Consider the following 55,048-nt stretch of genomic DNA (forward strand, 5'->3'; position numbering starts at 1 on the left):
TTGATGGCCGTGGCGGCCTGGTCGGTCTCGCTTTGCTGGCCGAGCATGCCGTGCTGCACCTCGTTCATGCTGCTGGCCAGCCGCGCGGCGCCTTCGTCCAATTGCCTGGCGGTACGGGCCACGGTGTTGACCACCCGCTGGTAGCCGGCTTGCATGGCGTTGAAGGCGCTGGCCATCTGCCCGACCTCATCCTTGCAGGCCAGCGGCACGCGAGCGGACAAGTCGCCGGTTTTCTCGACATGCAGCATCACGTCCTTGAGGGTGTTGAGCTGGCTGAGCAGAAAGCGGATCAGCAATTGTGAGGCGCCGAGCATCGCAAGCATCAGGATCGCCACTGCCACCGCATAGTTGACGAAGCGCTCGCCGAACACTTGGCGCAGGCTTGGCGCGTAGGCGAGTACGGCGACCTGTTGCCCATCGGCACGGTGGATGACGTCAGCGCCCACCAGCGGATTGATGCCGAACCATGGCAGGTGACTGAGTTCGACCCAGCCGCTGGCGCCTTGCAAGGCTGAAAGATCCTGGCCTGTCCGTTGTGGGATCTGGTCGCGGCTGAAGGTCAGCCAGTTCTCACCAGTGGGCAGTGCCGTGTCAGCCGGCCAGGCGCTGAGCAGCTGTCCCTGGGCTTGCGCTGAAAGCTGCGACGCATGGCTGCGCGCCTGTTGTTCGAGCTGGACGGCATACAGCACCAGCAGCAGGGTGGTGATGAACGCCACCGCGTTGACGGCCCAGAATTTGTACTTCAGCGAGATATTGCTAAGCCAGGCACCCATGGAAGGTTTTCTCTGATAGCGGAAACAGCATTGGCAAGGTGCCATTATTGTGCCGCTATTCAGGAAAGCATTTTTGACATGGGTCAATGCGCCGCATCACTCCACGGCCGGCAAGCCGAAAAAAGCGCGGGCACAGGCGGTGCTGTGCATCGCCAGGTCTTCCATCGTTTCATTGCGATGCAGGGCCACCTCACGCAACACTTCGGTGAGGAAGGCAGGTTCATTGCGGCCGTTTTTCGGCTTGGGGCGCAGCGTGCGAGGCAGCAGGTAGGGCGCGTCACTTTCCAGCATCAAACGGCCTCGGGGAATTTCCCTGACCAACGGGTGCAGATGCGTCCCACGGCGCTCGTCGCAGATCCAGCCCGTGATGCCAATGTGCAGGTCTAGGTCGAGGTAGCTGAAGAGCCCCGCTTGTTCGCCCGTGAAGCAGTGCACCACGGCGGCGGGCAGATGGTCACGGTAGTCCTTGAGGATCTCCAGCAGGCGTTGGTTGGCGTCGCGTTCGTGAAGAAACACGGGAAGTTTCAGTTCGACAGCCAGGGCCAGGTGTTCCTCGAGGACTTTTTCCTGCTGTGGGCGTGGCGAAAAATCACGGTTGAAATCCAGCCCGCACTCGCCGACGGCGCGCACGCGCGGTTCACTGAGCAAGCCGCGCAGACGTTGGGCGCTGGCGCTGTTCCAGTCGCTGGCGGAGTGGGGGTGGATGCCGGCGGTGCTGAACAGACGTTGCGCGCTTTCATCAAGTTTCACGCACAGCTCCAGAGCCTGCTCGCTGCCTTCGACACTGGTACCGGTGAGCACCAGTTGTTGAACCCCGGCGGCGTAGGCGCGCTCGAGGACGGTCGAATGCCTCTCGTCGAAACTGGGGTTGGTCAGGTTGACGCCGATATCAATGAGTTGCATGGTGCTACCTCCGCCTGCGGCCGGAAAGCATATCAGAGCTGTAGATTTATAAGAAAAACGAAGAACTACAATGCGTTATAGCTGTCTTTGAACGTCGCACGCGACATTGTGCCGGGCCTGCTGCCTTTCACCATGTCGCCGTTGCGCGCCTTGCCAGCGCATAAAGCGCTCTGTTTCTGACGTCCAACACCTCGTTTTTCACGAAGGTGATGGCCAGTATCCTTTCCGGAGAGCGGATGATCCGACCCTCGGCGTTGCTTATAGTGTGCGTGACCTTGCTGCTGCCCATGGCGGCGGTCGCACGTCTTGACGGTCCGCTGGAAGTGACGAAGCCCGGCAAGGTGCGTGACCTGGCAGACATCCGTTCCAGCCGCACCCTGCGTGTACTGGTCAACCAGAGCCGCAACAGCTCCGGTGAAGTGCAGGGCCAGGCCATCGGCGTTGAATACCATCGCCTGCGGGCATTCGAGCAATACCTCAATGGCCGTGCCCGTGATGGCCAGGAGATCAATCTCAAGATCATTCCCAAGGCCAAGGAGCAGTTGCTCGGCGCGCTGGCCCGTGGCGAAGGCGACCTGGTTGCCCCTGGCGAATTGCTGGATGTAAAAGCCGCGCACAAGATCAGCACCAGTGACCCTATCGCCAGCGGCGTGCCGTTATGGCTGGTCGGCGTCAAGGGTGAACGACGGTTTACCAAGCTGGAGCAGTTGTCGGGCCGCACCCTGACGCTGACTACCGGCAGTGCGGCGGCAGATGCAATCAGCCAGGTCAATCAGAAGCTGGCCCTGCACAAGCAGCCGCCGATCAAGGTGGAATGGGTTGACCCGAGCCTGGCGGTGGAAGACGTGCTTGAAATGGTGCAGGCCGGGATCTACCACCTGACCATCGTTGAAAAACCGATTGCCGAGCGCTGGTCGAAAATCCTGCCCAGGTTGCGCTTTGACAAACAGGTGGCCATCAGCGAGCCAGGCGACGAGTATTGGTTCGTGCGCCAGGATGCGTCGATGTTGCGGGCGAGCATCGATCGCTTCCTCAAGACCTACCGAACCCCTTCCGATCAGGATGTGGCGTTCCAGCGTATCTATCGACGTCTCTATCAAGTGCGCAACCCGCTGGCCCGGGCGGATCGTCAACGCCTGGAGAAGCTGCGCCCGGTCCTGCAAAAGCATGCGCGCGAGCAGGGCATGGACTGGCTGAACCTGGCTGCACTGGCATTCAAGGAATCTGCGCTGGACCCTGGCGCGCGCAACAGTGGCGGTCCTACCGGTTTGATGCAGATCACGCCTTCGGCGGCGCAGCGGGTGGGCGTGAATAATATCGAGAGTCTGGACAGTAATGTGCAGGCGGGGGCGCGCTATCTGGCGATGATCCGTCGTAAATTCTTCGCCAGTCCCAAGCTCAATGAACGCGAACGCATGGCCTTTGTACTGGCGGCGTACAACATGGGACCAGAGCGGGTGCAGGGCATGCGCACCGAAGCCAGGCGTCGCGGGCTCAATCCCAATCAGTGGTTCTTTCAGGTTGAGCGCATTGCCATGGAGCAGGTAGGAATGGGTGGCGTCAGCTATGTTAATAGTGTCAACAAGTACTACCTGGCGTTCGATCGGGAACGTGAGTCCCTGGAGCCGTCAATGGGGAAAATCGTGTCACGTAAGTAATCGATTTTATCGATGTTTATAGTGCAATTTTTCGGCTTTTATCATTGTTTAAACTGATTAATATAGCGGCCAACCAACCCCCTACCTGAAAAAGGATTTACCCCATGAGCCCACTGATCACCCGTGTCCTGTCCACTCGCGCCGGTTATGGCCTGACTGTTCTGCGTATTTTTGTCGGCATTATTTTCGCTGCCCACGGCTCGCAGAAACTCTTCGGCTGGTTTGGCGGCGGTGGTCTGGCGGGCACCGCACAGTGGATGGAAAGCATCGGTCTGGCACCGGGCATGTTGATGGCCGTGTTGTCAGGCGGCACCGAGTTCTTTGCCGGGCTGGCGCTGATCATCGGCCTGCTCGCACGCCCTGCTGCATTGGGCCTGACCTTCCTGTCGCTGGTGGCGATTTTTTCGGTGCACATTCATAACGGGCTGTTCATGGCCAACAATGGTTATGAGTTCGCACTTGCCCTGCTTGGCGGCTCGCTGGCGGTGCTGTTCGAAGGCGCCGGCAAACTGTCGGCCGACCGCGCCATCGCCAACTGACCGTTTCGCAACTCTTGGGAGGCCCGCCGTGTGCGGGCCTTTTCGTTGCTCGGGATTCTTGACACTGCCCCGCCAGCTTCTCTAGGATGCTGCTCATGCGCCGATTTAAACAGCTAATTGCGGGGCGCCACTGGACTCGATGCAGTCCGACAGAACCATGCCCTCATCAGTAGGCACGGTTCGAAATACCGCTAAAGCGCTGGTTCGGTGTTGCCTCTCACCTGCCCGCAGACTTTTGAGGTAGAGACACGACACGATGAATGCACCACGCCCCCTGATACGCCTGGCCCCGATCACTGCGGACCTGACTCAACGCAACCCGAAAATCCTCTTGGGCGGCAAGCACCAGCCGACGCTGCTGCGTTACCTGGATGGCTGGCCCCGTCGCACCGGACGGCCTTCGGCGTTCTTGATCCAGTTCGTGGAAGACGGTGACTCCCTGGCGCGTTTCGCCAATAACAGCTTTGACCTCGCCGTGATCCAGGCACCCAATGCAGACAATGCCGAAGAGGTGATCCGCCAACTGACGCGTATCGCCCGGCAAGGCCTGATTGCCCGTCGTTGATTCCCCGCGCGACGTGTTCAGCTAAACGCCGCAGGCGGCCATCGGCGTCGACACAGGCAGCGGTAACGTACCCAGGCTATCAGACACAATATCAGTGGTACCGTCGCTATCAGCAGCAGCTTGATGTTGCGTTCGAAGCGCTGCAGCGGCGCATAGGCCTGAGTCTTGAGGGCGTGAAGTTCCATGGGCAGGCGCAGGCGTTCTTTGTTGAGCGCTTGCAATTGGGTATTGGTGTCTACGGCCTGGGTACCCAGGCGAGAAGGCTGCGGGTTCATTCGCTGCCAGGCTTGCTCGGTCTGCTCAAGCCGACGCTCCAGTTCTGCAGCCCGTTCCTGGTAGGCCTGTGCAGCGGCTTCACGCATGGGCTCGAGCGCGCTGAGTGGGCGCGACGTGATGCGCGGGCGAATATTCGCAAGTTCTGCGGGAGCCGCCAGGTTATCCAGCGTGTTCAACACGAACCGCAGGTTGCCATTGGCGGTTGTCCGGCTGACAGCGTCCGCAAGTAGGTCGGTATCGGCCACCACCACCACTTCGATCCGCGCGGCTTTTTGTAAGCCTGGCGGCTGTCCTGCGACACCGTCAGGAAATGCCGAAAAGGCCGGTCCCTCGATACGGGCGGCAATCACATGACGCTGACCTGCAGTGGAGGCTTCTTCGATGAGCGATTCGAACTGCGTTGCCCAAGCGAAACGCGCCGCGTCCAGCAGTGCAGACTGTCGAGAGCTTTGCAGCAGAGGTGTAAATGTCGTCCGGCTTTTTCGCGTGCGCAACAGCGCACCACTGCTTGATACGCTCAGGCTGTCCAGTTTCCAGCTGCTGATGTCGTGCGCCGTCATTGCCTGTCGTGGCAGTTTTAACCTGGCGGGGTGCACGACCGCGGGCGTGCCTGGGCCGAGCGACGCCGAGGAGGCGTAAAGGCTGTCAACCACTAGCGTGTCCGCGGGCATGCGTATGCCCCATGTGGCCAATAGAGCGTTGAACTGGGAGTCTACCGAGATGGGTTCAGCCCCCATCTCGCTCACCGGATCAATGAAAAGCATCAGCTTGCCGCCGCTCAAGACAAACTGCTCGATGGCGTAAAGCGTTTGTTCGGGGAGCGCGCTTGGCTGTACGACCATCAAGCTGTCTATCGATGGAGGCACTTGGGCAATGTCCGATGCCAGCTCCACCAGGTTGAAATGTCCGCGCATCTGCTCCATCAACTGCCCGGCGGACTCATTCAATGGCAACGCGGACAGCAGACCAATGCTGGGCCGTTGCGGGCGCATCAATTTGTCGATCAAGTGGCTGATTTGATACTCGAGCAACGGTTCGTCGTCGGGGTTGAACGCGTCAATGCGTTGCGTGCCCTGGCCGGCACGTGTGCCGATAAGGCCAAGGTACCCGTAGGTGTCATCCAGGCCGAATAAGCTGGCTTTGTAGGCATCTTCTGAAAAAGGAATGGGATCAATAACATGCAAATTGATCATGCCGTCGGCTGCTGTTTCGAATTCCTGGAGCAGGTCTTCTATGCGTTGACCGAAGCGTTTCATGATCCGGCTTTTGTCCGGCGCAGTGAGGGAGTTGAAATAATACAAGTCCAGTGGTCTTTCAAGTGTCGCGAGCAGCTGCAGCGTCGGTGGCGATAAGGTGTGAACTTTTTGTTGTGAAAAGTCCCAGCGGATGTCAGGTAATTTGCTTATCCAGACCAGATTGAATGCCAGGAACAGTAGCGACATGACGATCAATGTCATGCCCAAACGAAGAGCGGATCGCATCAGCGACTTTCCTTCTCAGCTGTTTTTATAGTTGAGTGTGGCAATGGTTGCAGAGAGAAAAGCAACGATCATGCTGATAAAATACAAGCCGTCATGAAGTGTGATTTTTCCGTTGTCCATAGAGCTGAAGCGGGCAATCGGGTCAAGTTTCATCATGCTGTCAACTATCCAGATCGGTGCCTGATGTTCAAGTGCATCCATGACGGAAAACAGTCCGCTGATGGTCAGAAGCAAGCCCATCGTCATCACGAAGATAACCACGCGCTGGTGGGTGAGTGCGCAAATAAAACAGCCGACAGACAGGTAACTTCCCGCCAGTAGCCAACTTGCCAGAAATTGTGAGGCGATCACACCGTCATCCGGCGTTCCAAGATAATGGGCAGCAATCACCAGGGGGAAATTCAGCAACAGAGCAATGCTGCATACCGCCCAGGCTGCCAGGAATTTTCCGATCACTCGTTCTGCTGAGGTGATGGGCAGGGTTTGCAGCATGTTGGAGAAGCTCTGGTTGTGCTCGTCATGCCACAAGTGCACTGACAGGCTGGGTATCAGCAGCAGATAGAGCCAGGGGTGCAGCTCGAAAAAAGCCCGCAGGTCACTGCTGTCTCGCTCCATCCAGTGGTTGCTGTGCAACCCAAGCGCCGTGCATAGCACAAGGAAAACCGCCACGCTCAGGTAGGTGCTGGGGGTGCAGGCATAGCTGGCGAGTTGGCGTTTGAAAAGCAGTGGCAGCAGTCTCAATGGGATACCTCGTGGCTCAGGTGATGAACGACATCGTTCAGGCGACCTGGCTCTAGATGCAGTGACGTTATGTTCCAGCCGCGATGGGCGATGAGTGCATTGATGGCGGGAAAGATCGTATGCCCGGGCTTGGCCAGAACGGTCACTTTGCCTGGGCTTTGCCAGTCTTCTTCGATGCCGGCGACTCCAGGCAACACCGCCAGTGCGAGTAGATCCAGAGGTGGATCCGCTGCGAGCGTCACTGCCTGGAAATGCCGAGAGCTGCGCTGCAAGTCCGTCAGCGAAGCGTCGGCAATCAGTCGCCCGTTTGCGATGACCAGGGCGCGGGTGCAGATGTCGGACAGCGAGTCGTAGTGGCGAGACGCGATGATGATGCTCATTTCCTCGCTCAAGGACTGAACAATCGCCCTGAACTTGAGCCGCTGCTCGGCATTCAACCCTTCGGTTGGTTCGTCCAGCAGGAGCACGCTGGGAGCGTGCAGAATGGCTTGCGCAATCGCGACTCTGCGCTTCAAACCAAGGCTGAGCACGTCGACGGGGCAATTGAGCACCGGGAGTAGCTCCAATCGCGTGGCGACACGGTCCACATGCCTGCGTTTTTCGGCGCCACTGAACCCGCGAGCGGCGGCGACAAAGTTCAGGATGCCCGTGACCGACAGCGCATGATGGCTGATGCCCTCCTGAAGCTGGTAGCCCACGGCTTGCCTGGCGCGAACTGAATGGGTTTGGGTGTTGAAACCTTCAATACTGATGTGCCCGCTCGTGGGCCTGGTTATGCCGCAGATCAAATTCAGCAACGTCGTTTTACCGGCGCCATGCTCTCCAAGCAGTCCCACGCATTCCTGGTGTTGGGCACAGAATGAAAAGTCGCGGATCACACTTTTTTTGCCCAGGTACTTCGTCAGGTTGCTGACCTCAATCATAGAATTACCGAATCAATTGGGCGGAGCTTGAGTGAAGTTTCATCGTATGTAGCGCTGCGTTAAAAAGATTACGTTTAATACCTGGGCTTGGGAACGCAGGGTGCATTTAATAAGTAAAGTCCTACGCTTGAATTGATTACTCCCTGAAACAATTGGTGTGTTCTAAGTGTTTAATAATGGTCGGATATTGGTTTGATATTTATATAAGGTTTTCTTTTTCAATGAGGCCCGATTGCCATGATGCTTCTACGTACCCTTGTTCTTGAGCGCAGCGGCGAGGATGCTCCGGTCAACGGCGCACTGCTGTGTGGATTCGCTGTCGAGCAGACAGCCTCCAACTTCCTGGCGTATAGCCTGGATGAAGAGGCGGAGCCGGGTCACTCCAGGGTGTATATCGCGGCGCTGCGCAAAAAGCTCGAGCGTTACTTTCTAGGTGGGGTCGAATCCAAGGAGGACCTGCAAGTCGCAATGCAGGTCTTCAAGCAAATTCTGATGATGGCGGCCGCGCCAGGCAATAAGGAAAGTGCCACTGCGCAGTCTCAGGCTGCATTTCACTTCATTGATCTGAAAGGCTGCAGGTTGCCGCCAGCCAGGCCCGAAGACCATCATTCAGTGATCGTCAAGAAAGCGCTGGTGATGAAGGTGATTACGTTGGGCATGTCGGCCCCTGCAGCGCCCGCGATTGAAAGCAGTGCCGTCATCGTGCCGTCCATTCGTTTTTCATCGCAAATGGTTGCACCGCCCCGAGGCAAGAGCCGGCCAACGTCCGTCCCGCCGCCCGTAGACGAAGACAGTGTTGAACAACAACCCCATTCGCAGGTGACGGTCCCCGAGGTCGCGCAGGAGCCGGCCGAACCCCGGGCGCCGTCAGCTCAGCCAGAACATGTCGAAACCCAGTCTGTTGCCGTCTCTGCGAAGGAAGATACTTCCATGCTCGAGATAGACAGTACGTTGAGCAACCTCGCCAGGGTTGCTCAGGAACTGACGCAAAAAAAACTTGCAGTCATCGAGCGCGAAGAGATGCTCGAACAGTGGCAGGCTCGACTGCAACAACAGCAGACTCAGCAGGATGAAGAAAACCGAACGTTGGAGCAGCGCCGTTCGCGATTGCAGGAGCAAGCGCTGGAGGTGAGTCGCAAGACTGAAAAGGTGGTGCAGGTGATGTCGCAGCTCTCGTTGATGCGACAGCAGCTGCAAGGCGCGCTTGTTGAACTGGATCAGGTCCTCGAGGGGCAAAGCTGAGGTGATGAGTCAGTCGGCCTGGATACTTTGTCCCGTTGATTTATCATCGATCCCCACCAGCCGGTGCCAGGGTATGATGCGCCGGTCTGTAGACACTATTGGACATTGCCTGGGGATATGCGCGTTTGAGTACCAAGCTGATTACCAAAGAAGGCCACGAAGCGCTGAAAAAGGAGCTGGACTACCTTTGGCGTGAGAAGCGCCCGGACACCACGCGCAAGGTTACGTGGGCAGCTTCCCTGGGAGATCGCAGCGAAAACGCGGATTACCAGTACAACAAGAAGCTGTTGCGTGAGATCGATCGGCGGGTGCGCTACCTGCGCAAGCGCCTCGAAGATATGCGCGTGGTGGAGTACATGCCCGAGCAGGAGGGCAAGGTATTCTTTGGGGCATGGGTCGAGGTGGAAAACGAGCAGGGCGAGACCAAGCGTTTTCGCATTGTGGGTTATGACGAGATCTACGACCGGATGGACTACATCTCGATCGACTCCCCCATGGCACGGGCGCTACTGCGCAAGGAGGTGGACGATGAAGCGATCGTGCAGACTCCGGGCGGCGAGGTGTGCTGGTGGATTACCCGGATTGAATATGTGAAGTAGCAACGGATGGCCCTTGCTCTGAATGGAGCAAGGGCCATCAGCGTTTTCAGCCCTCGCGCAGCACCGTCAGTGGGCTGGCGTTCAGCGCGCGGCGTGTACCGAACACGCCGGCGGCGCCTATCAGCAGCGCACCGATCACCGGCAGCAGCAATAGCCAGGGGTGAGGGTGCCAGGCCAGATCAAAGGCATAGCGGTACAGCACCCAGGTCACTAGCTCAGTACCCAGTGCCGCCAGCAATCCACTGACCGCCCCCAGCAGGCCGAACTCGATGCGCCGAGCCTTGACCAGCAACCTGCGCTCGGCACCCAGCGCACGCAACAGCGCACCTTGGCGAATCCGTTCATCCAGGGTGGCCTGCAAGCCGGAAAACAGCACGGCCATGCCTGCTGCAAGCACGAACAGCAGCACGTATTCCACCGCCAACGTCACCTGGGCGAGGATGCTGCGCAGTTGTTCCAGCAGGGCCTCGACCTGCAGGATGGTAACCGCCGGGAAGGCTCGGGACAGGTCGACGATCTGCTGGTCATGCCCAGGGGCGAGGTAGAAGCTGGTCAGGTAAGTCGTTGGTAAGTCCTTCAAGGTGCCCGGTTGGAAGATCATGAAGAAATTGGGCTGGAAGTTGTCCCAGTTGATGGTCCGCAGGCTGGTGACCCGTGCCTCGCGATTCTCGCCGCCGATGGTGAATACCAGATGGTCGTTGAGCTTGAGCTTCAGGCTTTCGGCCACCTTGGCTTCCACCGATACCCCGGGAATCTCATCGCCCGGTTGCGCCGTCCACCAGGTGCCTGCCGTCAGTGCGTTGCCTGGGGGCAGGTCAGCGGCCCAGGTCAGGCTCAAGTCCCGTTGCACGGCGCGGTCACCGCTGGAGTCCTTGCTGACAATCTCTTGTACGGGTTCGCCATTGATGCTGATCAGTCGACCGGGCACGACGGGATAGAGTGGCGCCGATTGCGCTTGAACCTCCAGAAGGCGGGCGCCAAAAGCGTCCTTGTCGGCCGGCAGGATATTGAGCGCAAAGTAGTTGGGCGCATCCTTGGGCAGCTGGTTCTGCCAGGTGTCGAGCAGCTCGCCGCGCAGCAGGGCGATCAAGCCCATGGATAACAGGATCAAGCCAAACGCCAGGGACTGTCCGGCTGCCGCCAATGGATGCCGCAGCAATTGACCCAGGCCCAGTCTCCAGGGCAAGGAGGCGCGCGCCAGTAACCGACGCAGGCTTTGCAGTAACAACAGCAGCAACCCGCCGAGGATCAGTGCTGCCACCACGCCACCGCCCAGTAACGCGAAGGTCAGCACCAGGTCGAGGCTCAGGCGCCACATGATCAGGCCCAGGGCAAAGAGGGCCGCGCCATACACCATCCAGGTGCTCGAGGGGATCGGCAGCAGGTCACGACGCAATACCCGCAGCGGCGGCACCCGTCCCAGTGCGGCCAGGGGGGAAGGGCAAAGCCTGCGAGGGCGACGAGCCCGGTGCCGATACCGGCAATCGCCGGCAGCAACCCGCCGGGTGGTACGTCTGCAGGCAACAGGTCGTGCAGGAAGTAGAACAGGCCAAATTGCGCGAGCCAGCCGAGGACGGCGCCGGCCAGGCTCGCCAACAGGCCCAATACGCTCAGTTGCAGGCTGAACAGTAGCATGGTTTCGCGTCGCGACAGCCCGAGGCAGCGCAGCAGGGCGCTGGCATCGAAGCGGCGGCTGGCAAAGCGGTTGGCCGAGAGCGCCACCGCCACACCGGCCAGCAACACCGCCACCAGGCTGGCCATATTCAGGTAACGCTCGGCCTTGCCCAGGGCGCCGCCGATCTGCTGATTACCATCGCGCGAGTCCTGCAGTCGCTGGTTGGCTGCGAGGCCCGGCTTGATCAGATCGCGATAGGTTTGCAGCGCCGTGCTGCCGGGAGGAGCGCGCCACAGTTCGCGGTAGCTCACGCGGCTGCCCGGCTGGACCACGCCAGTGGCGTCCAGGTCGGCCAGGTTGATCATCACCCTGGGCGTGAGGCTGTAGAAGTTGCCGGCGCGGTCGGGCTCGTAGGTGAGCACGCGTGACAGGCGCAAGGTCTTCATGCCGACATCGATACTGTCGCCGACCTTCAGGTCCAGCGCTGTCAGCAGCCGTGCTTCCACCCAGGCTTCGCCGGGTTTGGGCCCACCGCCTGGGGTTTCGGCTCCAAAGGGTTCGCCGGTACTTTTGAGCTCGCCACGCAGCGGATACTGTTCGTTGACCGCTTTGATGCTGGAGAGCTGGATGCCGTTGTCCGCGGCGATAACGCTGGAAAACTCCACGATGCGCGCATGATCCAGGCCCAGTTCGGTACCGGATCTGATTTGCTCGGGGCGGGCCGGCGAGCTGCCTTCGAGCACCAGGTCCGCGCCCAGGAACTCGGTGGCGCGCAACAGCATGGCGCCGTTGAGGCGTGCGCCGAAGTAGCCGATAGCGGTACTGGCGGCCACGGCCACCAGCAGGGCGAAGAACAAGACGCGCAGTTCACCGGCGCGGGCATCGCGCAGCAACTGGTGCATGGCAAGGCTGAACAGACGTAACAGCGGCAGGCGTGCCATCAAGGCTCCAGGGGCGCGACCATCAGGCCGGCTTCAAGGCGGATCAGGCGTCGGCAGCGATGGGCCAGGCGCTCGTCGTGAGTAACCAGTACCAGGGTCGTGCCGCTCTCTTTATTGAGTTCGAACAGCAGGTCACTGATGCGCTCGCCGGTATGGCTGTCGAGGTTGCCGGTGGGTTCGTCGGCAAACAAAACATCCGGCTCGGCGGCGAATGCGCGGGCAATGGCGACACGCTGCTGCTCGCCGCCGGAAAGCTGGCGTGGTGAATGGGTCAGGCGCTTGCCCAGGCCGACGCGCTCCAGCAGATGCGTGGCGCGTTCGCGGGCGTCCTTGCGGCCGTCGAGCTCCAGCGGCAGCATGACGTTTTCCAGTGCATTGAGGCTGTCGAGCAGTTGGAAAGACTGGAATACGAAGCCCACGTGTTCGGCGCGGATACGCGCGCGCTGGTCTTCGTCGAGGCTGCTCAGGGCTTGACCGGCCAGGGTGACTTCACCGCTGCTGGGCAGGTCCAGGCCCGCCAGCAGGCCGAGGAGGGTGGATTTGCCGGAACCGGAGCTGCCGACGATAGCCAGGCTATCGCCCTTGTTCAGTTCCAGGCTCAGTTCGTGCAGGATAGTCAGTTCACCTTCCGCGCTGGGAACCACTTTGCTGAGGTTTCGCGCGGTGAGAATGCTTGCGCCCATGGAGAATCCGATGCGAATGTGGTTTTTGAGTGCTGGCCTGGCCTTGATGTGCATGGCCCAGAACGCAGCGGCGGGTACAGTCCTGATCGTTGGCGATAGTATCAGTGCCGGTTTCGGCCTGGATACCCGCAAAGGGTGGGTTGCCCTGCTGGAGCAACGGCTCAAGCAGGAGGGTTTTGACGATAATGTGGTCAATGCGTCGATCAGTGGCGACACCAGTGCCGGAGGCCTCGCGCGTTTGCCTGCGGCACTTGCAGCGCATAAACCGGATGTAGTGGTGATCGAGCTGGGTGGCAACGATGGCCTGCGCGGTCAGCCGCCGACGCAATTGAAACAAAATCTTGCTTCGATGGTCCAGGCGTCCCAGGACAGCGGCGCCAAGGTGCTGCTGCTGGGCATGCAGATCCCGCCCAACTATGGCAAGCGTTACGTCGACGCGTTCGCCAAGGTATTCGGCGAGGTGGCAGAGGAAAAAAAGGTACCGCTGGTGCCGTTTTTCCTGGAGGGCGTAGGTGGTCATCCCGACTTGATGCAAGCGGACGGGTTGCACCCGGCGGTCGCGGCCCAGGGCAAGTTGCTGGAAAATGTCTGGCCGACGCTGAAACCGCTGTTATGACGCTTTTCTACCGGCAGGCTTTCGGCTAAGGTGGCGCCCCCCCGATTTGGAGCCCCCGATGTCGCGTCCTGCCTGGTCCCTGTTTAACTATCAACTGATCGAGCCGGACGAGCAGCTGGATCTGTTCGCCTGCCAGGAAGTCCGGGTGCATCTGGTGGCGCGTCAGCTGGAGCTGGGCGGCTCGATTGACCGCACGCTCTGCGGCACCTTGTTACCGGCACAACCGCTCTGGTCGTCGGTGGACCGTTCGATCTTCCAGGACCAGCGGTTGTGCCCGTTGTGCAGGGCCATTCTCGAGTCGCAAAAGCGCGGTACACCGCCGATCTGGCCAGAGCTGCGCTTCGAACTCTAGCGCGGGCGGCTTGATGCCAGGTCCGCGCTTGACGTATACAATCAGTCTTTTCCTACCGTCGTTCTGCGAAGGATTTTCCGGATGTTGTCGCGCCTCTCCGTCGTTACCTGCTGCCTGTCTCTCGCTGCGCTTTGTGCGGCAGGTTCCGCGCAAGCCCTGCAGTTGCCCTTGCCGCCGCCCGGTGAGGACATCGTCGGTGAGGTCCAGGTGATCAAGGCCAAATACGAAGACACCTTTGCCGACCTGGGTACTACGTATGACCTGGGTTATTCGGAGATGGTCGCCGCCAACCCAGGTGTCGATGCCTGGTTGCCTGGGGCGGGCACGGACATCGTGCTGCCGACACGTTTCATTCTGCCGCCGGGGCCGCGTGAAGGTATCGTGATCAACCTTGCGGAATACCGGCTCTACTATTATCCCAAGGGGCAGAACGTGGTTTACACCTTTCCTTTGGGGATTGGTCGTGAAGGCTGGGGCTCGCCAATTGCCCACACCAGCATCATTGCGAAGACGCCGAACCCTACCTGGACGCCACCTGCCTCGATCAAGGCCGAACATGCGGCCAACGGTGATCCGCTGCCCAACGTGGTGCCTGCTGGCCCGGACAATCCGCTGGGTCCGTTCAAGTTCACCCTCGGTACGCCGGGGTATCTGATTCACGGCTCCAACATGAAATTTGGTATCGGCACGCGTACCAGTCACGGTTGTTTCCGTATGTTCAACAACAATGTGCTGGAAATGGCCGGCATGGTGCCGGTCGGCACGTCGGTGCGTATCATCAACGATGCGTACAAATTCGGCAGCGCCGGCGGCAAGGTCTATCTTGAAGCTCACACACCGTTGAATGACGATGGCACGCCTTCGGTGGTCGACAAGCACACGGCGGTCATCAACGCCTTGCTCAAGCGTGAGGACCTGGCCAATAGCCTGCGGGTAAATTGGGACCAGGTACGTGATGTAGTCGCGGCTGAGGATGGCTTGCCGACAGAAATCGGTGTGCCGGGCGTCGCTCCGGTGGCTTCCAGCGCGCCGGTTGATTTTCAATAGACGCCCAAAGCTCTGATGCCAGTCAGTTGAGGCTTTTTGTAGGAGCGAGCTTGCTCGCGAAGAACTCAGGGCCACCGCGTTCATCCAGAATGAACGCGTTGCCTGCACGTTTTTCGCGAGCAAGCTCGCTCCTACTGTCTGGCGCAGCAGATTCCAGGCAAAAAAAAGCCGACCCATAAATGGATCGGCTTGATAACAACCCCGAAGGATTATTACTTGCGGCTTGCTTTTTCAAGCATGCGCAGAGCGCGCTCGTTAGCTTCGTCAGCAGTCTGTTGTGCTTTTTGAGCAGCAGCCAGAGCTTCATCAGCTTTACGGTAGGCTTCGTCTGCACGAGCCTGGGAGCGAGCTGCTGCATCTTCCGTTGCAGTCAGACGAGCTTCGGTTTCTTTGGAGACGCTGCTGCAACCGGTGGCCAGAACTGCGGCCAGAGCCAGAGCAGAGAATTTCAGAACGTTGTTCATCGTGTTCCCCTTCAAGGACTTTCTATTAGATGGCTACTGTCTCAGAGTGAGCCAATAGCCGGCGTACATACTACCCATTACTTGTAGTAAGTAAACTGACGTTGCGCAAGAAGCAAAAAAATTCTCGCACCGAATCTATTTTGGCTAACCTTTTGAAGGTTTGTATAAAAACTCGCCAGATTTTTTCATTCTGTCGAAGATTGGATCCAGGCTGAAAGCGCCGGCCCACGTGCGTCAAGCTGTGTGAGTAGATGAAATTTTATATATGCGAGCTGGCACTTGCGCTGCGCTTGCTCGTTTCGCTTCAAGCATCTTTTGCTCATCTAGAGGTGACTTTAACAGCGCCAGTTCGTCTCAAGCTTCAACTGCCGGCAATGTTCAGGCTTTCGATCATCCGATGGTCGAGACGCTTTCTAATAATCCACCCGCGGCAGGGGATGACGAGTGTGCCTTGAGCAATTGCTGGATTGGTGCCTACTATTCCCTACGTGCAGGTGTGAGCGCTCAGGGTTTTCTCGCTGTCGAAACCGGCACGGGGTGGCGTAGATGTTCCTTCGCCGGAAAAACATCGGTAAGGTAGGGTCAATATTCAAGACCCGCGAGGAGTAGTGATGAGCGAGGCGTTGTCCATCCACCATGACCAGGCTGGTCATCAGTTCGAGACCAATGTGGACGGTCATCGTGCCTATCTGACCTACATGGACCTCGGAAAACAGACCCTGGATATCTATCGCACGTTCGTGCCCAACGCATTGCGCGGGCGTGGCATTGCCGCTGCGTTGACCGAAGAGGCATTGAAATTCGCCGAAGAGTCAGGCTACACGGTCATCCCGTCCTGCTCTTATGTGGAACGCTACATGGAGCGCCACCAGCGCCATGCCGCAAAGCTGTGAATCAACAGCCATAAAAAAACGCCGGGTTTAGCCCGGCGTTTTTGTGTGCGCCTGATTCACAGGCACGTGTAGCTTCAGGTACGTTTGCGTTTGGGCAATACGTCCTTGAGCTTGGCATGCATGCTGCGCAGGGTGTTCTCGGTAGTGGCCCAGTCGATGCACGCGTCGGTGATGGACACGCCGTATTGCAAGTCGGCCAGGTCTTTTGGAATGGCCTGGCAACCCCAGTTCAGATGGCTCTCGACCATCAAGCCGATGATCGACTGGTTGCCTTCGAGGATCTGGTTGGCAACGTTTTCCATCACCAGTGGCTGCAGGGCCGGGTCCTTGTTGGAGTTGGCGTGGCTGCAATCAACCATGATGTTTGGCTTGATCTTGGCCTTGTTCAGCGCCTGTTCGCACAGGGCGACGCTGACCGAGTCATAGTTGGGCTTGCCATTGCCGCCGCGCAACACCACGTGACCGTAGGCGTTGCCCTTGGTCGTGACGATGGACACGCCGCCTTCCTGGTTGATACCCAGGAAACGGTGAGGGCTGGAAACCGATTGCAGTGCGTTGATTGCCACCGTCAGGCCGCCGTCGGTGCCGTTCTTGAAGCCCACGGCCGAGGACAGGCCGGACGCCATTTCGCGGTGCGTCTGGGACTCGGTGGTGCGGGCACCAATGGCCGACCAGCTGATCAGGTCCTGCAGGTACTGCGGAGAGATCGGGTCCAGCGCTTCGGTAGCGGTGGGCAGGCCCATTTCCGCCAGGTCCAGCAGCAGCTGACGACCGATGTGCAAGCCGTCCTGGATCTTGAACGAGTCGTCCAGGTACGGGTCGTTGATCAAGCCTTTCCAGCCCACCGTCGTGCGCGGCTTCTCGAAATAGACGCGCATTACCAGGTACAAGGTGTCGGACACTTGCGCCGCCAGCACCTTGAGGCGTTCGGCGTATTCGTGGGCGGCCTTGAGGTCGTGAATCGAGCAAGGCCCGATGACGACGAAAAGGCGGTGGTCGGTGCCGTCGAGAATGTCACGGATGACTTCGCGGCCCTTGGTGACGGTCTGCAGGGCAGCGTCGCTCAGGGGGATTTCGCGCTTGAGCTGATCGGGCGTGATCAGGGTCTCGTTGGATTCAACGTTAAGGTCATTGATCGGTAAATCAGCCATCGTGTTACTCGTCAGGGTCACGGGTGCCGGCCGCCAGCTATCCCCGTGCGGCGGAGCACAGCATGATTTGGATGCAGGGGGGAGGAACCTTAGCGCGTAACACCGGCCCGCGACAATGGGCAAAGCCCGCTTTAATCCAGCACAGGCTGCACAACGGCCTCGTGGGAGAACTCACCGGCGTGGCGCGACACCCAATCGCGGGCCAAGGCTTCCAGTTGCTGGGGCGTGGCCTCGGCAGCCTCGTGCAGGCGGCAGTAGCGTTCGATCTGGCACACTTGCTCGCCCATTCGCGCGCCAAACAGGGCATGCTCATCGGTAAAACTGATGCCGATGCGATAGCCAGCCTCCGCTTTGCGACACCATGCGACATAGCCTGGGTAGCGGGCGCTGGTACCGAGCGAGGGGATATGCAGATCGACCGCAGTGCCAGGTTGCCAGGCACGTGGCCAATTGCACGCAACGCCACCGCGACCGATAGTGCGCAGGCGTTGGCGGGGCAGGGCAGGAGAGGGACGTTGGATCAACTCGACAGCGACATCATCAGGGTGAGGTAGAAAACGACCCATGTACACGGACTCCGAGCACCGTCCAGAGGACGGCAGTGGCAGCAGTATAGTGAAGGAAATGGAATTGACCGACCTGGATATCGACCAGCAATTGCTGGGATTGCCAGGGTGTTCGCTGGTAGTGTTCACCAGTGTCGGCTGTTCCAGTTGCCGCTGGGCACGCCAGCAGTTTCCGGGCTGGCGCTTGCCGGTGGACCGGCTGTGCTGGGTAGATGCCGGGCACAACGGCGGCGCGGTCGAACGTTACCAGATCTTTCATTTGCCCGCGTTGTTCCTCGTGTGCGAGGGTCAGTTTTTTGGGCAATTACAGACAAGTCTTACGCAATCAGCCCTTATCGATGCCCTGAACCACGCACGGACACAAACCCCAGAGGAGTTGCCATGACTGCAATTGCACAGCCTTCGCCACGTATCGGCATCATCGGCACCGGCGCCATTGGCGGTTTCTACGGCCTGATGCTGGCGCGTGCCGGGTTCGATGTGCACTTTCTGCTGCGCAGCGAATACGCGGTCGTCAGCCAGCAGGGTCTGCGCGTCAACAGTAGCGTGCATGGCAACCTGCACCTGCACCCGGTGCAGGCGTACGCCAGCGCCGCCGATATGCCGCCGTGCGATTGGCTGCTGGTGGGCACCAAGTCCACCGGCAATGCAGACCTGGCCCCGACCATCGCCCAGGTCGCCGCACCGGATGCCAAGGTAGCGCTGCTGCAAAACGGCCTGGACGTGGAAGACAGCCTGCGCGAGCACCTGCCGCCTGCGCTGCACTTGCTCGGTGGCCTGTGCTACATCGGCGTGCATCGCTCCGGCCCGGGCGTCGTCGAGCATCAAGCGCTGGGGCGGGTCAACCTGGGCTATCACAGCGGCACGGCGGCCGATGATCAAGCGCGCCAGCAGGCGATTGTCGAAGAAGGGGCCGCGCTGTTTCATCAGGCTGGCATTGAGTCTCAGGCCATGGCCAACGTGCATCAGGCCCGCTGGCACAAGCTGGTGTGGAATGTCCCGTTCAACGGCCTCAGCGTGTTGCTCGGCACAGGAACCAGCGCGATGATGGCCGATGAATCCAGCCGCGCACTGATCCAGGCGCTGATGGCCGAAGTGGTGCAGGGCGCAGGCGCCTGCGGCCACGACATTCCGGCGAGCTACGCCGAGCAGATGTTCGCCATGACGCAGACCATGGACGACTACCTGCCCAGCATGTACCACGACCACGTGCACAAGCGCCCCCTGGAACTGGCCGCCATCTACGCACGGCCGTTGGCCGCCGCCAAAGCGGCCGGCTGCGAATTACCGCGCATGCAGGCGCTTTATCAGGCCTTGAGCTTTATTGACCGGCACAATCGCTGATTCGGAGGCACGCAGATGGCGAAGGGGTTGAGCGACAAACTGGTGCTGGCGATTTCATCGCGGGCCTTGTTCGATCTGAGCGAGAGCCACAAGGTGTACCTCGCCGAAGGGGTGGAGCCCTACCGCAAGTACCAGATCGAGCACGAAGAGGAAATCCTTGAGCCCGGCGATGCCTTCCCGCTGGTCAAGAAGCTGCTGAGCCTCAACGCCAGCCTCGGGCGTGCCCGTGTCGAGGTGGTACTGGTGTCGCGCAACAGTGCCGATACCGGCCTGCGGGTGTTCAATTCGATCCAGCATTACGGTCTGGATATTTCCCGCGCCGCTTTCGTCGGAGGGCGTAGTCCCTATCCGTATCTGGCCGCCTTTGGTTGCCATCTGTTTCTGTCGACCCATGCCGAGGATGTGCGCAGTGCCCTCGACGCCGGTTTTGCCGCGGCGACAATTCTGTCGGGGGGCTCACGCCGGGCATCGAGCGAAGAACTGCGGATCGCCTTCGACGGCGATGCGGTGCTGTTCTCCGACGAGTCCGAGCGCGTCTACCAGGCGGGCGGGTTGGCAGCGTTCCAGGCCAACGAGCGAGAGTCGGCGCGCCAGCCGTTGCACGGTGGTCCGTTCAAGGGTTTCCTGGCCGCACTCAACCTGTTGCAGCGTGAATTCGCCGATGAAGCGTGCCCGATTCGCACAGCCCTGGTCACCGCGCGCTCGGCGCCGTCCCACGAGCGGGTTATTCGAACGTTGCGCGAATGGGATATCCGCCTGGATGAATCGCTGTTTTTGGGCGGCCTGGATAAATCCGCGTTCCTCGAAGCGTTCGCCGCCGACGTGTTCTTCGATGATCAGGCCGGCCATTGTGAAAGAGCCAGGGAAGTGGTGGCCACTGGGCACGTGCCCCACGGCATCAGTAATGAGTTGAAAATCCACAGCGACAGCTGAGCCGAACTGCCCAAGGCGCTGCTAAGCTCAGTTGATCTCCGCCATCCTGGCAGCCCAGGAGGTTCTATGATTCGTTCGATGCTGTACGCCACGGATCTTGGCTTGTATGCGCCGTACGTCATGCAACATGCCCTGGCATTGGCGCGAACGTTCAAGGCGGATTTGTATGTGGTTCACGTGGTGGAGCCCATCGGGCTGTTCGCTGAGTCGGTGTTGCAGAGCTACCTTGATGAAAAGGCACTCAGCGAATGGCAGAGCCAGGGGCTGGCCACGGTCATGGCGACCATCGAGCAGCGAGTGCTCGACAGCTTTCGCGAGGAGCTGGGGGACGGGGAGCAGGACCTCAAGTTGATTCGCTCGGTGCGCGTTATCCAGGGGGACCCTTGCGAGGTGATTCTCGACCAACTGCATAAACTTTCAGTTGATCTGTTGATCGTAGGAAGTCACAGCCATGCAAGCGCAGCGGCGACACCGCTGGGGCGTACCGCCGCACGGCTACTGCAGCTGGCGAGCGTGCCGGTTTACCTGGTGCCGTCTCTGCAACGTCGACGCAGTGATGATCGTGATCGGTAAAAAACGATAAAAAGTTCTAGATTTATATATCTTACCTTTAATATAGTTATATACCGTCGCTGATACCCGTGGCGTCTATCTGCTTTGAGGGATTCATATGAAGCTTCAACAACTGCGCTACATCTGGGAAGTGGCGCACCACGACCTCAACGTTTCCGCTACTGCTCAAAGCCTTTACACGTCGCAACCCGGTATCAGCAAGCAGATCCGCCTGCTCGAAGACGAGCTGGGCGTTGAAGTGTTTGCACGCAGCGGCAAGCACCTGACCCGCGTCACTCCGGCGGGCGAGCGCATCATCACCACGGCCGGCGAGATCCTGCGCAAGGTCGAGAGCATCAAGCAGATCGCCCAGGAATTCTCCAACGAGAAGAAGGGTACCCTGTCGATTGCCACCACCCACACCCAGGCGCGCTACGCACTGCCGCCGGTGATCCGCGACTTCATCAAGCAATACCCGGATGTGGCGTTGCACATGCATCAGGGCTCGCCGATGCAGATCGCCGAGATGGCCGCCGATGGTACCGTCGATTTCGCCATCGCCACCGAAGCCCTGGAGCTGTTCGGTGATCTGGTGATGATGCCGTGCTACCGCTGGAACCGTTGCGTGGTTGTGCCTCAGGGGCACCCCTTGGCCAAGTTGCCGAAGCTCACCCTGGAAGCCCTGGCGGAATTCCCGATCGTCACCTACGTATTTGGTTTCACCGGCCGTTCCAAGCTCGATGAAGCCTTCAGCCACCGTGGCCTCACGCCAAAAGTGGTGTTCACCGCAGCCGACGCCGACGTGATCAAGACTTACGTGCGCCTGGGCCTGGGCGTGGGCATCGTCGCCAAGATGGCGGTCGACACCAACCTTGATAAAGACCTGGTGGTACTCGATGCCAGCGAGCTGTTCGAGTCCAGCGTGACCAAGATCGGCTTCCGTCGTGGCACGTTCCTGCGCGGTTTCATGTGCGATTTCATCGAGAAGTTCGCACCGCACCTGACCCGCGAAGTGATGGCCAAGGCGATCCAGTGCCACAACAAGCAGGAACTCGAAGAGCTGTTCGACGGCGTTGAACTGCCGGTTCACTGATACCTTCAGGCGTCACCTCGAACCGGTGCAGTGAGGCAGCCAGCGCCCTCACTGCACCGGTTTATCTGGCCTCGGTCACGGTGAAATATTGCCGAGCACCCGCCACCAGAATCTCTACCTCATCCTCGACACGCTTGCCCAGCAGGCCCTTGCCCAAAGGCGAGCGCGGGGTGATCACGGTCACTGGCTGGCCGACCACATCGACCTTCAACCCCGCGGCATCCGGCGCCAGGAACAGCCATTGCTGGCGACCGTTCTCGTCTTCCAGACCTAACAGCGTACCGACTTCGATCCCGCGCTGATCGTCATACCCGCGCAATTGCAGGTTCTGGCACAGCGCCAGCGACTGCTTGATCTCTTCGACCCGTTTGGCCTGGCCGGCCGCCAGATAGGACGCCTCCAGTCCCAACGTGTCGTACTTGTTTTCGGCGATGTTCTCTTCGTGTGTCGCGGTCTCGTAGGCGGTCTGCGCGGCGCGCTGGGCAATGTCGAGGTCGGCGCTGAGTTTTTCCAGGATCAGCTGGAGGACGGCGTGTTTATTCATGATCACTCATCGCAGAATTGCAGGACATTGGCTTTGGTTTTTTCATTCGGGGCATTCTTGTCCTGTTGCAGCCAGAACTGGCATTTGGGGTTGGACAGGTTGCGCGCATTGTTTCGCGCCTGGTCCAGGGCTTGCTGCTGCGCCTGTTTTTGCAGGTTCTGCTGATACTGCTCGAACATTCGGTTCGGCGGCTCCGGTACGACCACGGTCGGCTTGCCCAGTTGCTGTACCGCCTGGGCCACCGGTGCCAGGCTCTGCGGGAACAGGTAGCGCGATGCCAGCCAAGTGGTCAGCGCGATGGCGATAAACCCCAGCCACACACCTGCGGCGATGGCGAGGCAAAGCTTGGGCAGTGACAGCGAACGGTCAGACATGGTGGCCTCCTGGCGGGCTTTGACGGCATGGGTTGCGATTGTCGCACAGCCATTGTGCAGAATAATCGCGGTCAAGCCTTCTGTATCCGCGCATTTATGCGGACAATCGAGCCTTTGAGTCGTGGAGCCCGGAATGAAAGCCCGCTGGGATATTTTTTGCAGCGTCGTCGATAACTACGGCGACATTGGCGTGACCTGGCGACTGGCCCGGCAATTGGTTGCGGAGCACGCCTGTGATGTGCGCCTGTGGGTCGATGACCTGCGCGCTTTTGAGCGTATGTGCCCGCAGATCGATGTAAGCCTGGAGCAGCAATGGCAAGAGGGTGTCGATGTGCGCGACTGGCCGTGCGAATGGTCGGCAACGCCTGCGGCCGATGTGGTGATTGCGGCGTTCGCTTGCCAGTTGCCACCCGACTATATGGAAGCCATGGCCGCGCGCGAACACACGCCGTTGTGGATGAACCTGGATTACCTCAGCGCCGAGGACTGGGTGGTGGGCTGCCACCGCTTGCCTTCGGTGAAGTTCAAGGGCGTGCAGAAGTACTTCTTTTTCCCGGGCTTTCGGCCCGGCACCGGTGGGCTGTTGCGCGAGGCCGGCTTGCTGCAGCAGCGTCAGGCGTTTGAGCATGATGCCGATGCGCAGCGACAATTCCTACGGAGCCTGGGCGTTTTTCCAGTCGCCGATGCGCGGCTGATCTCGCTGTTCGCCTATGAAAATGCCGGGCTCGGCGGCTGGCTGGATGTGTTGTCGACAGACGGGCGTGCCACTCATCTGTTGGTGCCGGAAGGGCGCATCCTGGGTGATGTGCAGCGCTGGCTGGGCGAGGAGGGGCTTACTGTGGGGGCTGTTCATCAGCGCGGGGCCCTGACCGTGCAAGTGCTGCCGTTCGTGCGCCAGGCGCAGTACGACCAGTTGCTGTGGTGCTGCGAGATGAATGCCGTGCGTGGCGAAGACTCGTTCGTGCGCGCCCAGTGGGCCGGGCGCCCGTTGCTGTGGCACATCTACCGTCAGGACGAAGACATTCACCTCGACAAGCTCGACGCATTCCTGGCGCTCTACACCGCCGCGTTGTCGCCGGCGGCCAGGGCGGCGCTGGTTGCGCTCTGGCAAGCCTGGAACACCGAGGGCGATATGGCCCAACCGTGGAAAATGCTGCTGGAGCACTGGCCGGAACTCAACCAGCACGCGCAGAACTGGTGTCTGGAACAGGCCTTGCAGGCCGATCTTGCGACGGCGCTGGTACAGTTTTATGAAAGTTGGATATGATACGCCACCTTGATTTTTGTAAATCCCATCCAAATTTCGGATATATGCAATGAAAACTGGTAAAGAACTGAAACCCGGTACAGTGATCCGTCTCGAAAACGACCCTTGGCTGGTTCAGAAAGCTGAGTTCACCAAGTCTGGTCGTAACAGCGCCATCATGAAGACCAAGCTGAAGAACCTGCTGACCGGTTACAAGACCGAGATCGTCTACAGCGCCGATGACAAACTGGACGACGTGATCCTCGACCGCAAGGAAGCGACCCTGTCCTTCATCAGCGGCGACACCTACACGTTCATGGACACCACCGACTACACCATGTACGAGCTGAACGCTGAAGATATCGAAGCCGTTCTGCCGTTCGTTGAAGAAGGCATGGAAGACATCTGCGAAGCGATCTTCTTCGAAGACCGTCTGGTTTCCGTAGAGCTGCCGACCACTATCGTGCGTCAGGTTGACTACACCGAAGGTTCCGCTCGCGGTGACACTTCGGGCAAGGTCATGAAGCCTGCCAAGCTGAAAAACGGTACTGAGCTGGCTGTTGCAGACTTCATCGAAATCGGCGACATGATCGAGATCGATACCCGCGAAGGCGGTTCGTACAAAGGTCGCGCCAAGAAGTAATTCTGGCTCTGCCGTACGAATAGAAAAGCCCGACCATGCGTCGGGCTTTTTTGTGCGCGCTGTATTTACTTGAGGTGTTGCTTGAGCTCATCCGACGCCTGCAGCAAGGCGGAGCGTACCGCGGGCACCTGGCTGACCACGTTGAGCAAACCGTAGTCGTGGATCATGCCGTTATAGCGCACTGCGGTGACCGGCACACCGGCCTGATCCAGCTTGCGGGCATAGGCTTCACCCTCATCACGTAACACATCGGCACTGGCGGTCTGCACCATCGCCGGCGGCAACCCCTTGAGTTGGTCGGTGGTGGCTCGCAGCGGCGAAGCGTAGATATCGGCGCGTTGCTTGGCGTCGGTGGTGTAGTTGTCCCAGAACCACTTCATCATGTTTTTGGTGAGGAAATGACCTTCGGCATACTGGTTGTAGGACGCCGTGTCGAAGCTGGCGTCGGTCACCGGCCACAGCAGCAGCTGGAACTTGATCGCCGGCGTGCCTTTGTCCTTCGCCATCAAGCTGACCACCGCGGCCATGTTGCCGCCGACGCTGTTGCCCGCGACTGCCAGGCGCGTGCCATCGACATTGAGCTCTTTGCCGTGTTCGGCCACCCATTTTGTCGCGCCGTACGCCTGGTTGATCGCCACTGGATAGTGCGCTTCGGGGGATGGCGTGTAGTTGACGAACACCGCTACAGCTCCCGAACCCACCACCAGATCCCGCACCAGGCGTTCGTGGGTTGGGTAATCCCCCAGCACCCAGCCGCCGCCGTGGAAGAACATGAACACCGGCAAAGTACCCTTGACCCCGGCCGGACGCACGATGGTCAGGTCCAGCGGCTGGCCGTCGACCTGGATGGTCTTCTGGCTTACGTCCGCCTTGGGCAGTGTCAGCTTCACGCCGGCCTGGGCACCCGCCAGCACCGCGCGGGCTTGCTGAGGCGTCAATTGCTCGATCGGCTTGCCGGTGCCGGCGTTCAGCGCATCCAGGAAACCCTGGGTGTTGTGCTCCACCTCACCGGTAGCGGCGAAGGCGGTGCTGATGGACAAGGCGAGCAGGCCGCCGGTGAGCGCTTTGGCAATGGTGTTCATGTTCTTCTCCGATCAGGGCTGCGAGGGTTAGACGGTTACGTGCAGACGCACATCGACGTTGCCGCGAGTGGCGTTGGAGTACGGGCAAACCTGGTGAGCGGCGTCGACCAGACTCTGCGCATCGTCCTGGGCCAGGCCGGGCAGGCTGATGTGCAGGTCGATGTCCAGACCGAAGCCACCGGGGATCTGGCCGATGCCCACATGGGCAGTGATCGAAGCGTCATCCGGAATTTTGCGTTTGGTCTGGCTGGCGACGAATTTGAGTGCGCCGATAAAGCAGGCCGAGTAACCGGCAGCGAACAGTTGTTCCGGGTTGGTGGCTTGGCCACCGGCACCGCCCAATTCCTTGGGGGTGGACAGTTTGACGTCGAGGATGTTGTCGCTGGAAACAGCGCGACCATCACGGCCGCCGGTGGCGGTAGCTACTGCGGTATAGAGAGTTTGCATGGTGTGGTCCTCTTGGTGTTTTGCGCTAAATGTTTGCGCGCTAAGTAGTTGGTGAGATGAATGTATAGCGCTAATGTTTAGCGCGCAAGATAAATTTATAAATATTTTCTCGGCGGTGGGAAAACACTGTGGGAGGGGGCTTGCCCCCGATGGCGGTGTGTCAGCCACTCAATGCGTATCTGGCCCACCGCAATCGGGGGCAAGCCCCCTCCCATATGTTCAGTATTTTTGCTTCTTTAGATTGCGTTCTGCAGGTTGCTGCGCAGGGCTATCAGATCCGCTTGCAGCTTGCGCAACTGCTCCAGTTCCAGCCCGCTGGCCCCCAGGATGCACTGAGGAATCCCCATGGCCTTGTCCTGCAACGCCCGGCCTGCATCGGTCAATTCCACCACCACCACACGTTCGTCTTCGCGGCTGCGGGTGCGGCTCAGCAGGCCTTCGGCTTCCAGGCGCTTGAGCAGGGGCGTCAGGGAGCCGGGGTCGGTGAGCAGGCGATTGCTGATTTCGCCGACGGTCAAACCGTCTTCTTCCCACAGCACCATCATGGCCAGGTATTGCGGGTAGGTCAGGCCGAGGGCTTGAAGAAGGGGCTTGTACACCTTGGTCATCAGCAGCGAGGTGGAATGCAATGCGAAACACAACTGGTTATCCAGCAGCAAGGATTCGCAGGGTGTGGGGTTCTTGCTCATGGGCGTGCCTCGAAAAAGCTTGTATGAGCTGGAATCTAGCGGGCAAATCTTTAATGCGCCAGATAATTCTGTCCGGGCGGTCAGACCAGACCGCTTTGCAACGCCAGATCCCACGGTGGTATCGGGCTGAACCGGGATTTCAAGTATTCCAGCAGCAATCGGCTGCGTGCATTGGGTTGTTGTTCCAGGCGTAGCGCGTAAATGCCAGTGGTTTCCGGGCTGGGCAAGCCGTTCTCACAAAACAGTGGCAACAGTTCACCCCGCACCAGGTATTCGCTGGCCAGCCAGGTGGGCAGATGCGCAATCCCCAACCCTGCCAGGGCACCGCAGAGCAGGGCTTCAGCGTTGTTGGCGCTCATGCGGATACGGCGAGGGCGGTAGATGGCGCGGCGACCGTCCAGTTCGAAGCGCCAGGCGAACATCGGTGCCAACCCGTCCCAATCCAGGCCATCGTGTTCGCTCAACTCCCACGGGTGCGTCGGCGTACCGCGGCTTTTCAGGTAGCCCGGGCTGGCGCAGGCGATGCGCACGATACTGGCGAGCGGCGTGGCGATCAGCCGGGTGTCGGCGATGTGCCCGGCGCGCAACACCAGGTCGACCTTGCCCAGATGCGCGCCCTGCATGTCGACAAAGCTGTCGATCAGATGCAGGTGCACATCCAGCCCTGGGTACAGGTTCAGGAAATCTGCAATCACTGGCGCCAGGTGCCGCCGCCCGAAAGCGGCCGGTGCATCCATGCGAATCAGGCCTTCCGGCGCATGGCTCAAGGACACCGCTTCGGCGCGGGCCAGTTGCAGTTCACCGACAATCCGTCGCGCCCGCTCGGCAAACGCCAGGCCGGCCGGGGTGGGCAGCACGGCATGGGTGCTGCGCTGGAACAGGCGGCTGCCGACTGAGTTTTCCAGGCTGTCGATACGCCGCGCCACCGCTGAGGGGGTCAATGGATGGCGGCGCGCAGCGGCGGAGAAGCTGCCGGTTTCCAGCACATCCAGAAACAGACTCAGTTGCTCGGTCAACGTATTTGGATTCATGGGTTCGTGCTTATGCGAGATTGGCACAGCCATTGTGCGTTGCTGTGCGTTTCCGTGCCAGGGCCGACTGCGTAGCATGCAAGCCAATGAGACTGTGGAGTGGCGAGCGGTGGTGGATTTAGCGATGTACCTGTTATTGGGCGCGGCCCTCGGCACCGTCGGCGGTTTGTTTGGCATTGGCGGTGGGCTGATCGCCATCCCCGTGCTGGGTGTGCTGTTCGGGTTGGATCAGCAGATCGCCCAAGGCACTGCACTGGTGATGGTGGTACCCAACGTGATGCTCGCCCTGTGGCGGTATCACCAGCGCAACCGCATCGAGCTGCGCCATGCCTTGCCGCTGGGAGTGATGGGGTTCAGCTTTGCCTGGCTGGGTTCGATCTGGGCGGTGGGGCTCGACGCCGGGGCGATGCGAATAGGGTTTATCGTCTTTCTGGTGGTACTGGCGGCCTACAATCTGCTGCGCATGTTTACCCGGAACGCACCGCCGACCGCGCAAATGCGCTATTCCTGGCCCTGGCTGGGCGTACTTGGCGCAGCGTCAGGCTCGATGGGCGGGTTGTTTGGCGTGGGTGGCGCAGTGGTTGCAACGCCGGTTCTCACTAGCGTCTTCGGCACCACACAGGTGGTCGCCCAAGGCTTGTCCCTTGCGTTGGCGCTTCCCAGCACCGGTGTAACACTGGTCACTTACGCCTGGCATCATCAGGTGGACTGGTTGATCGGCGTGCCTTTGGCGGTGGGAGGCCTGCTCAGTATCAGTTGGGGGGTGAAAATCGCGCATGCGCTGCCCGAGCGCGTGTTGCGCGGCCTGTTCTGCGGCTTTCTGGTGGTGTGCGCCGTGATGCTCGCCTTTAAAGTCTGAACCCTTCGAGGATGTAGTCAGCCAGGCATTCGGTGATGGGCGACGTCATCTGGGGGTTGCGCAGCAAGCGCAGCTGCATCGATGGCAAGGGGGGCAAGCCTTCTTCGCTGCCGAGTACGCGCAGGTCTTGGGTCACCAGGCTTTCCATGCTGACCATCGCCGCCAAGCCGGCGCTGACCACCGCCAGGATCGCCGCGCCATTGGAGCTGTGGTAGGCCAGGCGATAATCGCGTCCGGCCGCGTCCAGTGCGGCCCGGGCCCACTGGGTGTAAACGCAGTCACCATCGGACACCGCCAGCGGCAGGGCGTCGTGCTCCTCCACGCAGAAGCACGGTGACGCGGCCCACACCATGCGTTCGGTGCGCAAGAATTCACCCAGATCATTGCCGGGCTCGCGACTGATGACGGTCAATGCCAGGTCCCGTCGCTGCATCAGCACCGCTGACGACTCGCAGTGCAGCTCGATCTGGATCAGCGGGTACGCCTTGGAGAACTGCTTGAAAATGCCCGGCAGGAAGCGCATCACGTAATCGTCTGGGGTGCCGATGCGCACCAACCCCACCATATGCGGCTCGCGCAGGGTGTTGAACACCTCGCTGTGCAATTTCAGGATGCGCCGTGCATAACCCAGCAACACCTGCCCCTCAGGCGTCAGCCGCACCTGACGGCCGTCGCGCTCGAACAGCTTGCGCTGCAGCACGTCCTCTTCCAGGCGCTTCATCTGCATGCTCACCGCTGATTGGGTGCGGTTGACCAGCTCTCCAGCCCGAGTAAAACCGCCCTGATCGGCGATGGCGACGAAGGTGCGCAGCACGTCGGTGTCGATGCTTGGATAACTGGCCAATTGATCAATTCCCGAGATGTGTTGCATAAGAAACATTCGTTGGATTGATCATAAGCCCCAGCACACACTGACGCCATCCCCACTGGAGGGCGAGAAGATGAAAGGTCAAACAGTTAGTGGTGTGCGGGCGAAGTCGTCGCCGTTCGGGCTGTTCCACATGATTTCACGTTGGCAGGCGTTGTACCGCGAACGCCAGATGCTGGCGAGCATGAGCGACGACGCGCTCAGGGATATCGGCTTGAACCGTATCGATGTGGAGCAGGAGATTCATCGGCATTTCTGGGAAGACCCGCTGCGAAAGTGACCTGGAATGCAGTAGGGTAGGGGGCGCGTATTCAAGGAGTGGTCCATGCCTGCCGTCCTCGCCTTTTCCCTCAAGCAAGCACGATGCATGGCGCTGGCGGCCCAGGGTTTTTCCGGGCGCCAGCCGCCAGCGCAGATAAAAGCTGCGCACCTCAACCGTTTGATCGCGCGCCTCGGTGTGCTGCAGATCGATTCGGTCAACGCCGTGGTGCGGTCCCATTACCTGCCGCTGTTCTCTCGGCTGGGCAATTACTCCCCGTTGATGCTCGAACAGGCCGCCTGGAGCCAGGGGCGGCGGCGTTCGCTGTTCGAATATTGGGGGCACGAAGCTTCGTTGCTGCCCATGGCGATGTATCCGCTGATGCGCTGGCGCATGGAGCGGGCCAAACAGGGGCAGGGGATTTACGCGCAAATGGCGCGATTCGGGCGCGAGCAGCAGAGCACCGTGCAGCGTGTGCTGCGGGCCGTCCAGCAGCAAGGCCCTTTGGGCGCGGGCAGCTTGTCGACCCGCGAGGAGCGTGCCGGGCCCTGGTGGGATTGGAGTGACGAGAAACATGCGCTGGAGTGGCTGTTCGCGGCAGGGTTGGTCACCGTGGCGGGGCGACGTGGGTTTGAACGCCTCTATGATCTGCCTGAACGGGTGCTCCCTGGGGAGATCCTCCAAATCAATGTGGGCGAAGCCGACGCCCAGCGAGGCTTGTTGTTGCACAGCGCAACCGCATTGGGTGTGGCCACGGAAAAAGACCTGCGCGATTACTTTCGTCTCGAACCCGCCGACAGTCGCCTGCGCCTGGCCGAGCTGGTCGAAGATGGACAGCTGCTGAGCTGCCAAGTGCAAGGCTGGAACCAAGCAGCGTATTGCCTGCCGGAGCCCAAAGTGCCACGCAGCGTATCAGCCAGCGCTTTGCTGTCGCCATTTGATTCGTTGGTCTGGGAGCGGGCCCGTACCGAGCGCTTGTTCGATTTCCGTTACCGGCTGGAAATCTATACGCCACAGCACAAGCGGGTGTTCGGCTACTACGTGCTGCCGTTTTTGCACAACGAGCGGATCGCTGCGCGCGTTGATTTGCGCGCCGAGCGGGCCAACGGTTGCCTGGCGGTGCATGCGGTGCACGAGGAAGAACCCGGCCTGGACGAGCAGGGGATGGTGGCGTTGGCGCGCAGCCTGCGGCAGATGGCTGACTGGTTGGGGCTGCAGCGGGTGCTGCTCAATTGCCAGCGGCCGAGTGCTGCGCGGTTGAGGGTGGCAATGCTGGGTATGGATGTGGGCCTTTAGGGCGCTATCGGGGGCAAGCCCCCTCCCACAAGGGCACGCATTTCACAGGTGGAGGGGGCTTGCCCCCCATGGCGACGGTCCAGGCAACGAAAGGCCTAGCGTTTGACCTGTTTCAGGGTCTCGGCAATCAGGAAGGCCAATTCCAGCGACTGATCGGCGTTCATCCGCGGGTCGCAGTGGGTGTGGTAGCGGTCCGACAACCCATCCTCGGTAATCGGTCGTGCGCCGCCGATGCATTCGGTGACGTTCTGCCCGGTCATCTCGATATGGATGCCGCCGGCATAGCTGCCTTCGGCCTGATGGACCTGGAAGAACTCCTTCACTTCGCCGAGGATCTGCGCGAAGTCGCGGGTCTTGTAGCCGCTGCTGGCCTTGATGGTGTTGCCATGCATCGGGTCAGAGCTCCACAGCACCTGCTTGCCTTCACGCTGCACGGCGCGAATCAGGGCTGGCAGGTGGTCGCCGACCTTGGTGGCGCCCATGCGGGCGATCAGGTTCAAGCGGCCAGGGTCGTTGTCCGGGTTGAGGATGTCGATCAGGCGGATCAGGTCGTCCGGGTTCATGCTCGGGCCGACCTTGACACCGATCGGGTTGTTCACCCCGCGCAGGAACTCGACGTGGGCGCCATCCAGCTGGCGTGTACGGTCGCCAATCCAGAGCATATGGGCCGAGCAGTCGTAGTAGTCGTTGGTCAGGCTGTCACGACGCACGAAGGCTTCTTCATAGTTGAGCAGCAACGCTTCGTGAGCGGTGAAGAAGCTGGTCTCGCGCAGTTGCGGCGAATCGTCCATGCCGCAGGCGCGCATGAAGGCCAGGGTTTCGTCGATGCGGTCGGCCAGTTGGCTGTACTTCTCGGCCAGCGCGGAGTTGGCAATAAAGTCCAGGTTCCACTTGTGCACCTGGTGCAGGTCAGCGAAGCCGCCCTGGGCAAAGGCACGCAGCAGGTTGAGGGTGGCGGTGGACTGGTGGTAGCTCTGCAGCAGGCGGTCCGGGTCCGGTACGCGGCTTTTTTCGTCGAAGCCGATGCCATTGACGATGTCGCCGCGGTAGGCCGGCAGGGTGATGCCGTCGATGGTTTCATCGTTGGACGAACGCGGCTTGGCGAACTGGCCGGCCATGCGCCCGACTTTCACCACCGGGCAGCCGGCGGCGAACGTCATGACGATCGCCATCTGCAGCAGCACTTTGAAGGTGTCGCGAATTTTCGCGGCGGAAAACTCGGCGAAGCTCTCGGCGCAGTCACCGCCTTGCAGCAGAAAGGCGCGACCCTGGGTCACTTCGGCAAACTGACGACGCAATTCGCGGGCTTCCCCGGCAAACACCAGCGGCGGGTAACTGGCCAGGCTTTGCTCCACTTGCAGCAGGTGCGCGGCATCCGGGTACCGGGGTTGTTGCTGGATCGGCAAGGCGCGCCAGCTGTCGGGGCTCCAGGGTTGGCTCATCGTGCACTCGTTGGGTAGGTTGACGTTCGGGCGTCAATGTTAGCAGCAATTAGTGCGTGACCTGTTGCTGCCGCTTGGCCGACAATCGCGCACTTTGCCCCGCAGCCAACCCGTTAGGAGTAGTGATGAGCGAGGAGCGTGTCGAGCGCCTGCTGGCCGAAGTGCATGATGAGTTCGGCATGATCCGCGTGCTGGAAGTGGCCGATTACCGTTTTCTCGAATTTGGCGATGCCATCGAGCAGAGTTGCGTGTTCACAGCCGACCCGAGCTGGCTGGAGTACGACTACACCCGCGCCATGTTGATCGGGGCCTTGTGCCATGAGCAGCCGGAAAGTGCGCTGTTCCTCGGCCTGGGCGCCGGCACGCTGACCCAGGCGTGCCTCAAGTTCCTGGCGCTGGACGATGTCGAAGCCATCGAGCTGCGCCCCGACGTGCCGCGCCTGGCCATTGAATACCTGGGCCTGGACGATGATCCTCGCCTGTATATCCGTATTGGCGATGCCCTGGAGTTGCTCGACAGCGCCGAATCGGCCGACCTGATCTTCGTCGACCTGTACACCGATGTGGGGCCAGGCGTCGGCCATCTGGCCTGGACATTCCTCGAAAATTGCCAGAAAAAGCTCAATCCCGGCGGCTGGCTGGTGATCAACCAGTGGGCCACCGACGATGGCAAGCCGCTGGGCGCGGCCTTGTTGCGCGGGTTGTATCACCGGCATTACTGGGAACTGCCGGTGAAGGAGGGCAATGTGATCCTGCTGGTGCCCTCGGAGCTGGACCAGGAGTTGGACCTGGAGGCGCTGTCCGCGCGCGCCGAGGCCCTGGCGCCGCGACTGGGTTATTCGTTGCAGGCGTTGATCAAAGCGATTCGGCCGGCGACCTAGGCGTCTGTTCCGGCGCTATCGGGGGCAAGCCCCTCCTACAGTTGAAAAATGCGTTCCAAGTGTGGGAGGGGGCTTGCCCCCGATGAGGCCGGCACTGCCCACTCAAATACCCTTGAACACCCCCGGCCGCCTCTCGACCATCGCCCTCACGCCCTCCTTGGCGTCTTCGCTGTTGAGCAATTTGTCCACCAACGGCGGCAATGCGGCGGCCGCCACAGTCTCGCCTTCCGTGCGGGCCAACCGCGCCGACATCAGCGTTGCCTGCACCCCAAGCGGCGCCTGGCGTGCGATGCGATTGGCCAGCTCGATGGCGCGCGGCAGCAGGTCTTCGCTGGCCATCACTTCCTGCACCAGGCCCAGGCGCAGGGCTTCATGGGCGTCGAACTCATCGCCGGTCAGCAACCAGCGCATCGCATTGCCCCAGCCGGCGATCTGGTGAAAGCGTAATGTCGCGCCGCCAAACGGAAATATCCCACGCTGCACTTCCATCTGCGCAAAGCGGGTGTTGCTGGCACACAAGTTGATATCGGCCGCCAGCATCAGTTCGATGCCGATAGTCAAACAGTAGCCTTGGGCGGCAACGATCACCGGCTTATTCACTCGGGGGCCAGCGAACACACCCCAGGGATCGCAGCCTCCCAGGGGCGGTTGCCAGCCGCCGGCCATTACGCCGCTGACATTGGCCAGGTCGAGCCCGGCAGTAAAGTGGTCGCCATGGGCAAACACCACGGCAACCCGTGCCTCATTGTTTCGATCAAAATCACCATAGGCCATGCTCAACGCGCTGAGCAGGTCCAGGTCGAACGCGTTACGCTTCGCCACTCGGTCCAGCCCCAGTAGCAGGACATGGCCCTGGAGTTCACGCGTTACGCGGCTGGTGCTGGCTTGATTCATCGGCTGTGCCCTCGGGCGCGGAATTGGGTTTCAGACCAAAGGGCCGGTCTGTACAGGTGAACCGTTTAAGCGTGATGCCCAGCAGGGCCGGGCCTTTGAAAAATAGACCCTGGCGCACTTATCTGCAAAGACCGCAACGCAGCGCGGTTTATCAGGGCTTTCTGATAAAAAAAGCTCCCTTTTTCAGCTATTTCCGGTATAGTGCGCGCCGGCCTTTAACCGGGCCGCGTTTAGGTAGCGCAATTCCCCGAAGTCAGCTTCGGCTGCACGTCCGCACAGCGGACTCTCCCTTGACGAATCTTTTTCATTCATTCGTTTTCGCAAATCCCCGCCGACAAAGCAGCCAGGGCGACTCTTGAGTCTCAACACGGCATGCGCAGCTTTGGAGCATGGGTCTTTGCGGATGCACTTAGAGGCAGACCCATGACCCAGGAAACCGGCGGCTTCGCCGCTTTTAATCTTAATCCGAACATTCTCGCCGCCGTCATCGCGACTGGCTACGAAGAACCTTCGGCTATTCAGCAGCAATCGATCCCGATCATCATGGCCGGCCAGGACATGATTGGCCAGGCGCAAACCGGTACCGGTAAAACCGCCGCGTTCGCCCTGCCTATCCTGCACTGCATCGATCCTGCCAAGCGCGAACCGCAAGCCCTGATCCTGGCGCCAACCCGTGAGTTGGCGCTACAAGTAGCAACCGCTTTCGAAACCTACGCCAAGCAAATGCCAGGCGTAACCGTTGTGGCCGTTTACGGCGGCGCGCCTATGGGCCCACAACTGAAAGCCATCCGTAATGGCGCACAGATCGTTGTCGCCACCCCGGGCCGTCTGTGCGACCACCTGCGTCGTGACGAGAAAGTCCTGTCGACCGTGAACCACCTGGTTCTCGACGAAGCCGACGAAATGCTGAAACTGGGCTTCATGGACGACCTGGAAGTCATCTTCAAGGCGCTGCCACCGACCCGTCAGACCGTGCTGTTCTCGGCCACTCTGCCGCAGTCGATCCGTGCCATTGCCGAACGCCATCTGCGCGATCCGCAACACGTGAAGATCCAGACCAAGACCCAGACCGTCACCGCGATCGAACAGGCTCACCTGTTGGTTCACGCCGACCAGAAGACCTCGGCTGTATTGAGCCTGCTGGAAGTCGAAGACTTCGACGCCCTGATCATGTTCGTGCGTACCAAGCAAGCGACCCTGGACCTGGCCAGTGCCCTGGAAGCCAAAGGCTACAAGGCCGCCGCGCTGAACGGTGACATCGCCCAGAACCAGCGTGAGCGCGTAATCGACTCCCTCAAGGATGGCCGCCTGGACATCGTTGTGGCGACCGACGTTGCCGCTCGTGGTCTCGACGTTCCGCGTATCACCCACGTGTTCAACGTTGACATGCCTTACGATCCAGAGTCCTACGTTCACCGTATCGGCCGTACCGGCCGTGCGGGTCGCGAAGGTCGTGCACTGTTGCTGGTGACTCCACGTGAGCGCCGCATGCTGCAGGTGATCGAGCGTGTAACCGGCCAGAAAGTCGCTGAAGTGCGTCTGCCGGATGCCCAGGCCGTTCTCGATGCTCGCATCAAGAAACTGACCAACAGCCTGGCGCCGCTGGTGGCTGACGCTGAATCGACCCACGGCGACCTGCTGGACCGCCTGACTGCCGATATCGGTTGCACCCCGCGTGCCCTGGCTGCAGCTTTGCTGCGCAAAGCCACCAACGGTCAGGCCCTGACCCTGGCTGCGATCGAGAAAGAACGCCCACTGGTTCCGAACAACGCGCCACGCGGTGATCGTCCAGAGCGTACCGGCGACCGTCCAGACCGTGGTGATCGTGAGCGTCGTGCTCCGGTTCCATTGGCTGAAGGTCGTGCGCGTTGCCGCACCGCGCTGGGCGCGCGTGACGGTATCGCTGCCAAGAACCTGCTGGGCGCTATCCTCAACGAGGGTGGCCTGGCGCGTGAAGCCATCGGTCGTATCCAGGTACGTGACAGCTTCTCCCTGGTGGAGCTGCCGGAAGACGGTCTGGAAAAACTGCTGGCCAAGCTCAAAGACACACGCGTTGCCGGCAAGCAGTTGAAGCTGCGTCGCTACCGCGAAGATTGATCCGCCCTTCGGGCTGATTGATCGCACATAAAAAATCCCCGACTGGTTCGGGGATTTTTTTTGCCTGGGATTTCAGGCTGTGCACCTGTGTTAGCCAAAGCGATAGATGTCCATGCCCAAGGCGCCGAGGGTGAAGCCCTGATGCGCCACGCTGAAATCACCGCCGGCACCTCGCGCAAAGTAAAGCGGCAACAAATGCTCGTCGCTGGGGTGGCTGCGCACGGCATGGGGCGCCAGGAGGCGATAGTCATGCAAGGCTGTTTCGTCACCGGCAGCGAGTTTTTCGACCACCCAGTCGCGAAAGGCTTGCGCCCATGGCGTGATGGTTCCCGGCCCGGCGCGCCAGTCCAGCTCACCGAGATTATGGGTGATGCTGCCGGAGCCGATCAGTAGCACACCTTGATCGCGCAGACTGCAGAGGGCATGTCCAACCCGGGTTTGAAAAGCCGGGCCCATGCGGCTTGGCAGGGAGACTTGCACCACCGGAATATCCGCCGCCGGGTACATCAACGATAGGGGCACCCAGGTGCCATGGTCGAAGGGCCGTTGGTTGTGGACCTGTGCAGTCAGGCCGTCGGCCTGCAATAACTCGGCAATTTCATTCGCCAGTCGTGGATCACCCGGCGCAGGGTATTGCACCGCAAACAGTTCGGGAGGGAAGCCGCCGAAGTCGTGCCAGGTTTCGGGCGCGGCGCTGCCACTGACCAGTAGCTCGTGGCTTTCCCAATGCGCCGATACCACCACAATCGCCTTGGGCCGTGGCAACGCGTCTGCCAGGGCCTGCAGCGCCGGGCCGCTGGCGCCGGGTTGCAGAGCCAGCATCGGGGAGCCATGGGAGATAAACAGGCTGGGCAACATGAGAAGAGTCCTGAAGATTAATATCGGGCTATCTTCATTCAGATCATTAATCCAGATCTAATATAATATTTAGTGTCTTTTGATCGATTTTTCAGGGTGATGCATGGACGCAAGAATTTGGCAGGAGCGCTGGGCAACCAATCAGATCGGTTTTCATCAGACCGACGTTAATCCTTACTTGCAGCGGCATTGGTCAACGTTGGCCCTGGTCAATGGTGCCAGGGTTTTCGTGCCTTTGTGCGGCAAGAGCCTGGACATGAAGTGGTTGGCGGATCGTGGGCATCGCGTGATGGGTGTGGAGGTGTCGGATAAAGCCGTTGAGGCATTCTTCAGCGAACAGGGGCTTGCGCCGCAGATCGATCAGAGAGGCGTGTTCAAGGTGTATCAGGCGGGCCTGATCGAAGTGTGGTGCGGTGACTTCTTCGCCCTTGACGCAAGTGCTGTGGCCGGTTGCACGGCGTTGTATGACCGTGCGGCACTGATCGCCTTGCCGCAGCCAATCCGCTCGCGATACACCGAGCATCTCGATACCCTGCTGACCCCTGCCTGTGAGGGGCTGTTGATCACTGTTGACTACGACCAGACGCAGAGGGCTGGCCCGCCCTTCGCTGTCCCGGATGAGGAAGTGCAGTCGCTGCTGGGCCCGCACTGGAATGTGATCACGCTGCAAGAGCGGGACATTTTGAGTGAAAGCAGCAAATTCAGGGCCGATGGCGTTACTCGGCTTGATGAGCGTGTTTATCGGCTGACCAGGCGGTAAATCACGCCCACGAAAAAGGGGCGATTCAATCGCCCCTTTTTTGTATTGCCGGATTATCAGCCGCGACGACGCAATGCGTCAATCCGCTCTTCCAGTGGCGGGTGGCTCATGAACAGGCGAGCCAGGCCCTGCTTGATGCCGCCATTGATACCGAAGGCGGTCAGGCTGTCGGGCATATGCACCGGCAGGCCTTGTTCGGAGCGCAAGCGTTGCAGCGCGCCAATCATTGCGCTGGTGCCCGCCAGGCGTGCGCCGGCTTCGTCTGCGCGGAACTCACGTTTACGCGAAAACCACATCACGATGGCGCTTGCCAGGAAGCCCAGGACCAGCTCGGCGAAGATGGTTGCCACGAAGTAGGCGATGCCGCGGCCTTCTTCGTTCTTGAAGATCACCTTGTCGACGAAGTTGCCGATGATCCGTGCAAAGAACATCACGAAGGTGTTCACCACGCCCTGTACCAGCGCGAGGGTGACCATGTCGCCGTTGGCCACGTGGCCGATCTCGTGCGCCAGTACCGCTTTGACTTCGTCGGGCGAGAACCGCTCCAGAAGCCCTTGGCTGACCGCTACCAGCGCGTCGTTCTTGTTCCAGCCGGTGGCAAAGGCGTTGGCCTCATAAGCAGGGAAGATCCCCACTTCGGGCATTTTGATGCCTGCTTCTTGAGACAACTGTTCCACGGTTTGCATCAGCCATTGCTCATGGCGAGTGCGTGGTTGAGTGATGATCTGGGTGCTGGTGCTCATTTTCGCCATCCACTTGGAGATGAACAGCGAGAACAACGAACCGGCAAAACCAAAGACCGCACAGAAAATCAGCAGCTGATTGAGGTTCAGATCAACCCCGTTGGCCGCCATGAACCCGTCGAAGCCAAAGAGGCTCAGGGTGACGCTGGCAATCAGTACGACCGCCAGGTTAGTGGCCAAGAACAGCAGGATGCGCATCATGGTTGTAGAGTTCTCCTCATGCTTAATATGTCGCTTACTGCGGGGTATATAAGGTGCGGCATGGGGTGATTCAACCGAGCGACTATTTCAAACTGTGTCCTACAGCGAAAACGTAGCGCTTTGAAGGGATTTTCCCACAACAATTGCCTGTGTTACCTGGCCGTCAAGCATGTCGCACCCCCGCTAACATTGGGGTAGAGCGGCTGGCGCGGTGCCATCATCCCGTTCAGGGTGCCAGCGCCAGAGAAGTGTTGCCAGATAATCGCTGTACGACCCAATGAAGGTCGTACGGCAGCATTTCCCTTACTGGCGATAGGACTTCAGGAAGTTGCCGATGCGACCGATCGCCATATCCAGTTCATCCACGCGCGGCAAGGTCACCACGCGGAAGTGATCCGGCCACGGCCAGTTGAACGCAGTGCCTTGCACCACCAGCAGTTTTTCCGACAGCAGCAGGTCGAGCACGAATTTTTCGTCGTTGAGGATCGGGCAGACTTTTGGGTCGATCCGCGGGAACGCGTACAACGCGCCCATGGGCTTTACGCAACTGACGCCCGGAATCGCATTGAGCAGCTCCCAGGTGCGGTTGCGTTGTTCCAGCAAGCGACCCTGTGGCAGCACCAGGTCGTTGATGCTCTGGTAGCCGCCAAGGGCGGTCTGGATCGCGTGCTGGCTCGGCACGTTGGCGCACAGGCGCATGTTGGCCAGCATGTCGATGCCTTCGATATAGCTCTGGGCGTTATGCTTGGGCCCGGAAATGGCGATCCAGCCGGAGCGGAACCCCGCAACGCGGTAGGACTTGGACAGGCCGTTGAAGGTCAGGCACAGCAGGTCTGGGGCCAGGGAGGCGGTGCACACGTGCACGGCGTCATCGTAGAGGATCTTGTCGTAGATCTCGTCGGAGAACACCACCAAGTTGTGTTGGCGCGCCAGTTCCAGCATGCCCAGCAGCACTTCCCGGGAGTACACGGCGCCGGTGGGGTTGTTCGGGTTGATGATCACCAGGGCCTTGGTGTTCGGGGTGATCTTGGCCTTGATATCGGCCAGGTCGGGGAACCAGTCGGCACCTTCGTCGCACAGGTAGTGCACCGGGTGGCCGCCAGCCAGGGTCACGGCGGCGGTCCACAGCGGGTAATCCGGTGCCGGCACCAGCACTTCGTCGCCGTTGTTGAGCAAGGCCTGCAGCGACATCACAATCAGTTCAGACACGCCATTGCCCAGGTAGATGTCTTCAATACCGACACCTTCCACCTGCTTCTGCTGGTAATACTGCATCACCGCCTTGCGTGCGCTGAACAGGCCTTTGGAGTCGCTGTAGCCTTGGGCGGTGGGCAGGTTGCGGATCACGTCCTGGAGGATTTCGTCCGGTGCTTCGAAACCAAAGGGCGCCGGGTTGCCGATGTTCAGCTTGAGGATGCGATGGCCTTCCTCTTCCAGGCGTTTGGCGTGCTTGAGCACCGGGCCGCGAATGTCGTAGCAGACGTTGGCGAGCTTGTTCGATTTGCTGACCTGCATGGTGATGTGATCCCGAAAATGAACGATCCAGACGGTGCAAGCATTACCGTACGGTTGAATCCTGCGCGGCTAGCACCCATAAATACGTTTGAATGGTGATGGCGCGGGTGCCAGACTGGCGTTTTGAAGAGGCGCAATCATACGTGCCGCCTGATCCACGGAAAAGACACAGATCAGGGTTTTTCAGTTGCCGAGGTGTATCGATGGACAAGTTGGAGAAAACGCTCGAAGAATGGCGGGACATGCTCGATCCCGCGCAGTACCAGGTGTGCCGTCTCAAAGGTACCGAGCGGCCGTTCAGCGGCAAGTACAACGAGACCAGGACCGACGGCGTCTACCACTGCATTTGCTGCAATGAGCCGCTGTTCGATTCCGCCGCCAAGTTCGATTCCGGCTGCGGCTGGCCGAGCTTCTACGAGCCGATTGCCGATAGCGCGATGGTGGAGATTCGTGACGTCAGCCACGGCATGATTCGCACCGAAGTTACCTGCGCAAAATGCGACGCCCACCTGGGGCACGTGTTCCCGGACGGCCCGCCACCGACCGGCCTGCGCTACTGCATCAACTCGGTGTGCCTGGACCTGGTGCCACGCTGAGTGCGCACCTTCTCGGTCAAAAATGTGGGAGCGAGCTGGCTCGCGAAAAACACCTGGGCAACGCGTCCGTTCTGAATAAACGCGGTGCCCTAAGTTCTTTCGCGAGCAAGCTCGCTCCTACAAAGAGCTGGCATGGACGCTTACTCTCATCTACATGGGCCCTGGGTTGATCGCATGCCATCACTTTCATCAATTGAGTTGACGCAACTCAATGGCGAACTACCTTTCTGCTTCTTCCCTTAATCAGAGGCACTGACATGAGCGACAACTTGCTGAGCATCCCGTGCACCACCATCAAGGGTGAGCAAAAGACCTTGGCCGATTTCGCCGGCAAGGCCATTCTGGTGGTCAACACCGCCAGCAAGTGTGGTTTCACCCCTCAGTACAAAGGCCTGGAGCAGCTCTGGCAGCAATACAAGGACCAGGGCCTGGTGGTGCTGGGCTTCCCGTGCAACCAGTTCGGCAAGCAGGAGCCGGGCAACGAAGGCGCAATCACCGAGTTTTGCGAGTTGAACTTCGGCGTCAGTTTCCCTTTGTTCAAAAAAATCGACGTCAATGGCAGCGATGCCCACCCGCTGTTCGTGCAACTGAAAAAACAGGCGCCAGGCCTGCTGGGCTCAAAGAACATCAAGTGGAATTTCACCAAGTTCCTCATCGGGCGTGACGGCCGGCAGGTCAAGCGTTTTGCACCCACAACCAAGCCCCAGGACCTGAGCCAGGAGATCGAAGCGCTGCTCAAATGAGGCGTGTCGTCTCAGGCGCCCACAGGTCCAGCAGAGCCTTGAGTTCCTCACGGCGAAACGGCTTGGCCAGGTAATCGTTCATCCCCGCGGCACGGCAGCGCTCACGCTCTTCGGCCAGGGCGTTGGCGGTCAAGGCGACGATTGGCAGGTCCGGCCAACGGCCGCTCTGGCGAATCTGCCGGCTGGCCTCGTAGCCGTCCATCACAGGCATGTTGCAATCCATCAACACCAGATCGAAGCGTTGGTCCTCAAGCAACTTGAGGGCTTCGCCACCGTGGGCGGCCACGATGACCTCGCAGCCGAGCTTGCTGAGCATGCCCTTGGCCACTAGTTGATTGACCGGGTTGTCCTCCACCAGCAGGATGCGCGCACGATGGCTCAGAGGCGAGGCGTCGATTTGCACCGGGTCCAGAATCGGTTGCGTGTCGCTGCGCAGGTTGCGCTGCAGGATCTGGTACAGCGCGTTACGACTCAACGGGCGGGCTTGTTGCTGCAGCGGCGCCAGCGCCGCAACTTCTTCGCTGGGCATGAAATTGCCATAGGCGGTCACGACCAGGATCGGCGCGGTAATGCCCGGCCTCAGGCGAAACAGGCATTCCGGGCAGTCGGTGATCAACAGGTCGGGATGCTGCCCGCTCAGGTCGTCTTCCATCGAGTAGCAACGCGGCGCCAATCCCCAATGAGGGAGCAGGGTGGTGAGCAATTCGCCCAGGCCGCTGCTTTGGTTGGTAATGACGATCACGTCCCCCGTCAATGGTGCTTGGGGGATTGCCGGCAGGTGAACGGGCAACGGCAGGTCGGCGCAGAACTGGCTGCCGAAGCCGACCTCCGAACTGATGCTCAAGCGCCCGTGCATGGCTTCACACAGGTTATAAGTCAAGGCGAGCCCCAGGCCCGTGCCGCCAAATTGGCGCGTGATACCCGCACCGGCCTGGGTAAACGGCTGGAAAATCTTCACCTGGGCATCCTGGGCAATCCCGATACCGGTATCACAGACCTCAATGCGTACTCCGTCGCCGTGGTGGCTCAGGCGCACGTCCACACGGCCGAAGCGGGTGAACTTCAAGGCATTGGACAGCAGGTTGCTGACGATTTGCCGCACCCGCGTCGGGTCGCCAATGACCTGGGCGGGAAACAGCGGATCGATCAGGCAGGTCAGTTCCACACTGGGCGCGGCGTTTTGCGACAACAGGTTGGCGGTGTCTTCCACCAGTGAACCGAGGTCGAACGGGATGCGCTCAAGCTCCAGCTGGCCTGCGTCGAACTTGGACAGGTCGAGGATATCGTTGAGCAATTCCACCAGGACCTTGCCCGAATCATGGGCGATCGACAGTTGCTGGCGCTGCTCGGCGTTGAGCGGGCTGTCCAGCGAAAGGGCAATCATGCCCAGCAGGCCATTGAGTGGGGTGCGGATTTCATGGCTCATATTGGCCAGAAACGCCGCCCGAGCCTGAGCCATGCCCAGGGCGGTCAGTCTCGCGGCTTCCAGTTCATCATTGAACTGGCTCAAGCGCTGGTTGCTGGTCTTGAGTTCGAGGGTGCGCGCTGAAACGATGTCTTCCAGTTGGCCGAGGTATTCGGTGAGGCGATCTTCGGCATGACGACGCTGCTGAATCTCGGTTTCCATGTTTTCGAATTGCTGGTTGGCAACGTCGACCAGTACGCCGATTTCGTCATGCTCATGCCCCGGCGGGCAGTCCAGGCGCGCCTGTTTGCGCGTGCTCAACGCTCGAATAATGCGCACCAGCGGCTGGGTGAGCATGACGTAGAACAAGCCCAGCAGGATCCCGGTCAGCAGCAGGCTGCGTACGAAACCGTTGAGCAGGGTGATCTCGGCGCGGCGCAGGAAGCGGCTGCCAAATGCGTAGGTGTCTACGTCCAGGCGCAGTACACCCAGGGATTCGTTGGGCATGTGGCTGAGGAACAACCGGTCTTCAAATTGGCGGTTGGCGCCAAACAGAAAGTCGCTGACTGGCCGGTAATGGCTTTCCTGGCGCGGTCGGTCGACGTCCGCCAGCACCATGCCGTTGTTGTCGACCAGCTGTGCATGGACGATGGCCGGGGAGTGTAGCAGGCCCAGGGTCAGTTCCTTGGCGAGCTCGGCATCGATGTTATAGGCGATGCGCGAGGCAGGGTTATGGCTGATTTCGATCAGCGAGCGTATTTCACGGTTGATGGATGCATCTTCACTGGCATAATCGATGCCGATTTGGATAAAACTGAGCAAGGTTCCCAAGACGAAACCGACCAGCACAGTCAATCTGGCTTGTTTATAAGACAAGCGGTGGGCGAACTTGATATCCATCGAGTGTTGAACCACTTACGTTTCCCTTCGCCCGGCAAGCATAGCTGAACATCCACCAGCGATGACGTGCCCGGCATGAATCGATTTTCTTGACGCAGCCTTGTGTGGTCTGCCACAGGGTTGCCAATACGCCATCTTTTACAAGAACTTGCCAGAGGAATAGCTGTGGATTCTCGATTGAATGCCTTTCTTGAGCGGGCCGACGCCGTGCTCGCACGCCTGGAACCGCTGTTACCCGCCCCACGCCAAGCCATCGACTGGAATCACTGCCTGGCCGCCCGCTGGCAGCGCGAAGGCCGCACCGGCTTCCTGTTGCCGCTGGAAGTCAGCCTGGACATGCGTCTGTCGGACCTGATCGGCGTAGACAAACAACGTGAACAATTGGCGCGTAACACTCAACAGTTTCTTGACGGCCTGCCTGCCAACCACGCGCTGCTGTGGGGTTCGCGTGGCACCGGAAAGTCCTCCATGGTACGCGCCTTGCTCGCCCAGCACGCCAACGCGGGCCTGCGATTGATCGAAATCGAGCGCGACCATCTGGCCGATCTGCCGCGTGTGGTCGAGCAACTGCTCAAGCTGCCGCAGCGTTTTATCCTGTTCTGCGATGACCTGTCGTTCGAGGCCGGTGAAGGCGACTACCGCGTGCTCAAGAGCGTACTGGATGGCTCGCTGGAGCAGGCGCCGGAAAACGTGTTGCTCTACGCCACCTCCAACCGTCGCCACCTGGTGCCGGAAAACCAGAGTGACAACGACAATTGGAAACGCGTGGATGGCGAGCTGCACCCGAGCGAGGCGGTGGAGGACAAGATTGCCCTGTCCGACCGTTTTGGCTTGTGGCTGTCGTTTTATCCGTTCACCCAGGAACATTTCCTGAATGTGGTGGAGCACTGGATCGGGGAGTTGGCGGGCAAGTCCGGCCTGCAGTGGCAGCGCGATGAACGACTCGACATTCTCGCCGTGCGCTGGGCGACCGGACGCGGTAACCGTAATGGCCGCTGCGCGTATCAATTCGCCCGCTACTGGGTAGGTCTCAAATTGCTGGAGCGTCAACCATGATCGATTTGCAACAGGCCGGCACCGGCCTGGATGGCTATGCCCTGCTTTGCGCGCAACTGGAGTCGCTGCTGGCCGATGAGCGGGATTTCATCGCCAACAGCGCCCAATTCTCCGCATTCCTGTTCAATCAGCTGGACGACCTGAACTGGGCGGGTTTTTACCTCAATCGCAATGAGGAGCTGGTCCTTGGTCCGTTTCAAGGCCAGATCGCCTGTGTGCGGATCCCTTTCGGCCGTGGCGTGTGTGGCGCCGCCGCGGCGTCCCGGCAGACCCAGCGAGTGGAAGACGTGCATGCATTTGCCGGGCACATTGCCTGTGACAGCGCTTCGAACAGCGAACTGGTGGTACCGCTGGTCAAGAACGGCCAATTGATTGGCGTACTTGACCTCGACAGCCCGTCACTGGCGCGTTTTACGCCTCAGGACCAGGCAGGTATCGAACAACTGGCGGCTATTTTCCTGCGCTTGACCGACTGCTGAGGGAACGAGGCGGGGGTGGGCCCTAATGCCAGTCAGTTAAGGCTTTTTGTAGGAGCGAGGCGGGCGGCTAGCCCTTGCTCGCGAAGAACTCAGGGCCACCGCGTTTATCCAGAATGAACGCGTTGCCTGGACGTTTTTCGCGAGCAAGCTTGCTCCTACAGCGAGCCCTGCCTCCTATTGGCTGTCCAGTTCATGCAGTTGCATCTGCAGTGCCCGCTCCAGCTCAAGCATGAGTTTTTCCAGGGATTTGATACCCGTCTCGATCACTCGCCGATCATCATTGCCGGAGCAGGCTTGCTCCAGTGCTTCGCACTGCCCGGCCAGGGCGTTGGCTTGAACGATCCGCGCGGCCCCCTTGATCTTGTGCGCCTGCTCGATGATTTCCGTGGGTGAAGCCTTGCGATCCAGCAGTTCGATGAGTGCCTGGCGATCATGAACGCTGCTGGTGAGCAGCTCTTCGAGCAAACGTCGACTCATTTGCCGATCGCCTCCCGTCAGCGCCTCCAGGCTTCCCAGGTCCAGCCGCTGGCTCGTGAGCTGAGGAATGATCTGTGCCAGTTGCCGCTCCAGCACGGTGAGACTGATCGGTTTGAACAGGCAGTCATCCATGCCGGCTTCCACACAGCGTTGTCTTTCCTCCGGTTGGGCATTGGCGGTAAACCCCAGCACCACGCAGGGCGTCAAGTGTTCGCGTTGCTCGTACTCGCGGATGGACCGGGTCAACTCATAGCCATTCATGATGGGCATGTTGCAGTCTGCGATCACCAGGTCGAACTGTTCCTGGCGCCAGGCCTGGAACCCGGCGGCGCCGTGCTCGGCGGCGGTGAATTGATGGCCCAGGTAGCCCAGTTGCTGGCACATCAGCAGGCGGTTCGCCGGATGATCGTCCACCACCAGCACATTGAGCACCGGGGTAGAGGCCGGCTTCGCAGGCGTTTGCTCACCCGCGGGCGCGATCGGGTGCAGGCGCGGCATTCTGAGGTTGACGTGCACCTGCGTGCCGACCATGGGCACGCTGCTCAGACTCAACTGGCCACCCATCATTGCGCAGAGACTGCGGCAGATCACCAGGCCCAGCCCGGCACCGCTTCTGGCCAGGTGCCCGGAATTGTCGGCCTGGGCGAACGGCTCGAACAGACGCAATTGGTCGTCCCGGTTGATACCGATGCCGGTATCTTCCACGACCAGCTTCACTTCGACCTGTTCCTGCGCCTGGCTCGGTTGCACCTGCACCTTGATCTTCACCTGCCCATGTTCGGTGAACTTGATGGCGTTGCTCACAAGATTGGACAGCACTTGCTTGAAGCGCAACGGGTCGATGAGCACATCGATGTCGCTCAGCTCGGGCTTGAACTCCAGTAGCAGGCTCAGGGTTTTCTGCCGGGCCAGACCATCGAAGACGCGCACCACCGACTCAATCACCTCTCGCAGATTGACGCGCTCCGGGGCCAGGCTGAGCCGGCCGGACTCAATGCGCGCGATGTCGAGAATGTCGCCTATCAGTTCCAGTAAGTCCTTGGCCGAGTTGTAGGCCACTTCGATTGCCGGACGGTCGAGGTGCCCCTGGTCGGCGCGCTTGAGGGTCAGTTCGAGCATGCCGATCACGGCGTTCATCGGGGTGCGGATTTCGTGGCTCATGGTGGCCAGGAACGTGCTTTTGGCGCGGTTGGCCTCGTCGGCACGCTCCTTGGCGGCGCGCAGCTCATCAAACAACTGGCGGCGTTCACTGATGTCGATCCAGCCGCCGATGATGCCCTGAACTTCGCCGGTGGAATCGCGGTAGGGCAGAATCCAGTGGTAGATCGTCAGTTTCCTTCCATGGATGTGCAGGGTGCGGTCGAGAATCAATGGATTGCCCTCAGCCACCACCCGCATGTAATCGGCATGGTACTGCGATGCCTCGGGTGCCAGGGCCATGCTCATCTGGGTCACGCTCTTGCCGATCACCTCCTCGCGCTTGACGTCGAAGGCCTGCAGGTAGCTGTCGTTGCAGGTTTGCAGCAGGCCATTACGGTCGCGTACGTAGATGGGGTGTGGCGTTTCGTTGACCAGCGCGCGCATGAATTCGAACTGATCGTTGAGGGCGCGCTCGGCCATTTTCCGGTGCCGGATCTGGCGGCGCATGTAGGCGTTCCAGGTCAGGGAAACCAGGAGCAACAGGCCGGTACCCATGACGATCCTGGCAATCAGCTGATTGTAGTTGCGCCAGTAACTGTCGGACTCGACCGTGTAGCCACGCCAGCGACTATTGATCACACCCATTTCATCCGGGGCGATACTGAGCAGCGCTTTGTCGAGGATCGAGCTCAATTCGGTGGCATGGCGTGAGGTGGCCAGGGCGAACGTCGCCGGTGTTGTGCCGATGCTGGTAGTGATCTGCAGCTTGTCCTGGAAAACCTTCGAGGACAGGAAATAGTTGGCGATCAGCAATGTGTTCACAGCGCCATCCACGTGCCCTTGTGCAAGCAACTCGGACGACCTGAAGGCATCGCCGGTTTCCACCAGATCAATCCGGGGATAGTCCCTGCGCAGCGTATCGGCCAGCGGTGTGCCTCGGGTTACCGCCAGGCGCTTGCCCGTCATCTGCTCCAGGTTCAAGGGCGCTCCAGGCTCTTTGCGGGTCAAGAGTACGTAGGAATTTTCAAGGTAGGGACGGCTGAAATTGAGCTGCGCCTCCCGTTGGTTGCTCGGCACGATGGCGCCGATCATGTCGACCTTCTGCGTGGCGACCTGCTCGATCATCGCGTCCACTTCACGCCCGCGCTGAACCGCGAAACGCAAGCCGGTCCGCAAGCGAATGAGCTCAAGAACGTCGGCGGTGATACCGCGAAAGTTGCCCTCCGCATCGAAGAAGGTGAGTGGCGCAAAGGTTTCATTCACGACGACTTTCACGACCGGGTGCGCCTTCAGCCAGCGTTCTTCGCGCGGGGTCAACTGCAGTTTCTTGTCGGTCAGCAGGATATCGCTGCCGGCGCTCCAGCGCTTGGCGATACTATCTCGTTCGTTGATCGGCACAGCCGCCAGAACCGTGTCGACAATGCTCAGGAGAATGAGGTTGTCGTGGCGCAGGGCAAAGCTGAAACCATAGGCTTCGTGCTTGCCGAAGTTGGCCATGCGAATGTTTTTGAGGTAGCCCTTGTTGATCATGAAATGGGTAGAAATCGTGTCGCCAAGAAAGACGTCCGCCTGATCGAATGCCACCGCATTCAGAGCATTCTGATAGGAGGGATAGGTGCGAATATCGGCCTTGGGATACAGTTTTTCCACTTCATCGAGTGGCAAGTAATGATAGACGAGACTCAAGCGCAGCCCTTCCAGGCCATCGCTGAGGCTGCGGGTTTCCCCCTCGCGAGTGACCAGTACCGGCTGGTCCACGGCGTAAGGTGCCGACAGGGTGAGATTGGGGTTCGCGGCCTCGAAGCCATTGGAGGAACCCAGCAAATCGATATCGCCGGCTTCAAGGGCTTGAATGGCGGATAACCGGGAGGGGTAGCGCAGGACCTTGACCGGTAGTGCAAGGGCCTTGGCCAGCAGGCCTGCGTAGTCTGCAGTAAGGCCTTCGTAATCGCGGCCACTGGAGGTGAGGTCGAACGGCGGGTAATCAGGCGCGGCAGTACCCAGTACCAGCTCGCGCTTGTGCTGCAGCCACTGGCGCTGGGTCCTGTCCAGTTGAGTGTCCAGTTGGACGATTCCCGCGCGACTCAATAAGGTGAGGTGTTGCGGGTCGGTGGAGGCGTCCGCAAGCACGGCAGTGCTGAAGTACAAACCGGCACTCAATATAATCAAATAGTCCTTGATACGGCTGGGCATCCGCTTTCTCACACTAGCGCGTTTCGTTTTGCCATCTCGATGAGCTCGACTAAAGACTGGGCTTTTAGTTTCTGCATTAGTCGCTTTTTGTAAGTGCTGACTGTTTTGTTGCTCAAAAACATGCCCTTGGCTATTTCCTTGTTAGTTCGACCTTGTGCAAAAAGTTGCAGAACCATGAGTTCCCGGTCATTAACGGTTTTGAATAGCTCCAACTCCTGTGTGTCGCCACCTTCCAGCCCATTTGCATTCAATGCCTGGCTGGGGAAGTAGTTGTAACCGGACAGTACCGCGCGAATAGCACTCAACAGTTCGCTCAGGTCCCCCTCCTTGCAGACGTAACCGTCGGCGCCCGAACGCATGCAGCGCGTGGCAAACAGCGTTGGACATTGGGCTGTGAGAACCAGGGTTTTCATCGACGTGCTCATGGCGTTGAATCGGCAGAGCACTTCGAGGCCGTCAAGTTTAGGGATGCTGATATCGAGAATGACCAGGTCCGGCAGGCATTCGCGGACCATTTGTATGGCGTCGCACCCGTTATCCGTTTCGCCAACGACTTTGTAACCCTCATGTTCGAGTAACATTCGTATGGCAAGCCGTATAACGGGGTGGTCGTCGATAATAAAAACGGTGTTCATAATTACATTCCATGCCAGTGCAAATAAAGCGGTCACATTAGCTCAGAAGAACAGGCAGCAGCATGGAGCGTGGGGGGTGCAAGCACAAAACAGGATGTTTCCTACAATAAAAAAGGTAGAGGCCTACAAGCTGTTAGGTAATCGTGACACGGAGTATGAATGTTTTCGGTGCGGCTGGCGCAGTTAGCGGGCACAGGTGTTTTGCGACGGTTCTCAGGTTATTTTTCAACCGCCAGGGAGTTTAAAGTCCTACATTGGTAAGGCTTAAGTTGAGGGTATTAAACCTTCAAGTTCATCTTTGTTTAATGGTTTTGACAAACAGCCCAGTAGTGGAAGGTTTCGCTGCGCAGCTTCTGTGGTCAGTTTGAGTAATTCTGTCGTCGACAGGCCGCTCAACAGAATGGCGCTGATGATGAACTGCCCACGGCTGGCGATTTCCACCAATTCAATGCCGGGCAGGTCAGGCAGGCACTGGTCGCATAACATCAAGTCAAAGGGGAATTGAGACTGGGTCATTGTGCGTATGGCCTGTTCGGCATTTTCGACGGGGGTGAGGTGGGGGAAGCCAAAGCTTCTGAGCAGGCATTGGGTGGCCAGGAGTTGAAAGGGATGGTCCTCCACCAAAAGAATACGAAGGGGATGTCTGGGCATAGGGTGCACACAGTGATTCAAGCGTCGATGGGGCGTAGGAATTGCTCGGCTGGTCCGCGATAGCGTGCGTGATTATTCCTTGGGGAGGTGTACGAATTCGATCAGGCTGCTCTGTTCCCATCGTAGGGCGATTCTTTCCAGGGAACAGAGCCCATTGATCGGGTGGTTATTGAGGGCTGGAGCGCCCGGTCATCTCTCGTGCCATTTCGGTGGCGTAGCTGTCGGTCATGCCGGCGATGAAATCAATCATGCGCAGGAACGAGGCGTGCAACGGCCAGGCGGGGTCTGGTGCGCTATTGCCCAGCAAGTCGAGAATACGGCGGTGCTTGAACGACGGCGTACGCCCGCCGTGTTGCTCCAGGGCCGCACCGCAAAAGGCGTTCAGCAGGATTTCCAGGGTGGTGTAGGCGCCGATTTCATGCAGGGTCTTGCGTTTGTCCTGGAAAATTTTCTTGCGCGCCATGTCCTTTGCATCCAGTACGCAACGCTTCGCCGGACCGTGCATGTGCTCTACCAGATCGCCAGGCAGGGTGCCCGCAAGCAGGGCGTCCTGCTGCTCGACAAATGCCTGCGCTGCTGCGTTGGTCAGGTGCTCGATGGCCTTGCCGCGCAGGATCGCCAGCTTGCGGCGACGGGAATCCGATGCGCCCAACTGTCGATACGTCTGCGGCAGGTCATCACCCACCAGGCTGAGCAACAGTGACTCGACTTCGGCGTACTCCAGCAACTCCATCTCCAGGCCGTCTTCGAGGTCGATCAACGCATAGCAGATGTCATCGGCCGCCTCCATCAAATACACCAACGGATGGCGGGCCCAGCGCTGCTCCTCCAGTTGCGGCAGGCCGAGTTTATGGGCGATCTGTTCCAGAATCGGCAGTTCACTCTGGTAGCAGCCGAACTTGTGCTTCTTATAGCCCAACGAGTCCGCGTGGCGGGCCGTCCAGGGGTACTTGAGGTAGGTGCCCAGGGTGGCGTAGGTCAGCCGCGTGCCGCCGTCGAACTGATGATATTCCAGCTGGGTCAGCACCCGGAAACCCTGGGCATTGCCTTCGAAGTTGAGGAAGTCATTGCGCTCGGCGCTGCTCATATCATCCAGCCAGCCGCGCCCGGCGGCCTGCTGAAACCAGTGGCGAATGGCGTCTTCGCCGGAATGGCCGAAGGGCGGGTTGCCGATGTCGTGGGCCAGGCAAGCCGACTGCACCACCATGCCCAAGTCGCTGGGGTCGCACCAGTCGGGCAGGGCGCTGCGCAATGTTTCACCGACGCGCATGCCAAGGGAGCGGCCCACACAGCTGACTTCCAGCGAGTGGGTCAAGCGTGTATGGATATGGTCATTGCTGGAAACGGGATGCACCTGGGTCTTGCGGCCCAGGCGACGGAAAGCGCCGGAGAAAATAATACGGTCATGGTCTTTGTGAAAAGGACTGCGGCCCAGTTCTTCAGGGCTGTGCAGGGGTTTGCCAAGACGTTCGCGGGTCAGCAGGGTAGGCCAATCCAAGGCAGGTACTCTCCGTACGGTGAATGACACCAGCAGCTTCCCGTTTCCGCGCTGGCGGGGCAAGCGGAAATCTTCAGGTCGAGGGTGTCGATTGCAACTAACAGCAGGCGCTGACCGCCGTTGCAGAATTGTCCGGCGGTCAGGTCGTGGTATGGAGCTCGCAAGCGGGCTTACTTTCTGCGCGAAGCGCCTTGCATGGCCAGTTTGATCAGCGGGATCAACCCGGCCCCCAGCCGTACCAGGCGCGTCACGCTGCTGATACTGCCGCCCTTGGCGCCCTTGCCGGTAAAGAACCCCATCAGTGTCACCGCCGCCACGCCCCACAACGGCGCGTGCTTGATGCCCAGGCTGTCCTGCCAGTTGTGACGCAGGTTGCGCACTCTGTGCAGCGGGCCCATCAGTTGCTGGGACTCATGCCGGATTTCCTGGCGGTGCATTTCCATGCGCAGGCGAATCAACGCTTTGCGCATTTCTCGACGGGAAGTGTTTTGCGGGATTTCAGGCAGGCTCATGGCAGTAGGCGCTCCCGATCATTGGCCAATTCTTCGAGGGTGGCATGGAACGGGGTGGACTCATCGAACACCGCCGCTTTCAAGCGCACCCCGCAGAAGGCTGCGGCCAGGCTGTAAAACACGCACAGGCTGATGATGCCGGTCAGGCGGTAGCCGGTGTCCCAGACCAGGATCATGACCAGCGTCGATAACCCCACCAACAGCAACAGGGCGAACACCAGTGCCAGGCCGGCAAACAGCAGCAGGCTGACGGTACGTGCCTTCTGTTCCTGCAACTCGATGCCAAACAGTTCGACATGGCTGTGCAGCAAGCCGAGCACGGCAGCGCCCAGACGACGGGAGGTGGAACCTGCGCCCTTTGACGAGCTGGTTTCGTCGATAGCCATGATATTAGCGCCTGGTAGCCAGCAGACCGATCAAAAAGCCCACGCCGGCAGCGATGCCGACAGACTGCCATGGGTTGGCTTGCACGTAATCTTCTGTGGCGGTAATGGCCGCCTGACTGCGCTCGCGCAGGGAGTCTTCGGTCAATTGCAGGGTCTCACGGGCCTTCAGCAGACTTTCATGGATCCTGGTGCGCAGCTCATCGGCCTGGTCGCCGGCCAGGATAGCGGTGTCGTCCAGCAGCCTTTCGGTATCGCTGACGAGGGCCTGAAAATCCGCCATCAGTATTTCTTGAGCAGTCTTTGCTGTTTTGCCGGCCATGGGTATCTCCGTGTGTGGCTGTTCGGTACGTGTGGTTTCGAGTCGCGGGCTTCGCCGAAGGTTCACTGCAATTGTCTGGTACAGCTTTTGCTTTGCCTTGGTGCGCAGGCCCCAAGGCCTGCGCTGAATCCGGGCGGTCGAGGTGCAAGCCTTGAAAAACCTTACCCTAATTAATTGAAACTCGCGCAAATACCCTAGCGGGAATCGCCGGTTGTGCTGATTGCTGCGCTAAAGCGGTTCACGCTCTCTTGAACAAGGGGCGAGCTTTGGTGCCAATTTAGTGCGAGCCGTCGCGGTGTGAACCGATTTGGTGCTGTTTGCCTTACTGCAGGCCTGCCAACCTCCATGGAAAATTTGCAAAGTGCTGTGGACACGCTTGTCCATAGTTCCAACACCCTGTTCATCCTGATTGGCGCGGTGATGGTTCTGGCCATGCATGCCGGTTTTGCCTTTCTGGAAGTCGGTACCGTGCGCCAGAAGAACCAGGTCAACGCGCTGTCGAAAATCCTCAGCGACTTTGCGATCTCCACCCTGGCTTATTTCTTTATAGGCTATTGGATTTCGTACGGGGTCAGCTTCCTGCAACCGGCGGCGGTGATCAGCGCCGATCATGGCTACGGCCTGGTGAAGTTTTTCTTCCTGTTGACCTTTGCCGCGGCGATCCCGGCGATCATTTCCGGGGGCATTGCCGAGCGCGCGAAATTTGCGCCGCAGTTGTGCGCGACGGCATTGATCGTGGCGTTCATCTACCCGTTTTTCGAAGGCCTGGTGTGGAATGGCAACTTTGGTCTGCAAGCCTGGCTGCTCGTCACCTTTGGCGCCAGCTTCCACGACTTCGCCGGTTCCGTGGTGGTGCATGCCATGGGTGGCTGGCTGGCGTTGGCGGCGGTGCTGTTGCTCGGCCCGCGCAACGGACGTTACCGCGAAGGGCGCCTGGTGGCGTTTGCGCCCTCCAGCATTCCGTTTCTCGCGCTGGGTTCGTGGATTTTGATCGTGGGCTGGTTCGGGTTCAACGTGATGAGCGCGCAAACCCTCAATGGCGTCAGCGGCCTGGTGGCGGTCAACTCGTTGATGGCAATGGTCGGCGGCACGGTCGCCGCGCTGGTGATCGGCCGCAATGACCCCGGCTTTCTGCACAACGGCCCGCTGGCTGGGCTAGTGGCGATCTGCGCCGGTTCCGACCTGATGCATCCGGTGGGCGCGCTGGTCACCGGTGTGGTCGCGGGCGGCTTGTTTGTGTGGTGCTTCATGGCCGCCCAGGATCGCTGGAAGATCGATGACGTGCTGGGGGTGTGGCCGCTGCACGGCCTCTGTGGCGTATGGGGTGGCATTGCCTGCGGCATCTTCGGGCAGACGGCCCTGGGCGGGCTGGGCGGTGT

56 protein-coding genes and 1 pseudogene (2 of these 57 cut by a window edge) are annotated in these 55,048 nt (G+C 59.9%); 27 read left to right on the top strand and 30 right to left on the bottom strand.

The features are described from left to right. Together SC318_RS08235 and SC318_RS08240 are read right to left on the bottom strand one after the other, a co-directional pair. Positions 1–773, bottom strand: the 5' portion of a protein-coding gene (locus tag SC318_RS08235) for a methyl-accepting chemotaxis protein (RefSeq protein ID WP_320430362.1). Its footprint begins 709 nt before the window's first position; only the first 773 of its 1,482 coding nucleotides appear in the window; it begins with the start codon at positions 771–773; the stop codon falls past the left edge of the window. A gap of 96 nt (positions 774–869) precedes the next feature. Further along, complete coding sequence (locus SC318_RS08240) at positions 870–1,676, bottom strand: TatD family hydrolase (RefSeq protein ID WP_320430363.1); 807 nt, start codon at positions 1,674–1,676, stop codon at positions 870–872. A 236-nt stretch (positions 1,677–1,912) separates the two neighbouring features. Here SC318_RS08240 and SC318_RS08245 point away from each other — a divergent pair, with 236 nt between their 5' ends. The 3 genes from SC318_RS08245 (at position 1,913) to SC318_RS08255 (ending at position 4,438) form a co-directional block, all read left to right on the top strand. Further along, the gene (locus SC318_RS08245) at positions 1,913–3,334 is read left to right on the top strand and encodes an MltF family protein (RefSeq protein WP_320430364.1); all 1,422 of its coding nucleotides are present in this window, start codon (positions 1,913–1,915) and stop codon (positions 3,332–3,334) included. A 104-nt stretch (positions 3,335–3,438) separates the two neighbouring features. Beyond that, positions 3,439–3,873 (top strand): DoxX family protein, encoded by a 435-nt coding sequence (locus SC318_RS08250; protein WP_320430365.1) that lies wholly within the window; start codon positions 3,439–3,441, stop codon positions 3,871–3,873. Between the two features lie 256 nt (positions 3,874–4,129). Next, the gene (locus SC318_RS08255) at positions 4,130–4,438 is read left to right on the top strand and encodes a class I SAM-dependent methyltransferase (protein ID WP_320430366.1); all 309 of its coding nucleotides are present in this window, start codon (positions 4,130–4,132) and stop codon (positions 4,436–4,438) included. 17 nt (positions 4,439–4,455) lie between these two features. Here the strand turns inward: SC318_RS08255 and SC318_RS08260 are convergent, their stop codons facing one another. Genes SC318_RS08260 through SC318_RS08270 form a run of 3 tightly spaced genes read right to left on the bottom strand, consistent with a single transcriptional unit; the run spans position 4,456 to position 7,859 of the window. Further along, the gene (locus SC318_RS08260; RefSeq protein ID WP_320430367.1) at positions 4,456–6,195 is read right to left on the bottom strand and encodes a GldG family protein; all 1,740 of its coding nucleotides are present in this window, start codon (positions 6,193–6,195) and stop codon (positions 4,456–4,458) included. Between the two features lie 15 nt (positions 6,196–6,210). Continuing rightward, positions 6,211–6,936 (bottom strand): ABC-2 transporter permease, encoded by a 726-nt coding sequence (locus SC318_RS08265; protein WP_320430368.1) that lies wholly within the window; start codon positions 6,934–6,936, stop codon positions 6,211–6,213. Further along, complete coding sequence (locus SC318_RS08270) at positions 6,933–7,859, bottom strand: ABC transporter ATP-binding protein (RefSeq protein ID WP_320430369.1); 927 nt, start codon at positions 7,857–7,859, stop codon at positions 6,933–6,935. The genes SC318_RS08265 and SC318_RS08270 overlap by 4 nt, the downstream gene beginning before the upstream one ends. 237 nt (positions 7,860–8,096) lie before the next feature. Here SC318_RS08270 and SC318_RS08275 point away from each other — a divergent pair, with 237 nt between their 5' ends. Together SC318_RS08275 and greB are read left to right on the top strand one after the other, a co-directional pair. Then, positions 8,097–9,101: a hypothetical protein gene (locus SC318_RS08275; RefSeq protein ID WP_320430370.1), complete on the top strand. Its 1,005-nt coding sequence runs from the start codon at positions 8,097–8,099 to the stop codon at positions 9,099–9,101. Between the two features lie 125 nt (positions 9,102–9,226). Next, positions 9,227–9,700, top strand: coding sequence for a transcription elongation factor GreB (gene greB / locus SC318_RS08280; RefSeq protein WP_320430371.1), 474 nt, complete (start codon positions 9,227–9,229; stop codon positions 9,698–9,700). A 46-nt stretch (positions 9,701–9,746) separates the two neighbouring features. Here the strand turns inward: greB and SC318_RS08285 are convergent. Next, positions 9,747–12,256: pseudogene (locus tag SC318_RS08285) on the bottom strand (ABC transporter permease). Further along, entirely contained in the window at positions 12,256–12,939 is a 684-nt protein-coding gene (locus SC318_RS08290) for an ABC transporter ATP-binding protein (protein ID WP_065885127.1), read from the bottom strand. Before SC318_RS08290 ends, SC318_RS08285 begins: the two are co-directional and overlap by 1 nt. 10 nt (positions 12,940–12,949) lie before the next feature. Between SC318_RS08290 and SC318_RS08295 the strand changes: the two genes are divergently transcribed. The 3 genes from SC318_RS08295 (at position 12,950) to SC318_RS08305 (ending at position 14,954) form a co-directional block, all read left to right on the top strand. Further along, positions 12,950–13,555, top strand: coding sequence for an arylesterase (locus tag SC318_RS08295; RefSeq protein WP_320430372.1), 606 nt, complete (start codon positions 12,950–12,952; stop codon positions 13,553–13,555). 58 nt (positions 13,556–13,613) lie between these two features. Beyond that, positions 13,614–13,907, top strand: coding sequence for a hypothetical protein (locus tag SC318_RS08300; RefSeq protein WP_057722836.1), 294 nt, complete (start codon positions 13,614–13,616; stop codon positions 13,905–13,907). Between the two features lie 81 nt (positions 13,908–13,988). After that, the gene (locus SC318_RS08305) at positions 13,989–14,954 is read left to right on the top strand and encodes a L,D-transpeptidase family protein (RefSeq protein WP_320430373.1); all 966 of its coding nucleotides are present in this window, start codon (positions 13,989–13,991) and stop codon (positions 14,952–14,954) included. A gap of 212 nt (positions 14,955–15,166) precedes the next feature. Here the strand turns inward: SC318_RS08305 and oprI are convergent, their stop codons facing one another. Then, positions 15,167–15,418 (bottom strand): outer membrane lipoprotein OprI, encoded by a 252-nt coding sequence (oprI, locus tag SC318_RS08310; protein ID WP_003172710.1) that lies wholly within the window; start codon positions 15,416–15,418, stop codon positions 15,167–15,169. Positions 15,419–16,029: 611 nt separating this feature from the next. Here oprI and SC318_RS08315 point away from each other — a divergent pair. After that, complete coding sequence (locus SC318_RS08315) at positions 16,030–16,311, top strand: GNAT family N-acetyltransferase (protein ID WP_003233387.1); 282 nt, start codon at positions 16,030–16,032, stop codon at positions 16,309–16,311. A 74-nt stretch (positions 16,312–16,385) separates the two neighbouring features. On the opposite strand, the gene SC318_RS08320 is transcribed toward SC318_RS08315, so the two are convergent. Continuing rightward, a complete protein-coding gene (locus SC318_RS08320) occupies positions 16,386–17,462 on the bottom strand; it encodes a 3-deoxy-7-phosphoheptulonate synthase (RefSeq protein ID WP_320430377.1) in 1,077 nt (358 codons plus the stop codon). 131 nt (positions 17,463–17,593) lie between these two features. Then, positions 17,594–18,028, bottom strand: coding sequence for a PilZ domain-containing protein (locus tag SC318_RS08325; protein WP_320430378.1), 435 nt, complete (start codon positions 18,026–18,028; stop codon positions 17,594–17,596). Between SC318_RS08325 and SC318_RS08330 the strand changes: the two genes are divergently transcribed. The 5 genes from SC318_RS08330 to cysB all read left to right on the top strand — a co-directional run bounded on the left by SC318_RS08330 (position 18,027) and on the right by cysB (position 21,950). Beyond that, positions 18,027–18,413 (top strand): YbbN family protein, encoded by a 387-nt coding sequence (locus SC318_RS08330; RefSeq protein WP_320430379.1) that lies wholly within the window; start codon positions 18,027–18,029, stop codon positions 18,411–18,413. The genes SC318_RS08325 and SC318_RS08330 overlap by 2 nt on opposite strands. Further along, positions 18,410–19,372: a putative 2-dehydropantoate 2-reductase gene (locus SC318_RS08335; protein ID WP_320430380.1), complete on the top strand. Its 963-nt coding sequence runs from the start codon at positions 18,410–18,412 to the stop codon at positions 19,370–19,372. Before SC318_RS08330 ends, SC318_RS08335 begins: the two co-directional genes overlap by 4 nt. A gap of 15 nt (positions 19,373–19,387) precedes the next feature. Continuing rightward, positions 19,388–20,305: a 5'-nucleotidase gene (locus SC318_RS08340; protein WP_320430381.1), complete on the top strand. Its 918-nt coding sequence runs from the start codon at positions 19,388–19,390 to the stop codon at positions 20,303–20,305. Positions 20,306–20,371: 66 nt separating this feature from the next. Continuing rightward, positions 20,372–20,878 (top strand): universal stress protein, encoded by a 507-nt coding sequence (locus SC318_RS08345; protein ID WP_320430382.1) that lies wholly within the window; start codon positions 20,372–20,374, stop codon positions 20,876–20,878. Between the two features lie 97 nt (positions 20,879–20,975). Beyond that, entirely contained in the window at positions 20,976–21,950 is a 975-nt protein-coding gene (cysB, locus tag SC318_RS08350) for an HTH-type transcriptional regulator CysB (protein WP_306492239.1), read from the top strand. A gap of 61 nt (positions 21,951–22,011) precedes the next feature. Here the strand turns inward: cysB and SC318_RS08355 are convergent, their stop codons facing one another. Together SC318_RS08355 and SC318_RS08360 are read right to left on the bottom strand one after the other, a co-directional pair. Beyond that, a complete protein-coding gene (locus SC318_RS08355) occupies positions 22,012–22,494 on the bottom strand; it encodes a GreA/GreB family elongation factor (protein ID WP_320430383.1) in 483 nt (160 codons plus the stop codon). Positions 22,495–22,496: 2 nt separating this feature from the next. Then, positions 22,497–22,868 (bottom strand): hypothetical protein, encoded by a 372-nt coding sequence (locus SC318_RS08360; protein ID WP_320430384.1) that lies wholly within the window; start codon positions 22,866–22,868, stop codon positions 22,497–22,499. 133 nt (positions 22,869–23,001) lie between these two features. Between SC318_RS08360 and earP the strand changes: the two genes are divergently transcribed. Next, complete coding sequence (gene earP / locus SC318_RS08365; RefSeq protein ID WP_320430385.1) at positions 23,002–24,135, top strand: elongation factor P maturation arginine rhamnosyltransferase EarP; 1,134 nt, start codon at positions 23,002–23,004, stop codon at positions 24,133–24,135. Between the two features lie 49 nt (positions 24,136–24,184). Beyond that, a complete protein-coding gene (locus SC318_RS08370; protein ID WP_017734414.1) occupies positions 24,185–24,757 on the top strand; it encodes an elongation factor P in 573 nt (190 codons plus the stop codon). Positions 24,758–24,822: 65 nt separating this feature from the next. On the opposite strand, the gene SC318_RS08375 is transcribed toward SC318_RS08370, so the two are convergent. The 4 genes from SC318_RS08375 to SC318_RS08390 form a co-directional block, all read right to left on the bottom strand. Next, a complete protein-coding gene (locus SC318_RS08375) occupies positions 24,823–25,839 on the bottom strand; it encodes an alpha/beta hydrolase (protein WP_320430386.1) in 1,017 nt (338 codons plus the stop codon). 27 nt (positions 25,840–25,866) lie between these two features. Next, complete coding sequence (locus SC318_RS08380; protein WP_010176159.1) at positions 25,867–26,286, bottom strand: organic hydroperoxide resistance protein; 420 nt, start codon at positions 26,284–26,286, stop codon at positions 25,867–25,869. A gap of 236 nt (positions 26,287–26,522) precedes the next feature. Further along, positions 26,523–26,975: a MarR family winged helix-turn-helix transcriptional regulator gene (locus SC318_RS08385; RefSeq protein WP_124385771.1), complete on the bottom strand. Its 453-nt coding sequence runs from the start codon at positions 26,973–26,975 to the stop codon at positions 26,523–26,525. A gap of 80 nt (positions 26,976–27,055) precedes the next feature. Beyond that, positions 27,056–28,006 carry a LysR family transcriptional regulator gene (locus SC318_RS08390; protein WP_320430387.1) on the bottom strand — a complete coding sequence of 317 codons (951 nt, stop codon included), beginning with the start codon at positions 28,004–28,006 and terminating at the stop codon, positions 27,056–27,058. Positions 28,007–28,115: 109 nt separating this feature from the next. Between SC318_RS08390 and SC318_RS08395 the strand changes: the two genes are divergently transcribed. After that, on the top strand, positions 28,116–28,865 hold the full coding sequence (locus SC318_RS08395) for a sulfite exporter TauE/SafE family protein (RefSeq protein ID WP_320431202.1): 750 nt from the start codon (positions 28,116–28,118) through the stop codon (positions 28,863–28,865). Here SC318_RS08395 and SC318_RS08400 read toward each other — a convergent pair. Then, positions 28,855–29,736: a LysR family transcriptional regulator gene (locus SC318_RS08400; protein WP_320430388.1), complete on the bottom strand. Its 882-nt coding sequence runs from the start codon at positions 29,734–29,736 to the stop codon at positions 28,855–28,857. The two genes, SC318_RS08395 and SC318_RS08400, sit on opposite strands and share 11 nt — an antisense overlap. A gap of 70 nt (positions 29,737–29,806) precedes the next feature. Between SC318_RS08400 and SC318_RS08405 the strand changes: the two genes are divergently transcribed. Next, positions 29,807–30,013, top strand: coding sequence for a DUF1127 domain-containing protein (locus tag SC318_RS08405; RefSeq protein ID WP_413817618.1), 207 nt, complete (start codon positions 29,807–29,809; stop codon positions 30,011–30,013). A gap of 45 nt (positions 30,014–30,058) precedes the next feature. Next, positions 30,059–31,288 (top strand): winged helix-turn-helix domain-containing protein, encoded by a 1,230-nt coding sequence (locus tag SC318_RS08410; RefSeq protein ID WP_320430389.1) that lies wholly within the window; start codon positions 30,059–30,061, stop codon positions 31,286–31,288. A gap of 95 nt (positions 31,289–31,383) precedes the next feature. Here SC318_RS08410 and SC318_RS08415 read toward each other — a convergent pair whose 3' ends face one another. Next, positions 31,384–32,730: a class II 3-deoxy-7-phosphoheptulonate synthase gene (locus SC318_RS08415; RefSeq protein WP_306492251.1), complete on the bottom strand. Its 1,347-nt coding sequence runs from the start codon at positions 32,728–32,730 to the stop codon at positions 31,384–31,386. Between the two features lie 125 nt (positions 32,731–32,855). Here SC318_RS08415 and SC318_RS08420 point away from each other — a divergent pair, with 125 nt between their 5' ends. Then, complete coding sequence (locus SC318_RS08420) at positions 32,856–33,611, top strand: spermidine synthase (protein WP_320430390.1); 756 nt, start codon at positions 32,856–32,858, stop codon at positions 33,609–33,611. A 102-nt stretch (positions 33,612–33,713) separates the two neighbouring features. On the opposite strand, the gene SC318_RS08425 is transcribed toward SC318_RS08420, so the two are convergent. Further along, positions 33,714–34,505: a crotonase/enoyl-CoA hydratase family protein gene (locus tag SC318_RS08425; RefSeq protein WP_320430391.1), complete on the bottom strand. Its 792-nt coding sequence runs from the start codon at positions 34,503–34,505 to the stop codon at positions 33,714–33,716. Positions 34,506–34,928: 423 nt separating this feature from the next. Here SC318_RS08425 and SC318_RS08430 point away from each other — a divergent pair, with 423 nt between their 5' ends. Then, entirely contained in the window at positions 34,929–36,602 is a 1,674-nt protein-coding gene (locus SC318_RS08430) for a DEAD/DEAH box helicase (protein ID WP_065885148.1), read from the top strand. A gap of 90 nt (positions 36,603–36,692) precedes the next feature. Here the strand turns inward: SC318_RS08430 and SC318_RS08435 are convergent, their stop codons facing one another. Then, on the bottom strand, positions 36,693–37,460 hold the full coding sequence (locus SC318_RS08435; RefSeq protein ID WP_320430392.1) for a DODA-type extradiol aromatic ring-opening family dioxygenase: 768 nt from the start codon (positions 37,458–37,460) through the stop codon (positions 36,693–36,695). A gap of 103 nt (positions 37,461–37,563) precedes the next feature. Here SC318_RS08435 and SC318_RS08440 point away from each other — a divergent pair, with 103 nt between their 5' ends. Beyond that, a complete protein-coding gene (locus SC318_RS08440) occupies positions 37,564–38,220 on the top strand; it encodes a thiopurine S-methyltransferase (RefSeq protein ID WP_320430393.1) in 657 nt (218 codons plus the stop codon). Positions 38,221–38,276: 56 nt separating this feature from the next. Here the strand turns inward: SC318_RS08440 and htpX are convergent, their stop codons facing one another. Together htpX and SC318_RS08450 are read right to left on the bottom strand one after the other, a co-directional pair. Further along, complete coding sequence (gene htpX, locus SC318_RS08445) at positions 38,277–39,164, bottom strand: protease HtpX (RefSeq protein WP_124385782.1); 888 nt, start codon at positions 39,162–39,164, stop codon at positions 38,277–38,279. Positions 39,165–39,467: 303 nt separating this feature from the next. Beyond that, on the bottom strand, positions 39,468–40,679 hold the full coding sequence (locus SC318_RS08450) for a pyridoxal phosphate-dependent aminotransferase (protein ID WP_065885153.1): 1,212 nt from the start codon (positions 40,677–40,679) through the stop codon (positions 39,468–39,470). Between the two features lie 203 nt (positions 40,680–40,882). Between SC318_RS08450 and msrB the strand changes: the two genes are divergently transcribed. Both msrB and SC318_RS08460 read left to right on the top strand, forming a co-directional pair. Beyond that, the gene (gene msrB / locus SC318_RS08455; protein WP_320430394.1) at positions 40,883–41,275 is read left to right on the top strand and encodes a peptide-methionine (R)-S-oxide reductase MsrB; all 393 of its coding nucleotides are present in this window, start codon (positions 40,883–40,885) and stop codon (positions 41,273–41,275) included. A gap of 257 nt (positions 41,276–41,532) precedes the next feature. Next, on the top strand, positions 41,533–42,018 hold the full coding sequence (locus tag SC318_RS08460) for a glutathione peroxidase (protein ID WP_320430395.1): 486 nt from the start codon (positions 41,533–41,535) through the stop codon (positions 42,016–42,018). On the opposite strand, the gene SC318_RS08465 is transcribed toward SC318_RS08460, so the two are convergent. Beyond that, on the bottom strand, positions 42,011–44,323 hold the full coding sequence (locus SC318_RS08465; RefSeq protein WP_320430396.1) for a hybrid sensor histidine kinase/response regulator: 2,313 nt from the start codon (positions 44,321–44,323) through the stop codon (positions 42,011–42,013). The genes SC318_RS08460 and SC318_RS08465 overlap by 8 nt on opposite strands. A 165-nt stretch (positions 44,324–44,488) precedes the next feature. On the opposite strand from SC318_RS08465, the gene SC318_RS08470 reads away from it, so the two are divergent. Continuing rightward, positions 44,489–45,379: an ATP-binding protein gene (locus SC318_RS08470; protein ID WP_320430397.1), complete on the top strand. Its 891-nt coding sequence runs from the start codon at positions 44,489–44,491 to the stop codon at positions 45,377–45,379. Continuing rightward, positions 45,376–45,858 (top strand): free L-methionine (R)-S-oxide reductase MsrC, encoded by a 483-nt coding sequence (locus SC318_RS08475; RefSeq protein WP_320430398.1) that lies wholly within the window; start codon positions 45,376–45,378, stop codon positions 45,856–45,858. The genes SC318_RS08470 and SC318_RS08475 overlap by 4 nt, the downstream gene beginning before the upstream one ends. A gap of 174 nt (positions 45,859–46,032) precedes the next feature. Here the strand turns inward: SC318_RS08475 and SC318_RS08480 are convergent, their stop codons facing one another. From SC318_RS08480 to SC318_RS08510, 7 genes are all read right to left on the bottom strand, one after another. Further along, positions 46,033–49,668: a transporter substrate-binding domain-containing protein gene (locus SC318_RS08480; protein ID WP_320430399.1), complete on the bottom strand. Its 3,636-nt coding sequence runs from the start codon at positions 49,666–49,668 to the stop codon at positions 46,033–46,035. A gap of 8 nt (positions 49,669–49,676) precedes the next feature. Further along, positions 49,677–50,303: a response regulator gene (locus tag SC318_RS08485; RefSeq protein ID WP_320430400.1), complete on the bottom strand. Its 627-nt coding sequence runs from the start codon at positions 50,301–50,303 to the stop codon at positions 49,677–49,679. A gap of 264 nt (positions 50,304–50,567) precedes the next feature. Next, complete coding sequence (locus SC318_RS08490; RefSeq protein ID WP_320430401.1) at positions 50,568–50,954, bottom strand: response regulator; 387 nt, start codon at positions 50,952–50,954, stop codon at positions 50,568–50,570. A gap of 166 nt (positions 50,955–51,120) precedes the next feature. Continuing rightward, positions 51,121–52,452: a deoxyguanosinetriphosphate triphosphohydrolase gene (locus SC318_RS08495; protein ID WP_320430402.1), complete on the bottom strand. Its 1,332-nt coding sequence runs from the start codon at positions 52,450–52,452 to the stop codon at positions 51,121–51,123. A gap of 170 nt (positions 52,453–52,622) precedes the next feature. Next, positions 52,623–52,964, bottom strand: a complete 342-nt coding sequence (locus SC318_RS08500; RefSeq protein WP_320430403.1) for a hypothetical protein — start codon at positions 52,962–52,964, stop codon at positions 52,623–52,625. Next, positions 52,961–53,350 (bottom strand): phage holin family protein, encoded by a 390-nt coding sequence (locus SC318_RS08505; protein ID WP_320430404.1) that lies wholly within the window; start codon positions 53,348–53,350, stop codon positions 52,961–52,963. The genes SC318_RS08500 and SC318_RS08505 overlap by 4 nt, the downstream gene beginning before the upstream one ends. Positions 53,351–53,354: 4 nt before the next feature. Next, positions 53,355–53,669 carry an ElaB/YgaM/YqjD family protein gene (locus SC318_RS08510; RefSeq protein ID WP_320430405.1) on the bottom strand — a complete coding sequence of 105 codons (315 nt, stop codon included), beginning with the start codon at positions 53,667–53,669 and terminating at the stop codon, positions 53,355–53,357. Positions 53,670–54,014: 345 nt separating this feature from the next. Here SC318_RS08510 and SC318_RS08515 point away from each other — a divergent pair, with 345 nt between their 5' ends. After that, on the top strand, positions 54,015–55,048 hold the 5' portion of the coding sequence (locus SC318_RS08515) for an ammonium transporter (protein WP_320430406.1). Its footprint extends 175 nt past the window's final position; 1,034 of the gene's 1,209 nt are visible here — the first part of the coding sequence; the start codon lies at positions 54,015–54,017; its stop codon lies beyond the right edge, outside the window.

This window comes from Pseudomonas sp. MUP55 (assembly GCF_034043515.1).
In the GTDB taxonomy this organism is placed as follows: Bacteria; Pseudomonadota; Gammaproteobacteria; order Pseudomonadales; family Pseudomonadaceae; genus Aquipseudomonas.

Coding starts and splice junctions, on each gene's coding strand:
- SC318_RS08430 (WP_065885148.1), top strand. CDS start 34,929: ATGACCCAGGAAACCGGCGGCTTCGCCGCTTTTAATCTTAATCCGAAC.
- SC318_RS08475 (WP_320430398.1), top strand. CDS start 45,376: ATGATCGATTTGCAACAGGCCGGCACCGGCCTGGATGGCTATGCCCTG.
- SC318_RS08485 (WP_320430400.1), bottom strand. CDS start 50,303: ATGAACACCGTTTTTATTATCGACGACCACCCCGTTATACGGCTTGCC.
- SC318_RS08255 (WP_320430366.1), top strand. CDS start 4,130: ATGAATGCACCACGCCCCCTGATACGCCTGGCCCCGATCACTGCGGAC.
- SC318_RS08405 (WP_413817618.1), top strand. CDS start 29,807: ATGAAAGGTCAAACAGTTAGTGGTGTGCGGGCGAAGTCGTCGCCGTTC.
- SC318_RS08335 (WP_320430380.1), top strand. CDS start 18,410: ATGACTGCAATTGCACAGCCTTCGCCACGTATCGGCATCATCGGCACC.
- SC318_RS08505 (WP_320430404.1), bottom strand. CDS start 53,350: ATGGCTATCGACGAAACCAGCTCGTCAAAGGGCGCAGGTTCCACCTCC.
- SC318_RS08295 (WP_320430372.1), top strand. CDS start 12,950: ATGCGAATGTGGTTTTTGAGTGCTGGCCTGGCCTTGATGTGCATGGCC.
- SC318_RS08275 (WP_320430370.1), top strand. CDS start 8,097: ATGATGCTTCTACGTACCCTTGTTCTTGAGCGCAGCGGCGAGGATGCT.
- cysB (WP_306492239.1), top strand. CDS start 20,976: ATGAAGCTTCAACAACTGCGCTACATCTGGGAAGTGGCGCACCACGAC.
- SC318_RS08420 (WP_320430390.1), top strand. CDS start 32,856: ATGAGCGAGGAGCGTGTCGAGCGCCTGCTGGCCGAAGTGCATGATGAG.
- SC318_RS08245 (WP_320430364.1), top strand. CDS start 1,913: ATGATCCGACCCTCGGCGTTGCTTATAGTGTGCGTGACCTTGCTGCTG.
- SC318_RS08500 (WP_320430403.1), bottom strand. CDS start 52,964: ATGAGCCTGCCTGAAATCCCGCAAAACACTTCCCGTCGAGAAATGCGC.
- SC318_RS08250 (WP_320430365.1), top strand. CDS start 3,439: ATGAGCCCACTGATCACCCGTGTCCTGTCCACTCGCGCCGGTTATGGC.
- SC318_RS08460 (WP_320430395.1), top strand. CDS start 41,533: ATGAGCGACAACTTGCTGAGCATCCCGTGCACCACCATCAAGGGTGAG.
- SC318_RS08415 (WP_306492251.1), bottom strand. CDS start 32,730: ATGAGCCAACCCTGGAGCCCCGACAGCTGGCGCGCCTTGCCGATCCAG.
- SC318_RS08345 (WP_320430382.1), top strand. CDS start 20,372: ATGATTCGTTCGATGCTGTACGCCACGGATCTTGGCTTGTATGCGCCG.
- SC318_RS08320 (WP_320430377.1), bottom strand. CDS start 17,462: ATGGCTGATTTACCGATCAATGACCTTAACGTTGAATCCAACGAGACC.
- SC318_RS08360 (WP_320430384.1), bottom strand. CDS start 22,868: ATGTCTGACCGTTCGCTGTCACTGCCCAAGCTTTGCCTCGCCATCGCC.
- SC318_RS08330 (WP_320430379.1), top strand. CDS start 18,027: ATGTACACGGACTCCGAGCACCGTCCAGAGGACGGCAGTGGCAGCAGT.
- SC318_RS08400 (WP_320430388.1), bottom strand. CDS start 29,736: ATGCAACACATCTCGGGAATTGATCAATTGGCCAGTTATCCAAGCATC.
- SC318_RS08385 (WP_124385771.1), bottom strand. CDS start 26,975: ATGAGCAAGAACCCCACACCCTGCGAATCCTTGCTGCTGGATAACCAG.
- SC318_RS08325 (WP_320430378.1), bottom strand. CDS start 18,028: ATGGGTCGTTTTCTACCTCACCCTGATGATGTCGCTGTCGAGTTGATC.
- SC318_RS08450 (WP_065885153.1), bottom strand. CDS start 40,679: ATGCAGGTCAGCAAATCGAACAAGCTCGCCAACGTCTGCTACGACATT.
- htpX (WP_124385782.1), bottom strand. CDS start 39,164: ATGATGCGCATCCTGCTGTTCTTGGCCACTAACCTGGCGGTCGTACTG.
- SC318_RS08240 (WP_320430363.1), bottom strand. CDS start 1,676: ATGCAACTCATTGATATCGGCGTCAACCTGACCAACCCCAGTTTCGAC.
- SC318_RS08260 (WP_320430367.1), bottom strand. CDS start 6,195: ATGCGATCCGCTCTTCGTTTGGGCATGACATTGATCGTCATGTCGCTA.
- SC318_RS08380 (WP_010176159.1), bottom strand. CDS start 26,286: ATGCAAACTCTCTATACCGCAGTAGCTACCGCCACCGGCGGCCGTGAT.
- SC318_RS08370 (WP_017734414.1), top strand. CDS start 24,185: ATGAAAACTGGTAAAGAACTGAAACCCGGTACAGTGATCCGTCTCGAA.
- SC318_RS08425 (WP_320430391.1), bottom strand. CDS start 34,505: ATGAATCAAGCCAGCACCAGCCGCGTAACGCGTGAACTCCAGGGCCAT.
- msrB (WP_320430394.1), top strand. CDS start 40,883: ATGGACAAGTTGGAGAAAACGCTCGAAGAATGGCGGGACATGCTCGAT.
- SC318_RS08410 (WP_320430389.1), top strand. CDS start 30,059: ATGCCTGCCGTCCTCGCCTTTTCCCTCAAGCAAGCACGATGCATGGCG.
- SC318_RS08375 (WP_320430386.1), bottom strand. CDS start 25,839: ATGAACACCATTGCCAAAGCGCTCACCGGCGGCCTGCTCGCCTTGTCC.
- SC318_RS08465 (WP_320430396.1), bottom strand. CDS start 44,323: ATGGATATCAAGTTCGCCCACCGCTTGTCTTATAAACAAGCCAGATTG.
- SC318_RS08510 (WP_320430405.1), bottom strand. CDS start 53,669: ATGGCCGGCAAAACAGCAAAGACTGCTCAAGAAATACTGATGGCGGAT.
- SC318_RS08305 (WP_320430373.1), top strand. CDS start 13,989: ATGTTGTCGCGCCTCTCCGTCGTTACCTGCTGCCTGTCTCTCGCTGCG.
- SC318_RS08480 (WP_320430399.1), bottom strand. CDS start 49,668: ATGCCCAGCCGTATCAAGGACTATTTGATTATATTGAGTGCCGGTTTG.
- SC318_RS08270 (WP_320430369.1), bottom strand. CDS start 7,859: ATGATTGAGGTCAGCAACCTGACGAAGTACCTGGGCAAAAAAAGTGTG.
- SC318_RS08340 (WP_320430381.1), top strand. CDS start 19,388: ATGGCGAAGGGGTTGAGCGACAAACTGGTGCTGGCGATTTCATCGCGG.
- SC318_RS08315 (WP_003233387.1), top strand. CDS start 16,030: ATGAGCGAGGCGTTGTCCATCCACCATGACCAGGCTGGTCATCAGTTC.
- SC318_RS08355 (WP_320430383.1), bottom strand. CDS start 22,494: ATGAATAAACACGCCGTCCTCCAGCTGATCCTGGAAAAACTCAGCGCC.
- oprI (WP_003172710.1), bottom strand. CDS start 15,418: ATGAACAACGTTCTGAAATTCTCTGCTCTGGCTCTGGCCGCAGTTCTG.
- SC318_RS08490 (WP_320430401.1), bottom strand. CDS start 50,954: ATGCCCAGACATCCCCTTCGTATTCTTTTGGTGGAGGACCATCCCTTT.
- SC318_RS08300 (WP_057722836.1), top strand. CDS start 13,614: ATGTCGCGTCCTGCCTGGTCCCTGTTTAACTATCAACTGATCGAGCCG.
- SC318_RS08440 (WP_320430393.1), top strand. CDS start 37,564: ATGGACGCAAGAATTTGGCAGGAGCGCTGGGCAACCAATCAGATCGGT.
- SC318_RS08390 (WP_320430387.1), bottom strand. CDS start 28,006: ATGAATCCAAATACGTTGACCGAGCAACTGAGTCTGTTTCTGGATGTG.
- SC318_RS08435 (WP_320430392.1), bottom strand. CDS start 37,460: ATGTTGCCCAGCCTGTTTATCTCCCATGGCTCCCCGATGCTGGCTCTG.
- earP (WP_320430385.1), top strand. CDS start 23,002: ATGAAAGCCCGCTGGGATATTTTTTGCAGCGTCGTCGATAACTACGGC.
- SC318_RS08290 (WP_065885127.1), bottom strand. CDS start 12,939: ATGGGCGCAAGCATTCTCACCGCGCGAAACCTCAGCAAAGTGGTTCCC.